This window comes from Maribacter sp. (assembly GCF_016744255.1).
Taxonomy (GTDB): domain Bacteria; phylum Bacteroidota; class Bacteroidia; order Flavobacteriales; family Flavobacteriaceae; genus Maribacter_B.
Genome location: NZ_JADGES010000013.1, coordinates 1 through 46437 on the forward strand (window position 1 = coordinate 1; position 46437 = coordinate 46437).

Annotated in this window: 64 protein-coding genes; 43 read left to right on the plus strand and 21 right to left on the minus strand. The window is 33.8% G+C overall.

What is annotated here, in order from left to right; all coding sequences use genetic code 11:
- Positions 1 to 441: 441 nt before the first annotated feature.
- The 38 genes from rpsL to ctlX all read left to right on the plus strand — a co-directional run bounded on the left by rpsL (position 442) and on the right by ctlX (position 25137).
- Complete coding sequence (rpsL, locus tag QZZ51_RS03755) at positions 442 to 816, plus strand: 30S ribosomal protein S12 (protein ID WP_013305196.1); 375 nt, start codon at positions 442 to 444, stop codon at positions 814 to 816.
- A 23-nt stretch (positions 817 to 839) separates the two neighbouring features.
- On the plus strand, positions 840 to 1316 hold the full coding sequence (gene rpsG, locus QZZ51_RS03760) for a 30S ribosomal protein S7 (protein WP_291866098.1): 477 nt from the start codon (positions 840 to 842) through the stop codon (positions 1314 to 1316).
- 6 nt (positions 1317 to 1322) lie between these two features.
- Positions 1323 to 3455 (plus strand): elongation factor G, encoded by a 2133-nt coding sequence (gene fusA, locus QZZ51_RS03765; protein ID WP_291866101.1) that lies wholly within the window; start codon positions 1323 to 1325, stop codon positions 3453 to 3455.
- Between the two features lie 10 nt (positions 3456 to 3465).
- Entirely contained in the window at positions 3466 to 3771 is a 306-nt protein-coding gene (rpsJ, locus tag QZZ51_RS03770; protein WP_121062851.1) for a 30S ribosomal protein S10, read from the plus strand.
- 141 nt (positions 3772 to 3912) lie between these two features.
- Positions 3913 to 4530, plus strand: a complete 618-nt coding sequence (rplC, locus tag QZZ51_RS03775; RefSeq protein WP_291866108.1) for a 50S ribosomal protein L3 — start codon at positions 3913 to 3915, stop codon at positions 4528 to 4530.
- Positions 4530 to 5159, plus strand: a complete 630-nt coding sequence (gene rplD, locus QZZ51_RS03780) for a 50S ribosomal protein L4 (RefSeq protein WP_291866111.1) — start codon at positions 4530 to 4532, stop codon at positions 5157 to 5159. The genes rplC and rplD overlap by 1 nt, the downstream gene beginning before the upstream one ends.
- A 5-nt stretch (positions 5160 to 5164) precedes the next feature.
- The gene (gene rplW / locus QZZ51_RS03785; protein ID WP_291866114.1) at positions 5165 to 5455 is read left to right on the plus strand and encodes a 50S ribosomal protein L23; all 291 of its coding nucleotides are present in this window, start codon (positions 5165 to 5167) and stop codon (positions 5453 to 5455) included.
- A gap of 9 nt (positions 5456 to 5464) precedes the next feature.
- Complete coding sequence (gene rplB / locus QZZ51_RS03790) at positions 5465 to 6289, plus strand: 50S ribosomal protein L2 (RefSeq protein ID WP_291866117.1); 825 nt, start codon at positions 5465 to 5467, stop codon at positions 6287 to 6289.
- Positions 6290 to 6302: 13 nt separating this feature from the next.
- Entirely contained in the window at positions 6303 to 6581 is a 279-nt protein-coding gene (gene rpsS, locus QZZ51_RS03795; protein ID WP_291866120.1) for a 30S ribosomal protein S19, read from the plus strand.
- A 3-nt stretch (positions 6582 to 6584) separates the two neighbouring features.
- Complete coding sequence (gene rplV / locus QZZ51_RS03800) at positions 6585 to 6992, plus strand: 50S ribosomal protein L22 (protein ID WP_291866122.1); 408 nt, start codon at positions 6585 to 6587, stop codon at positions 6990 to 6992.
- Between the two features lies 1 nt (position 6993).
- Positions 6994 to 7713, plus strand: a complete 720-nt coding sequence (gene rpsC / locus QZZ51_RS03805; protein ID WP_291866125.1) for a 30S ribosomal protein S3 — start codon at positions 6994 to 6996, stop codon at positions 7711 to 7713.
- Between the two features lie 20 nt (positions 7714 to 7733).
- Positions 7734 to 8159, plus strand: a complete 426-nt coding sequence (rplP, locus tag QZZ51_RS03810) for a 50S ribosomal protein L16 (RefSeq protein ID WP_291866128.1) — start codon at positions 7734 to 7736, stop codon at positions 8157 to 8159.
- Positions 8160 to 8170: 11 nt separating this feature from the next.
- A complete protein-coding gene (gene rpmC / locus QZZ51_RS03815) occupies positions 8171 to 8362 on the plus strand; it encodes a 50S ribosomal protein L29 (RefSeq protein ID WP_291866131.1) in 192 nt (63 codons plus the stop codon).
- A gap of 13 nt (positions 8363 to 8375) precedes the next feature.
- Positions 8376 to 8633 carry a 30S ribosomal protein S17 gene (rpsQ, locus tag QZZ51_RS03820; protein ID WP_291866133.1) on the plus strand — a complete coding sequence of 86 codons (258 nt, stop codon included), beginning with the start codon at positions 8376 to 8378 and terminating at the stop codon, positions 8631 to 8633.
- A gap of 1 nt (position 8634) precedes the next feature.
- On the plus strand, positions 8635 to 9003 hold the full coding sequence (gene rplN, locus QZZ51_RS03825; RefSeq protein WP_291866135.1) for a 50S ribosomal protein L14: 369 nt from the start codon (positions 8635 to 8637) through the stop codon (positions 9001 to 9003).
- 13 nt (positions 9004 to 9016) lie between these two features.
- Positions 9017 to 9331, plus strand: a complete 315-nt coding sequence (rplX, locus tag QZZ51_RS03830; protein WP_291866138.1) for a 50S ribosomal protein L24 — start codon at positions 9017 to 9019, stop codon at positions 9329 to 9331.
- 2 nt (positions 9332 to 9333) lie between these two features.
- Positions 9334 to 9885 carry a 50S ribosomal protein L5 gene (gene rplE, locus QZZ51_RS03835; RefSeq protein ID WP_291866140.1) on the plus strand — a complete coding sequence of 184 codons (552 nt, stop codon included), beginning with the start codon at positions 9334 to 9336 and terminating at the stop codon, positions 9883 to 9885.
- Between the two features lies 1 nt (position 9886).
- The gene (gene rpsN / locus QZZ51_RS03840) at positions 9887 to 10156 is read left to right on the plus strand and encodes a 30S ribosomal protein S14 (protein ID WP_291866143.1); all 270 of its coding nucleotides are present in this window, start codon (positions 9887 to 9889) and stop codon (positions 10154 to 10156) included.
- 65 nt (positions 10157 to 10221) lie between these two features.
- Positions 10222 to 10620 (plus strand): 30S ribosomal protein S8, encoded by a 399-nt coding sequence (rpsH, locus tag QZZ51_RS03845; RefSeq protein ID WP_291866146.1) that lies wholly within the window; start codon positions 10222 to 10224, stop codon positions 10618 to 10620.
- Between the two features lie 17 nt (positions 10621 to 10637).
- Positions 10638 to 11180, plus strand: a complete 543-nt coding sequence (gene rplF, locus QZZ51_RS03850) for a 50S ribosomal protein L6 (protein ID WP_291866149.1) — start codon at positions 10638 to 10640, stop codon at positions 11178 to 11180.
- Positions 11181 to 11190: 10 nt separating this feature from the next.
- Positions 11191 to 11544, plus strand: a complete 354-nt coding sequence (gene rplR / locus QZZ51_RS03855) for a 50S ribosomal protein L18 (RefSeq protein WP_291866152.1) — start codon at positions 11191 to 11193, stop codon at positions 11542 to 11544.
- Between the two features lie 8 nt (positions 11545 to 11552).
- Positions 11553 to 12077, plus strand: coding sequence for a 30S ribosomal protein S5 (rpsE, locus tag QZZ51_RS03860; RefSeq protein ID WP_291866155.1), 525 nt, complete (start codon positions 11553 to 11555; stop codon positions 12075 to 12077).
- 15 nt (positions 12078 to 12092) lie between these two features.
- The gene (rpmD, locus tag QZZ51_RS03865) at positions 12093 to 12272 is read left to right on the plus strand and encodes a 50S ribosomal protein L30 (RefSeq protein ID WP_291866158.1); all 180 of its coding nucleotides are present in this window, start codon (positions 12093 to 12095) and stop codon (positions 12270 to 12272) included.
- A gap of 15 nt (positions 12273 to 12287) precedes the next feature.
- Entirely contained in the window at positions 12288 to 12740 is a 453-nt protein-coding gene (gene rplO / locus QZZ51_RS03870; RefSeq protein ID WP_291866161.1) for a 50S ribosomal protein L15, read from the plus strand.
- A 16-nt stretch (positions 12741 to 12756) separates the two neighbouring features.
- A complete protein-coding gene (secY, locus tag QZZ51_RS03875) occupies positions 12757 to 14100 on the plus strand; it encodes a preprotein translocase subunit SecY (RefSeq protein WP_291866164.1) in 1344 nt (447 codons plus the stop codon).
- Between the two features lie 3 nt (positions 14101 to 14103).
- Positions 14104 to 14319 carry a translation initiation factor IF-1 gene (gene infA / locus QZZ51_RS03880; RefSeq protein WP_013751343.1) on the plus strand — a complete coding sequence of 72 codons (216 nt, stop codon included), beginning with the start codon at positions 14104 to 14106 and terminating at the stop codon, positions 14317 to 14319.
- Between the two features lie 9 nt (positions 14320 to 14328).
- A complete protein-coding gene (ykgO, locus tag QZZ51_RS03885) occupies positions 14329 to 14445 on the plus strand; it encodes a type B 50S ribosomal protein L36 (protein ID WP_013621733.1) in 117 nt (38 codons plus the stop codon).
- A gap of 2 nt (positions 14446 to 14447) precedes the next feature.
- A complete protein-coding gene (gene rpsM / locus QZZ51_RS03890) occupies positions 14448 to 14822 on the plus strand; it encodes a 30S ribosomal protein S13 (protein ID WP_291866211.1) in 375 nt (124 codons plus the stop codon).
- Between the two features lie 12 nt (positions 14823 to 14834).
- Positions 14835 to 15227, plus strand: coding sequence for a 30S ribosomal protein S11 (rpsK, locus tag QZZ51_RS03895; RefSeq protein ID WP_121062808.1), 393 nt, complete (start codon positions 14835 to 14837; stop codon positions 15225 to 15227).
- A gap of 86 nt (positions 15228 to 15313) precedes the next feature.
- Positions 15314 to 15919 (plus strand): 30S ribosomal protein S4, encoded by a 606-nt coding sequence (gene rpsD / locus QZZ51_RS03900; protein WP_291866216.1) that lies wholly within the window; start codon positions 15314 to 15316, stop codon positions 15917 to 15919.
- A gap of 16 nt (positions 15920 to 15935) precedes the next feature.
- Positions 15936 to 16928 carry a DNA-directed RNA polymerase subunit alpha gene (locus QZZ51_RS03905; RefSeq protein ID WP_291866219.1) on the plus strand — a complete coding sequence of 331 codons (993 nt, stop codon included), beginning with the start codon at positions 15936 to 15938 and terminating at the stop codon, positions 16926 to 16928.
- A gap of 55 nt (positions 16929 to 16983) precedes the next feature.
- Positions 16984 to 17481 (plus strand): 50S ribosomal protein L17, encoded by a 498-nt coding sequence (rplQ, locus tag QZZ51_RS03910; RefSeq protein WP_291866221.1) that lies wholly within the window; start codon positions 16984 to 16986, stop codon positions 17479 to 17481.
- 94 nt (positions 17482 to 17575) lie between these two features.
- On the plus strand, positions 17576 to 18679 hold the full coding sequence (gene carA / locus QZZ51_RS03915) for a glutamine-hydrolyzing carbamoyl-phosphate synthase small subunit (RefSeq protein ID WP_291866223.1): 1104 nt from the start codon (positions 17576 to 17578) through the stop codon (positions 18677 to 18679).
- Between the two features lie 127 nt (positions 18680 to 18806).
- Positions 18807 to 20099, plus strand: coding sequence for a phosphopyruvate hydratase (gene eno, locus QZZ51_RS03920; protein ID WP_291866226.1), 1293 nt, complete (start codon positions 18807 to 18809; stop codon positions 20097 to 20099).
- A gap of 121 nt (positions 20100 to 20220) precedes the next feature.
- Entirely contained in the window at positions 20221 to 21762 is a 1542-nt protein-coding gene (locus QZZ51_RS03925) for a glycogen/starch synthase (RefSeq protein ID WP_291866229.1), read from the plus strand.
- Positions 21763 to 21900: 138 nt separating this feature from the next.
- Positions 21901 to 23187, plus strand: a complete 1287-nt coding sequence (locus QZZ51_RS03930; protein WP_291866232.1) for a citrate synthase — start codon at positions 21901 to 21903, stop codon at positions 23185 to 23187.
- Between the two features lie 99 nt (positions 23188 to 23286).
- On the plus strand, positions 23287 to 24198 hold the full coding sequence (locus QZZ51_RS03935) for an arginine deiminase-related protein (protein WP_291866234.1): 912 nt from the start codon (positions 23287 to 23289) through the stop codon (positions 24196 to 24198).
- Complete coding sequence (ctlX, locus tag QZZ51_RS03940; RefSeq protein ID WP_291866237.1) at positions 24199 to 25137, plus strand: citrulline utilization hydrolase CtlX; 939 nt, start codon at positions 24199 to 24201, stop codon at positions 25135 to 25137.
- A 61-nt stretch (positions 25138 to 25198) separates the two neighbouring features.
- Here ctlX and QZZ51_RS03945 read toward each other — a convergent pair whose 3' ends face one another.
- The 6 genes from QZZ51_RS03945 to QZZ51_RS03970 form a co-directional block, all read right to left on the minus strand.
- A complete protein-coding gene (locus tag QZZ51_RS03945) occupies positions 25199 to 25891 on the minus strand; it encodes a nitroreductase family protein (RefSeq protein ID WP_291866239.1) in 693 nt (230 codons plus the stop codon).
- A gap of 107 nt (positions 25892 to 25998) precedes the next feature.
- Positions 25999 to 26874 carry a DUF2314 domain-containing protein gene (locus QZZ51_RS03950; protein WP_291866242.1) on the minus strand — a complete coding sequence of 292 codons (876 nt, stop codon included), beginning with the start codon at positions 26872 to 26874 and terminating at the stop codon, positions 25999 to 26001.
- Between the two features lie 172 nt (positions 26875 to 27046).
- The gene (locus QZZ51_RS03955; RefSeq protein ID WP_291866246.1) at positions 27047 to 27427 is read right to left on the minus strand and encodes an MFS transporter; all 381 of its coding nucleotides are present in this window, start codon (positions 27425 to 27427) and stop codon (positions 27047 to 27049) included.
- Positions 27428 to 27432: 5 nt separating this feature from the next.
- Positions 27433 to 27837 (minus strand): hypothetical protein, encoded by a 405-nt coding sequence (locus QZZ51_RS03960; RefSeq protein WP_291866249.1) that lies wholly within the window; start codon positions 27835 to 27837, stop codon positions 27433 to 27435.
- 189 nt (positions 27838 to 28026) lie between these two features.
- Positions 28027 to 28266, minus strand: a complete 240-nt coding sequence (locus QZZ51_RS03965) for a DUF1059 domain-containing protein (protein ID WP_291866252.1) — start codon at positions 28264 to 28266, stop codon at positions 28027 to 28029.
- A gap of 182 nt (positions 28267 to 28448) precedes the next feature.
- On the minus strand, positions 28449 to 28616 hold the full coding sequence (locus QZZ51_RS03970; RefSeq protein ID WP_291866254.1) for a hypothetical protein: 168 nt from the start codon (positions 28614 to 28616) through the stop codon (positions 28449 to 28451).
- 381 nt (positions 28617 to 28997) lie between these two features.
- Between QZZ51_RS03970 and QZZ51_RS03975 the strand changes: the two genes are divergently transcribed.
- Positions 28998 to 29564, plus strand: a complete 567-nt coding sequence (locus QZZ51_RS03975) for a DUF4494 domain-containing protein (protein WP_291866257.1) — start codon at positions 28998 to 29000, stop codon at positions 29562 to 29564.
- Between the two features lie 123 nt (positions 29565 to 29687).
- Here the strand turns inward: QZZ51_RS03975 and QZZ51_RS03980 are convergent, their stop codons facing one another.
- The 3 genes from QZZ51_RS03980 to QZZ51_RS03990 form a co-directional block, all read right to left on the minus strand.
- Complete coding sequence (locus QZZ51_RS03980; RefSeq protein ID WP_291866259.1) at positions 29688 to 30029, minus strand: VOC family protein; 342 nt, start codon at positions 30027 to 30029, stop codon at positions 29688 to 29690.
- 2 nt (positions 30030 to 30031) lie between these two features.
- Positions 30032 to 30712 carry a DUF4919 domain-containing protein gene (locus QZZ51_RS03985; protein WP_291866262.1) on the minus strand — a complete coding sequence of 227 codons (681 nt, stop codon included), beginning with the start codon at positions 30710 to 30712 and terminating at the stop codon, positions 30032 to 30034.
- A gap of 156 nt (positions 30713 to 30868) precedes the next feature.
- Positions 30869 to 31267 carry a hypothetical protein gene (locus tag QZZ51_RS03990; RefSeq protein WP_291866264.1) on the minus strand — a complete coding sequence of 133 codons (399 nt, stop codon included), beginning with the start codon at positions 31265 to 31267 and terminating at the stop codon, positions 30869 to 30871.
- A gap of 247 nt (positions 31268 to 31514) precedes the next feature.
- On the opposite strand from QZZ51_RS03990, the gene QZZ51_RS03995 reads away from it, so the two are divergent.
- On the plus strand, positions 31515 to 32495 hold the full coding sequence (locus QZZ51_RS03995; protein WP_291866267.1) for an LD-carboxypeptidase: 981 nt from the start codon (positions 31515 to 31517) through the stop codon (positions 32493 to 32495).
- Positions 32496 to 32539: 44 nt separating this feature from the next.
- Here QZZ51_RS03995 and QZZ51_RS04000 read toward each other — a convergent pair whose 3' ends face one another.
- The 10 genes from QZZ51_RS04000 to QZZ51_RS04045 form a co-directional block, all read right to left on the minus strand.
- Entirely contained in the window at positions 32540 to 33061 is a 522-nt protein-coding gene (locus tag QZZ51_RS04000; protein WP_291866270.1) for a GNAT family N-acetyltransferase, read from the minus strand.
- Positions 33058 to 33282 carry a hypothetical protein gene (locus tag QZZ51_RS04005; protein ID WP_291866274.1) on the minus strand — a complete coding sequence of 75 codons (225 nt, stop codon included), beginning with the start codon at positions 33280 to 33282 and terminating at the stop codon, positions 33058 to 33060. The genes QZZ51_RS04000 and QZZ51_RS04005 overlap by 4 nt, the downstream gene beginning before the upstream one ends.
- 101 nt (positions 33283 to 33383) lie before the next feature.
- A complete protein-coding gene (locus tag QZZ51_RS04010; protein ID WP_291866277.1) occupies positions 33384 to 33698 on the minus strand; it encodes a hypothetical protein in 315 nt (104 codons plus the stop codon).
- A 159-nt stretch (positions 33699 to 33857) separates the two neighbouring features.
- Positions 33858 to 35093, minus strand: coding sequence for a hypothetical protein (locus tag QZZ51_RS04015; protein WP_291866282.1), 1236 nt, complete (start codon positions 35091 to 35093; stop codon positions 33858 to 33860).
- A 53-nt stretch (positions 35094 to 35146) separates the two neighbouring features.
- Positions 35147 to 35341: a hypothetical protein gene (locus tag QZZ51_RS04020; RefSeq protein WP_291866285.1), complete on the minus strand. Its 195-nt coding sequence runs from the start codon at positions 35339 to 35341 to the stop codon at positions 35147 to 35149.
- A gap of 1 nt (position 35342) precedes the next feature.
- Positions 35343 to 35504, minus strand: coding sequence for a hypothetical protein (locus tag QZZ51_RS04025; protein ID WP_291866288.1), 162 nt, complete (start codon positions 35502 to 35504; stop codon positions 35343 to 35345).
- A gap of 82 nt (positions 35505 to 35586) precedes the next feature.
- The gene (locus QZZ51_RS04030; protein ID WP_291866291.1) at positions 35587 to 36186 is read right to left on the minus strand and encodes a hypothetical protein; all 600 of its coding nucleotides are present in this window, start codon (positions 36184 to 36186) and stop codon (positions 35587 to 35589) included.
- Positions 36187 to 36320: 134 nt separating this feature from the next.
- Entirely contained in the window at positions 36321 to 36941 is a 621-nt protein-coding gene (locus QZZ51_RS04035) for a hypothetical protein (RefSeq protein ID WP_291866294.1), read from the minus strand.
- An 85-nt stretch (positions 36942 to 37026) separates the two neighbouring features.
- Entirely contained in the window at positions 37027 to 38079 is a 1053-nt protein-coding gene (locus tag QZZ51_RS04040) for an ATP-binding protein (protein WP_291866296.1), read from the minus strand.
- A 2-nt stretch (positions 38080 to 38081) separates the two neighbouring features.
- A complete protein-coding gene (locus QZZ51_RS04045; protein WP_291866299.1) occupies positions 38082 to 38675 on the minus strand; it encodes a response regulator in 594 nt (197 codons plus the stop codon).
- Between the two features lie 257 nt (positions 38676 to 38932).
- Between QZZ51_RS04045 and argS the strand changes: the two genes are divergently transcribed.
- A complete protein-coding gene (gene argS / locus QZZ51_RS04050; protein ID WP_291866302.1) occupies positions 38933 to 40720 on the plus strand; it encodes an arginine--tRNA ligase in 1788 nt (595 codons plus the stop codon).
- Positions 40721 to 40920: 200 nt separating this feature from the next.
- Positions 40921 to 41721: a zinc-dependent peptidase gene (locus QZZ51_RS04055; protein WP_291866304.1), complete on the plus strand. Its 801-nt coding sequence runs from the start codon at positions 40921 to 40923 to the stop codon at positions 41719 to 41721.
- Positions 41722 to 41808: 87 nt separating this feature from the next.
- Here QZZ51_RS04055 and QZZ51_RS04060 read toward each other — a convergent pair whose 3' ends face one another.
- Positions 41809 to 44364: a TonB-dependent receptor gene (locus QZZ51_RS04060; protein ID WP_291866307.1), complete on the minus strand. Its 2556-nt coding sequence runs from the start codon at positions 44362 to 44364 to the stop codon at positions 41809 to 41811.
- Positions 44345 to 45256: a FecR family protein gene (locus QZZ51_RS04065; RefSeq protein ID WP_291866310.1), complete on the minus strand. Its 912-nt coding sequence runs from the start codon at positions 45254 to 45256 to the stop codon at positions 44345 to 44347. The genes QZZ51_RS04060 and QZZ51_RS04065 overlap by 20 nt, the downstream gene beginning before the upstream one ends.
- Positions 45257 to 45401: 145 nt before the next feature.
- Between QZZ51_RS04065 and QZZ51_RS04070 the strand changes: the two genes are divergently transcribed.
- Positions 45402 to 46437, plus strand: a 1036-nt coding sequence (locus tag QZZ51_RS04070; RefSeq protein ID WP_291866313.1) for a hypothetical protein, incomplete at its 3' end; no start/stop codon positions are given.

The window sequence follows — 46437 nt, forward strand, 5'->3', positions numbered from 1 at the left end:
TTTTGTTCTCATTTTTTAAATTGTTTGAATTAGCTATCAGCTAAAATCATAATTTTATGTTAATAATCCAAGGATTTTTAGCTTTTTAATTGTTTAAGAGGTTTTTTTTTGGCTTTAACTAAAGGGTTGGTCTTAGAATTGGGAGTGTTGTTTATTTTTTATGATTTAAATCATTTTATTATAAAATAATTAGATATTAGTGTTGTTCAAGGAGTAAAATATGGAAAAGCTAGAAAGGAGGGGTGGGTCTAGAAAATTTGCAGTTTTTGGGGTTACTTTGAATTATGATTTTTGTTTCAGTTCTCGTGTTTTGAAGTCATAATCATTTATTGTAATAAAAAAACTTTGAAAATAAGTGAGTTAAGATTTGAATTATTGCGAAATATTACTACATTTGCCGACCCTTAAATAGGGGTAAGTTTTATATAGATAAAATATAGTATGCCAACAATTTCACAATTAGTACGAAAAGGAAGGGCCACGATTACTAAGAAGAGTAAATCGGCTGCTTTGGATTCGTGTCCACAAAGAAGGGGTGTTTGTACACGTGTTTACACAACTACGCCAAAGAAACCAAATTCAGCAATGCGTAAAGTTGCAAGGGTTAGGTTAACGAATGGTAAGGAAGTAAACGCTTACATTCCCGGAGAAGGACACAACCTCCAAGAGCACTCGATAGTATTAGTACGTGGAGGAAGAGTAAAAGATTTGCCAGGAGTTAGGTATCATATCGTAAGAGGTGCTTTGGATACTGCAGGTGTTGCTGGAAGAACGCAACGTAGATCTAAATATGGTGCAAAGCGCCCTAAGAAGTAATCAACACTTTTTAAAGAAAAGAAATGAGAAAAAAACAGGCAAAGAAAAGACCATTGTTACCAGATCCAAGATTTGATGATCAATTGGTAACACGTTTTGTAAACATGATGATGTGGGATGGAAAGAAATCCGTTGCATTTAGTGTTTTTTATGATGCAATTGATATTGTTGATGCAAAAAAGACAGACGAAGAGAAGACGGCTTTAGAGTTGTGGAAAGATGCTCTTTCGAATGTAATGCCTCATGTAGAGGTAAGAAGTAGAAGAGTAGGAGGGGCAACCTTTCAGATTCCTATGCAAATTAGGCCAGATCGTAAGATTTCAACAGCTATGAAGTGGTTGATTAGTTTTGCGAGAAAGCGTAATGAAAAAGGTATGGCTCAAAAATTGGCGGCAGAAATTTTAGCAGCTTCTAAGGAAGAAGGTGCGGCTGTTAAGAAAAGAACGGATACGCATAAGATGGCTGAAGCAAATAAAGCATTCTCTCACTTTAGATTTTAATCAGAAATGGCAAGAGATTTAAAATACACAAGAAATATAGGTATTGCTGCGCATATTGATGCTGGTAAGACTACGACTACGGAGCGTATATTGTTTTATACGGGAGTTAGTCATAAGATAGGTGAGGTTCATGATGGCGCTGCTACTATGGACTGGATGGAGCAAGAACAGGAAAGAGGTATTACAATTACTTCAGCTGCAACTACTTGTGAATGGCAATTTCCAACGGAAAATGGTAAACCGGCAGATGATGCTAAGGGATATCATTTTAATATTATTGATACTCCTGGTCACGTTGACTTTACGGTAGAGGTAAATCGTTCATTAAGAGTTCTTGATGGATTGGTTTTCTTGTTTAGTGCTGTTGATGGTGTTGAGCCTCAATCAGAAACTAACTGGAGATTAGCGGATAATTATAAGGTGCCTAGAATTGGTTTTGTTAATAAAATGGACCGTCAGGGATCAAACTTCTTAATGGTTTGTAAGCAGGTAAAAACAATGTTGGGTTCTAATGCGGTTCCTATTGTTTTGCCTATTGGTGAGGAAGCTGATTTTAGAGGTATCGTTGATTTGGCTAAGAATAGAGCTATAGTTTGGCATGATGAGGGCTTTGGTGCTACTTTTGATGTGGTTGATATTCCTGAAGAAATGAAGGCTGAAGTTAAGGAGTATAGAGCTGCTTTAATTGAGGCTGTTGCTGAATATGACGAGGGTTTAATGGAGAAATTCTTCGAAGATGAAGATTCTATTACGGAAGAAGAAGTGCATGCTGCGTTAAGAGCTGCGGTTATGGATCGTGCTATTATTCCAATGATTTGTGGTTCTTCTTTTAAAAATAAAGGAGTTCAATTTTTATTAGATGCTGTTTGTAGATATTTACCTTCTCCTATAGATAAGGATGATATTGTAGGTACGGACCCAAATACAGGTGAAGCGATTACTCGTAAGCCAAGTGTGAAGGAACCATTTGCTGCATTAGCATTTAAGATTGCAACAGATCCATTTGTAGGTCGTTTAGCATTTTTTAGAACATATTCAGGTCGTTTAGATGCTGGTTCGTATATATTGAATAATCGTTCAGGTAAAAAAGAACGTATTTCTCGTATTTATCAAATGCACTCTAATAAGCAGAATGCTATTGATTATATCGAAGCAGGAGATATTGGAGCAGCAGTTGGTTTTAAGGATATTAAAACTGGAGATACTATGTCGGATGAGAAGCATCCTATAGTGTTAGAAAGTATGGATTTTCCAGACCCAGTAATTGGTATTGCTGTGGAGCCTAAAACGAAAGTTGATGTAGATAAGTTAGGTATGGCTTTGGCTAAATTGGCTGAAGAGGATCCTACTTTTCAAGTTAAAACGGATGAAGCTTCGGGACAGACTATTATTTCTGGAATGGGTGAGCTTCACTTAGATATTATTGTGGATCGTTTAAGGCGTGAATTCAAAGTTGAAGTTAACGAAGGTGAGCCTCAGGTTGAATACAAGGAAGCTTTAACAAAATCTGCTAATCATAGAGAGACATATAAGAAGCAGTCTGGTGGTCGTGGTAAATTTGGGGACATTGTTTTCGAAATGGGGCCTGCAGATGAGGATTTCGAAGGAAATGGACTTCAGTTTGTTGATAAGATTAAAGGTGGTCGTATTCCTAAGGAATTTATTCCTTCTGTTGAAAAAGGTTTCGCTTCTGCTATGAAGGCTGGTCCTTTGGCTGGTTTCGAAATGGATGCTATGAAAGTTACTCTAACGGATGGTTCTTTCCACCCTGTAGATTCAGATGCATTATCTTTTGAGCTTGCTGCAAAAATGGGATATAAGGCTGCTGGTAAAGCTGCTGGTGCTGTTATAATGGAGCCAATAATGAAATTAGAAGTGTTAACTCCTGAGGAGAACATGGGTGATATTGTTGGGGATTTAAATAGAAGAAGAGGTACTATTAGTGATATGGGTGATAGAGCTGGTGCTAAAGTTGTAAAAGGAACCGTGCCATTGTCAGAAATGTTTGGTTATGTAACTTCTTTAAGAACACTTTCTTCTGGTAGAGCAACATCAACAATGGAATTTTCACATTATGCGGAAACTCCTTCAAATATTTCAGAATCAGTTATTAAAGCTACAAAAGGTTTAACTGTATAAATTTTAGAAAATGAGTCAAAAAATTAGAATAAAACTAAAATCTTACGATCATAGCTTGGTAGATAAATCTGCTGAAAAAATTGTAAAGACAGTTAAGACTACAGGTGCGGTTGTTACTGGTCCAATTCCATTGCCAACACACAAGAAGATATTTACGGTTTTGCGTTCTCCGCACGTAAATAAAAAGTCTAGAGAGCAATTTCAATTAAGTTCTTATAAGAGGTTGTTGGATATATATAGCTCTTCGTCTAAGACAATTGATGCTTTGATGAAGCTTGAACTTCCTAGTGGGGTTGAAGTGGAGATAAAAGTTTAAGTATAATTCTCTCTTTAAAGGAGTGAATACATGTCCTGAGCTGCGTGCAAGGGAAAAACGGTAACAAAGATACATTCAGGGTTGAATTATTTTTGACCCTGTTTTTTTGTAAAGAATAATTAATAATTAATATAAATAAATATGTCTGGGTTAATAGGAAAGAAAGTAGGTATGACCAGCATTTTTGACGAGAATGGTAAGAATATGCCATGTACCGTTATAGAAGCTGGACCATGCGTGGTTACCCAAGTCAGAACTGAAGAGGTCGACGGGTATAGTGCCCTTCAACTTGGTTTCGATGACAAGGCAGAAAAACGTGCTAATAAGGCTCAAACGGGTCATTTTAAAAAGGCAGGTACTTCTCCTAAGAAAAAAGTCGTTGAATTTCAAGAGTTTGAAGGTGAATACAAATTAGGAGACACTGTAGGTGTTGACGTTTTTGTAGAAGGTGAATTTGTTGATGTAGCTGGTACATCCAAAGGAAAAGGTTTTCAAGGTGTTGTAAAGAGACATGGTTTCGCTGGTGTTGGTCAAGCAACACACGGACAACATAACAGGCTTAGAGCTCCGGGTTCTATTGGTGCAGCTTCGTATCCTGCAAGAGTTTTTAAGGGTATGAAAATGGCTGGTAGAATGGGTGGTGATAGAGTTACTGTTCAGAATCTTAAAGTATTGAAAATAGTTCCAGAGAAGAACCTTATAGTAGTAAAAGGTTGTGTTCCTGGTCATAAAAACGCTTACGTAACTATTCAGAAGTAATGAAGGTAGCAGTTTTAGATATTAAAGGAAAAGAAACGGGTAGGAAAGCGGAGCTTTCAGATGCTGTTTTCGCAATAGAGCCAAACAATCATGCAGTATACTTAGATGTTAAGCAATATTTAGCTCATCAAAGACAAGGTACGCATAAGTCCAAGGAAAGAGGAGAGATTGCTGGTAGTACTAGAAAGATTAAAAAGCAAAAAGGTACTGGTACGGCACGTGCAGGTAGTATTAAATCTCCTATTTTTAGAGGTGGTGGACGTATTTTTGGCCCAAGACCTAAGGATTATACGCAGAAATTAAATAAAAATTTAAAGCGTTTAGCTAGAAAATCTGCATTAACTATCAAGTCTAAAGAGAATGCTATTGTTGTTCTTGAGGATTTTAATTTTGACACTCCAAAAACAAAAGATTTTATTGAAATTCTTAAGTCTTTAGGCTTAGAAAACAAAAAGTCTCTATTTGTGTTGGGTGATTCAAATAATAGTGTATATTTGTCTTCGCGTAATTTAAAGCGCTCTGAAGTTGTAACTAACTCAGAATTAAGTACTTACAAGGTTCTAAATGCAGATAATATTGTATTGCTTGAAGGTTCGTTAGAAGGAATTGAATCAACTTTAAATAAATAGGAAACATGAGTGTGTTGATAAAACCAATTATAACAGAGAAGATGACCGCGGATAGCGAGTTGTATAATCGTTATGGTTTCTTTGTTAGTCCTAAGGCTAATAAGATTCAAATAAAAGATGCTGTTGAGGCAACTTACGGTGTTTCCGTAAAAAAGGTACGTACTATGAATTACGGGCCTACTAGAAAATCACGTTACACCAAGACAGGTGTACAGCATGGAAAGACTAATGCTTTGAAAAAAGCAATAGTTGATGTGGCTGAGGGTGATATTATTGATTTTTACAGTAATCTATAAAGACAAGAAATGTCAGTTAGAAAATTAAAACCAATCACTCCAGGACAGCGTTTTAGAGTAGTAAATGGATTTGACGCCATTACTGCTGATAAGCCGGAGAAGAGCTTGCTTGCTCCGTTAAAAAAGTCTGGAGGTAGAAACAGTCAAGGAAAAATGACTATGCGCCATAGAGGTGGGGGTCATAAAAGAAGGTATCGTGTAATAGATTTTAAGAGGGATAGGCAAGGTGTTGCTGCGACTATAAAATCTATTCAGTACGATCCAAACAGAACAGCGTTTATTGCATTATTGGAATATGCTGATGGAGAGAAAAGATATGTAGTTGCGCAGAATGGAATGCAAGTAGATCAGAAGGTTTCTTCTGGTAAAGATGCGGATCCAGAAGTTGGAAATGCACTTCCTTTAAGTGATATTCCGCTAGGTACGGTTATATCGTGTATTGAGTTGCGTCCAGGGCAGGGGGCTGTTATGGCGAGAAGTGCTGGTACTTTTGCTCAATTAATGGCAAAGGATGGTAAGTTTGTTACTGTTAAAATGCCTTCAGGTGAAACAAGATTAATTCTTTCTGGGTGTATGGCTACAATAGGAGCTATTTCTAATTCGGATCACCAATTATTGGTTTCTGGTAAAGCTGGTAGAAGTAGATGGTTAGGTAAAAGACCAAGAACTAGACCGGTAGCAATGAACCCTGTTGATCACCCAATGGGTGGTGGTGAAGGTAGAGCTTCTGGTGGTCATCCAAGATCAAGAAACGGTATACCTGCTAAAGGATTTAGAACTCGTTCTAAAACAAAGAGCACCAATAAGTATATAATCGAACGTAGAAAGAAATAAAAACTAGAAAGAAATGGCACGTTCACTAAAAAAAGGACCTTACGTTCACTATAGTTTGGATAAGAAAATCCAACAAAATGAAGTTTCTGGAAAAAAGTCTGTTATTAAGACTTGGTCTAGAGCTTCGATGATAACACCTGACTTTGTAGGTCTTACTATTGCGGTACATAATGGAAGACAATTTGTTCCTGTTTTTGTTACTGAAAATATGGTAGGTCACAAATTAGGAGAATTTTCTCCAACTAGATCTTATAGAGGTCATGCGGGAGCAAAGAATAAAGGAAAAAAGTAAGCTATGGGAGTTCGTAAAAAACAAATGGCCGAAAGAATTAAGGCTGAGAAACAAAAAATAGCATTTGCTAAACTTAATAATTGTCCTACTTCACCAAGAAAAATGCGTTTAGTTGCTGACTTGGTAAGAGGAATGAAAGTTGAAAGTGCGTTGGCTACACTTAGGTTTAATCCTAAAGAGGCTTCAAGAAGATTAGAGAAATTATTACTTTCTGCTATTACAAACTGGCAGGTAAAGAATGAGGATGCTAATATGGAGGATGCTGATCTTGTGGTAAGTGAGATTAGAGTTGATAGTGGTAGTATGTTGAAAAGACTTCGCCCTGCACCTCAAGGAAGAGCGCATAGAATTAGAAAACGTTCCAACCATGTTACATTGGTTGTGGGGTCTAACAATAATACACAAAGCTAGAATGGGACAGAAAACAAATCCAATTGGTAATCGTTTAGGAATCATCAGAGGTTGGGAATCTAACTGGTATGGTGGTAATGATTATGGAGATAAGTTAGCTGAGGATGATAAGATTAGAAAATATATTCATGCTCGTTTAGCAAAGGCAAGTGTATCTAGAGTTATCATTGAGCGTACGTTAAAATTAATTACGGTTACTGTTACGACTGCAAGACCAGGGATTATTATTGGTAAGGGTGGACAAGAGGTAGATAAGCTTAAGGAAGAGCTTAAGAAAATTACTGGAAAAGAAGTTCAGATTAATATATATGAAATTAAAAGACCTGAGTTAGATGCTAATTTGGTTGCAGCAAGTGTTGCAAGACAGATTGAATCTAGGATTTCTTTTAGAAGAGCAATTAAAATGTCAATTGCTGCAGCTATGAGGATGAATGCAGAAGGTATTAAGATACAAATTTCTGGACGTTTAAATGGTGCAGAGATGGCTCGTTCAGAGTCTTATAAAGACGGACGTATTCCATTGTCTACTTTTAGGGCTGATATTGATTATGCTTTACATGAAGCTCATACTACTTATGGTAGGTTGGGTATTAAAGTGTGGATCATGAAAGGTGAAGTTTATGGAAAGAGAGAGCTTTCTCCATTGGTTGGAATGCAAAAGAGCCAAGGTGGAAAAGGTGGAAAAAATGATGGTGGAAGAAAGCCACGTCGTAGAAAGTAATTTTTTAAAGAAGTAAGAAAATGTTACAACCAAAAAGAACCAAGTTTCGTAAAATGCAGAAAGGCCGTATGAACGGTAATGCTGGAAGAGGGCATTTGCTTTCAAATGGAATGTTTGGTATAAAGTCCTTGGATACATCTTTTTTGACTTCCCGTCAAATTGAGGCTGCGCGTATTGCTGCAACTAGACATATGAAAAGGGAAGGTCAGTTATGGATTAAGATATTTCCGGATAAGCCTATTACAAAAAAGCCATTAGAAGTACGTATGGGTAAGGGTAAAGGTGCTCCAGAATATTTCGTAGCTGTTGTGAAGCCAGGTAGAGTTTTATTTGAAATAGCAGGAGTGTCAATAGATATAGCTAAAGAAGCATTGCGTTTAGCGGCACAGAAATTGCCGGTAAAAACGAAGTTTATAGTTGCTAGAGATTATACTGAAGAGAAATAAACGTAGGAATCATGAAAAAACAAGAAATAAAAGAATTGTCTGACCAGGAACTTACGGTGAAGTTGGTGGAGTTAAAAAAACTTCATGCTGATTTAAAGATTGCACATTTTGTAACGCCTTTAGAGAATCCACTTCAAATAAGAAAAGTTAGAAGAACAGTAGCTAAATTGGCTACGGAATTAACTAATAGGGACAACCAATAACTGGTTCTGCTTTATGGAAAAAAGAAACTTAAGAAAAGAAAGAGTAGGAGTTGTAACTAGTGATAAAATGGAGAAATCTATTGTTGTTGCTGAAGTTAAAAGAGTTAAGCATCCTATGTACGGTAAGTTCGTGTTAAAGACAAAGAAATATGTTGCGCACGATGAAAAGAACGATTGTAATATTGGCGATAAAGTCAAAATTATGGAAACTCGTCCTTTGAGCAAGAATAAGTGTTGGAGATTAGTAGAAATCTTAGAAAGAGCTAAATAATATGTTACAACAAGAATCTAGACTAAAGGTAGCGGATAATACCGGAGCAAAAGAAGTTTTGACTATTCGAGTTCTCGGTGGTACAAAAAGAAGATATGCTTCTATAGGCGATAAAATCGTTGTTACTGTTAAAGAGGCAACTCCAAATGGTGGTATTAAAAAAGGAGCAGTTTCTACAGCAGTAGTTGTTAGAACTAAGAAGGAAGTTAGAAGGCCTGATGGTTCATATATACGTTTTGATGATAATGCGTGTGTGTTGTTAAACCCAACAGGAGAGATGAGAGGTACACGTGTCTTTGGGCCTGTGGCTAGAGAACTTCGTGATAGACAATTTATGAAGATCGTATCATTAGCCCCTGAGGTACTATAATATATTCAGTACAATGAAAAAATTAAAAATAAAAACAGGAGATACTGTAAAAATTACTGCTGGTGACCATAAAGGTACAGAAGGTAAAGTTTTAAGTGTTAATGTGGAAAAGAATAAGGCGATTGTTGAAGGTGCTAATATGGTGTCTAAACATGAAAAGCCTAGTGCAAAGAATCCTCAAGGAGGAATTGTTAAAAAAGAAGCTCCTATTCATATTTCTAATCTTTCTTTAGTGGATGCCAAAACTGGCGAAACTACAAGAGTAGGTTATGAAATTAAAGATGGAAAAAAAGCGAGAGTTTCTAAAAAATCTAAGGAAGTAATTTAGTTATGGCTTACGTTGCAAGATTAAAAACGGAATATAGAGAGCGTATTGTTAGCGCTCTAAAAGAGGAATTTGGTTACACGAATGTAATGCAGGTTCCTAAATTACAAAAGATAGTTGTAAGTAGAGGCGTTGGTGCTGCGGTTGCTGATAAAAAGTTGATTGATCATGCAGTTGATGAGATGACTATTATTACAGGACAAAAAGCTGTATCTACTCTATCAAAAAAGGATGTTGCTTCTTTTAAATTACGTAAAGGGATGCCAATTGGTGCAAAAGTTACTTTACGTGGAGAAAGAATGTACGAATTTTTGGATAGATTAGTGACAAGTGCTTTGCCGCGAGTGCGTGATTTTCAGGGCATTAAGGCCACTGGTTTTGATGGTAGAGGAAATTATAGCTTAGGTATTACAGAACAAATTATTTTTCCTGAAATTAATATTGATAAAATCAATAGAATTAACGGAATGGATATTACTTTTGTAACTTCTGCAGATACAGATAAAGAAGCAAAATCATTATTAACAGAATTAGGATTACCTTTTAAAAAGAACTAGTATGGCTAAAGAATCAATGAAGGCCCGTGAAAGAAAAAGGGCAAAGACTGTTGCTAAATATGCTGAGAAAAGGAAAGCTTTGAAAGAGGCTGGAGATTACGAAGGTTTGCAAAAGTTGCCAAAAAATGCATCACCAGTGCGTATGCATAATCGCTGTAAGTTAACTGGTAGACCTAAAGGGTATATGAGGACTTTTGGTGTTTCAAGGGTTACTTTTAGAGAAATGGCTAACCAAGGTTTAATACCTGGTGTTAGAAAAGCTAGCTGGTAGAATAAGTATAAACTGGTTTCAGGTTTGATGATGATATCAAAAACCGTCTCCGCAATTTAATATATATGGTAACAGATACTATAGCAGATTATTTAACAAGAATTAGAAATGCCAGTAGAGCTGGGCATAGAGTGGTAGAGATACCTGCTTCTAATGTTAAGAAAGAAATAACTAAAATATTATTCGATCAAGGGTATATTTTAAGTTATAAATTCCAAGAAGATAAAGTACAAGGTTCAATTAAAATAGCCTTAAAATATAATAAGGTAACTAAAGAGCCTGTAATTAAAAAATTACAGCGTGTTAGTAAGCCAGGTTTACGTAAGTATTCTGGATCGGTGGATTTGCCTAGAGTTCTTAATGGATTAGGTGTTGCAATTATTTCTACTTCGCATGGAGTAATGACAAGTAAGCAAGCCAAAACTGAAAATGTAGGTGGTGAAGTTTTATGCTACGTATATTAATAAAAAAGATTTAGAAAATGTCTAGAATAGGTAATAATCCAGTAGCAATTCCAGAAGGCGTAACCGTAGAGGTTAAAGATAATGTTATTGCTGTAAAAGGTAAATTGGGGGAATTAACCCAAGAGTTTTCAACTGTAGAGGTGAAAGTAGAGGATGGGCAAGTTTTTGTAACAAGACCATCAGATTCTAAAGAAAGTAAAGCAAAACATGGTCTTTATAGATCATTAGTTTTGAATATGGTTAATGGTGTGTCTACAGGATGGACTAAAGAACTTGAGTTAGTTGGTGTTGGTTATAGAGCAAGTAATCAAGGGCAAAAATTAGAATTAGCTTTAGGTTTTTCACATAATATAGTTATTAATTTGGCTCCAGAAGTTAAGGTAGAAACTATATCTAATAAGGGAAAAAATCCAATAGTTAAATTAACCTCTTTTGATAAGCAATTGGTTGGTCAAATAGCTGCAAAAATAAGATCTTTGCGTAAGCCAGAACCTTACAAAGGAAAAGGAGTTAAGTTTGTTGGAGAAATTTTAAGAAGAAAAGCCGGTAAATCAGCTTAATAAAAGTATTATGAAGTTATCAAAGACACAAAGAAAATATAGAATTCGTAGAAGAATACGAAAAGTTTCTTCTGGAACGGCTGGAAGACCTAGGCTTTCAATTTTTAGAAGTAATAATGAAATTTACGCTCAGTTGATTGATGATGTTAAAGGTGTTACCTTGGCAGCTGCATCTTCTAGAGATAAAGACGTAGACTCTAAGGGAAGTAAAACTGAAATTGCTGGTCTTGTTGGTAAGGCTATAGCAGAAAAATCTTTAAAGGCAGGTGTTGATAAAGTTGCTTTTGATAGAGGAGGAAATTTATACCATGGTAGAGTAAAATCTTTAGCGGAAGGCGCAAGAGAAGCAGGACTTAAATTCTAATTAGCATTATGTTTCAGAAATATAAAAACGTAGAAACAGTTAAGCCGGGAGGTTTAGACTTAAAAGATAGATTAGTAGGTATACAAAGGGTTACTAAAGTAACTAAAGGTGGTAGAGCTTTTGGCTTTTCAGCGATAGTTGTTGTTGGTGATGAAAACGGTGTTGTAGGACACGGTCTTGGTAAATCTAAGGAAGTTGCAACTGGAATTGCTAAGGCAATTGAAGATGCTAAAAAGAACTTAGTTCGTATACCATTGATTAAGGGGACTGTTCCTCATGAGCAAAAAGGTAAATTTGGTGGAGCTAGAGTTTATATTCAGCCAGCTTCTCATGGTACTGGTGTTATTGCAGGTGGTGCAGTTAGAGCAGTTTTAGAAGCAGTTGGGGTGCAAGACGTATTGTCAAAATCTCAAGGATCTTCTAACCCACATAATGTTGTAAAAGCAACTTTTGATGCTTTGTTACAATTAAGGGATGCTAAGACAATAGCTCAAGAAAGAGGTGTTTCTTTAGAAAAAGTTTTTAAAGGTTAGTAATAGAAGGATATTATGACAAAGATTAAAGTAAAACAATTACGTAGTGGTATTAAAAGACCACAAAACCAAAAGAGAACTTTAGAGGCCCTTGGTTTGAAGAGAATAGGACAGGTAGTTGAGCATGATGCGACTCCAAGTGTTCTAGGAATGATAAATAAAGTTAAACACTTAGTTTCTACAGAGGAAGCTTAATATACAATTAGTGTAATGAATTTAAGTAATCTAAAACCAGCTGAAGGGTCTATTAATAGAGACGGAAAGCGTATAGGTAGAGGTCAAGGGTCAGGTAAAGGTGGTACTGCAGCTAGAGGACATAAAGGTGCAAAATCTAGATCTGGTTATTCTAAGAAAATAGGTTTTGAAGGTGGTCAAATGCCATTACAAAGACGTGTTCCTAAATTTGGTTTTACCAACATTAACCGTAAAGAGTATCAAGGAATTAATCTTTCTACACTGCAAGAATTAGTAGAGAAGAAAGTTATTAAAGATGAGGTTACTTTTGATTCTTTAATTGAAAACGGTCTAGTAGGTAAAAATGATTTAGTAAAGATATTAGGAGGTGGTGAATTAAAAGCTTCCCTTAAAATATCAGTTCATAAATTTACGGCAACAGCAAAAGCAGCTATTGAAGCAGCTGGTGGTGAAGCTATAAGTTTATAAGAATAGAAGAGACACTATGAAGAATTTTTTCGAAACATTATCCAATATTTGGAAGATAGAAGAGCTAAGGAATAGAATACTTATTACCTTAGGTCTTTTGTTGGTTTATCGTTTTGGTTGCCAAATAACTATTCCTGGAATTGATACAAATCAATTAGGGCAGTTGGCTTCTAGTACGGATCAAGGTATATTTAGTTTGCTTAATGCCTTTACTGGTGGTGCCTTTGCAAAGGCTTCCATTTTTGCACTAGGAATTATGCCTTATATATCAGCTTCCATTGTGGTACAGTTAATGGGTATTGCTATTCCTTATCTTCAGAAACTCCAAAAAGAAGGAGAGAGTGGAAGGAAAACAATTAATCAGATTACGAGATGGTTGACTATAGGTATATGTATTGTGCAGGCTCCAGCATATTTATATGGATTGGGTGCTTTTGGAGTGCAGGATAGTGCTTTTGTTTTAGGGAAAGGACTAGATTTTATGGTTCCTGCGGTAATAATACTTGTAACAGGCTGTGTTTTTGCAATGTGGTTGGGAGAAAAAATTACAGATAAGGGAATTGGGAATGGTATTTCTCTGTTGATTATGATTGGTATTATTGCAACAATGCCACAATCATTTGTTCAGGAATTTGTGTCAAGAACTACGAATAACAATGGTGGGCTTATGTTTATCCTTGTAGAAGTTATAGTGTGGTTCTTAGTAATATTAGCTTGTATTTTATTGGTAATGGCTACTCGTCAAATACCAGTACAATATGCTAGAAGAACTGCTTCTGGTGGTTATGAAAAGAATGTTGCAGGTTCTAGACAGTATATTCCATTAAAGCTTAATGCTTCTGGTGTAATGCCAATTATATTTGCACAAGCAATTATGTTTGTACCGGGATTGATTGGGCAGGCTTTTGATGATACAGCAGCAGGGCAATGGATGCAAGTACAGTTTGCAGATATATTTGGATGGGCTTATAACTTGTTATTTGCTTTCTTAATAATAATCTTCACTTATTTCTATACGGCCATTACTGTTCCAACAAATAAAATGGCAGATGATTTAAAAAGAAGTGGTGGATTTATACCTGGAACACGTCCTGGAAAAGAAACCGGAGATTTTTTAGATAAAATCATGTCATTAATTACGTTACCTGGATCTATATTTTTAGCTTTGCTGGCTGTATTACCGGCAATTGTTGTAAAACTTATGGATGTACAGGCAGGTTGGGCAATGTTTTATGGAGGGACATCACTATTAATTATGGTTGGTGTGGCTATAGATACGGTTCAACAAGTAAATTCATATTTATTAAACAGACATTACGACGGTTTAATGAAATCTGGTAAAAACAGAAAAGTAGCATAATTTATGGCTAAACAAGCAGCAATAGAACAAGATGGCTCTATAATCGAAGCATTATCCAATGCGATGTTTAGAGTAGAGTTGGAGAACGGACATGTAGTAACGGCTCATATTTCTGGTAAAATGCGTATGCATTATATAAAATTGCTTCCAGGCGATAAAGTTAAATTAGAAATGAGTCCTTATGATTTAAGTAAGGCTAGAATCACTTATAGATATTAAGATAGAAAGATGAAAGTTAGAGCATCAATAAAAAAGAGAAGTGCCGAGTGCAAAATTGTGCGAAGAAAAGGCAGGTTGTATGTAATCAACAAAAAGAATCCTAGATTTAAACAAAGACAAGGATAGTTATGGCAAGAATTGCAGGTATAGACATACCAAAACAAAAAAGAGGCGTAATTGCCTTAACTTACATTTTTGGAATTGGTAACAGTAGAGCTAAAGAGATTTTACAAATAGCTCAGGTAAGTGAGGATACAAAAGTATCTGACTGGAATGATGATGAAATTGGTCGTATTAGAGAGGCGGTTTCTTCTTTTACTATAGAAGGAGAATTGCGTTCTGAAACTCAGTTGAACATCAAACGTCTAATGGATATTGGATGTTATAGAGGAATACGTCATAGATCAGGGTTGCCTTTAAGAGGTCAAAGGACTAAGAATAACTCTAGAACTAGAAAAGGAAAGAGAAAAACAGTTGCGAACAAGAAAAAAGCAACTAAATAATAATTAGGTATTATGGCAAAAGCAAATGCTAAATCTACTAAGAAACGTAAAGTTATAGTAGAGTCTGTGGGTGAAGCTCACGTTACTGCTTCTTTTAACAATATCATTATTTCGTTGACAAATAAAAAGGGAGATGTAATCTCTTGGTCGTCTGCGGGTAAACTTGGTTTTAGAGGTTCAAAAAAGAATACTCCTTATGCTGCTCAAGTAGCTGCTGAAGATTGTTCTAAAGTTGCTCATGAAGCAGGTCTTAGAAAGGTAAAAGTTTACGTTAAAGGACCAGGAAATGGTAGAGAATCTGCTATTCGTTCTATTCATAATGCAGGTATAGAAGTAACAGAAATAATTGATGTTACTCCAATGCCACATAATGGTTGTAGACCTCCTAAGAGAAGAAGAGTTTAATTAAATTAATATTTCATAGAAACGTGTAGTTACGATTATCGAAGGATAAGCCTTAATTCATAATCACACTTTCAAATTTTAAGAAGATGGCAAGATATACAGGACCAAAAAGTAAAATCGCTCGTAAGTTCGGAGAAGCGATTTTTGGAGACGATAAGTCTTTTGAAAAGAAAAATTACCCTCCAGGGCAACACGGAAATAACCGTCGTCGTGGAAAAAAATCAGAGTACGCTGTTCAGTTAATGGAGAAGCAAAAAGCTAAATATACTTACGGTATATTAGAGCGTCAGTTTAGAGGTATATTTGCTAAGGCAAATAGTAGTAAAGGAGTTACCGGTGAAGTATTACTTCAATTATGTGAAGCTAGGTTAGATAACGTAGTTTTTAGAATGGGTATCTCTAACTCTAGAAGAGGAGCTAGACAGTTAGTATCGCACAGACATATCACAGTAAATGGAGAGTTGGTAAATATACCTTCTTATTCATTAAAGCCTGGTGATGTTGTTGGTGTTAGAGAAAAATCTAAATCTTTACAAACTATTCAAGATGCATTGTCTTCAAGTAACAATGTTTATGAATGGATGACTTGGAATACTGAAACTAAGCTAGGAACTTTTGTTTCTGTGCCAGAAAGAATGCAGATTCCAGAGAATATCAAAGAACAATTAATAGTCGAGTTATACTCTAAATAAACAACACCAATCCAATATGGCATTATTTAATTTTCAGAAACCCGATAAAGTAATAATGATCGATTCCTCTGATTTTGAAGGCAAATTTGAATTTCGCCCTTTAGAACCAGGTTATGGATTAACGGTTGGGAATGCATTAAGAAGGGTATTACTTTCGTCATTAGAAGGTTATGCAATTACTTCTGTTAGAATTGATAAAGTAGAGCATGAGTTTTCTGTTATTCCGGGTGTTGTTGAAGACGTTACCGAAATAATATTAAATTTAAAACAAGTACGTTTTAAAAAGCAAATAGAAGATTCTGAAGCCGAAGTTGTTTCAATTTCTATTAGTGGAAAAGATCAATTGACTGCAGGTGATTTTCAGAAGTTTATTTCTGGTTACCAAGTGTTAAATCCTGATTTAGTAATTTGTAATTTAGATGCTAAAGTTAGTATCAATATGGAAATTACAATTGATAAGGGTAGAGGATATGTTCCAGCGGAAGAAAATAAGAAATCTGGGGTTGCTTTAGGTACTATTGCAATAGATTCTATTTTTACACCTATAAAGAACGTTAAGTATAGCATTGAGAACTTTAGAGTTGAACAAAAAACAGATTACGAGAAATTAGTTTTCGAAATTGTTACTGATGGATCAATTCACCCTAAAGATGCTTTAACAGAAGGAGCTAAAGTATTAATACATCACTTTATGTTATTTTCTGACGAAAGAATCACTCTTGAGGCAGATGAGATTGCTCAAACAGAAACTTATGATGAAGAGTCATTACACATGCGTCAGTTGTTGAAAACTAAGCTTGTGGATATGGATCTTTCTGTCAGAGCATTAAATTGTTTAAAAGCTGCGGAAGTAGATACATTAGGAGATTTAGTTTCTTTTAATAAAAACGATTTAATGAAGTTTAGAAACTTTGGTAAAAAGTCTTTAACTGAGTTAGAAGAGCTTGTAATCAATAAAGGATTAAGTTTCGGAATGGACTTATCCAAGTATAAATTAGATAAAGATTAATTTTACTTCTGTTAGAAGAGAAAATCTCTGATAAGGAAGAAAATAGAATAAAATAATGAGACACGGTAAAAAAGTTAATCATTTAGGAAGAAAAGCTGCTCACAGAAAAGCAATGTTAGCTAATATGGCTTGTTCCTTAATTGAACATAAAAGAATCAATACAACAGTTGCTAAAGCAAAAGCTTTAAAGCAGTTTGTAGAACCTTTAATAACAAAGTCTAAAGCAGAGAATAATAAGACTGTACATAAAGGAACGCATAACAGACGTATTGTTTTTAAGAATTTAAGAGACAAGTTTGCTGTTACAACTTTATTTAGTGAAGTAGCAGAAAAAGTTGCAGATAGACCAGGTGGTTATACTAGAATTATTAAACTAGGTAATCGTCTTGGAGATAACGCGGATATGGCAATGATAGAGTTAGTTGATTTTAACGAGCTTTATAATGCAGGTAAGCCAGCTAAAAAGAAATCTACTCGTAGAGGTAGAACTAAAAAGGAGGATACTCCTCCAGTAGCTGTTGCAGAAACTAAAACAGACGATTCAGAAGAATAGTATGTTTATAGAAATATTTAATAAAAAAAGGATAAGCTAGTAATAGCTTATCCTTTTTTTTTATGTTTATAAATAAAAATATATAATTAAGTCAATGAAATATCAGGCAAAGAAAAAGGCAATAATACTATTAGCTGATGGGACAATTTTTCATGGAAAATCTGTAGGAAATAAAGAAGGAACTTCTTTTGGAGAAGTTTGTTTTAATACAGGTATGACTGGTTACCAAGAAATTTTTACAGACCCTTCTTATTTTGGACAGTTAATGGTAACTACAAATGCTCATATTGGTAATTACGGAACTAATGTAGAAGAAGTTGAGTCAGATTCTATAAAAATATCGGGTCTTATTTGTAAAAATTTTAGCTACGAATATTCTCGTGATTTAGCAGATAAAAGTTTAGAGGATTTTTTGAACGATAGTAATTTGTTTGCTATTTCAGATGTAGACACAAGAGCTTTGGTTAGTTATATAAGAGATAACGGAGCAATGAACGCTGTAATTACTACGGATGTTGATAACTTAGATGTTGTAAAACAGAAACTGTCAGAAGTTCCTAGTATGGAGGGGTTAGAGTTGGCCTCTAAGGTTTCTACAAAAGAAGCTTATTTCTATGGAGATGAAAATGCAAAATATAAAATTTCAGCATTAGATATAGGTATTAAAAAAAATATTCTTAGAAATTTAGCAAAAAGAGACGCATATATTAAGGTATACCCTTATAATACTAGTTATGTTGATATGGCAGCCTGGAATCCCGATGGTTATTTTATATCTAATGGTCCTGGAGATCCAGAACCACTTGTAGATGCTATTGAAACCGCAAAAGGTCTAATTCAAAGTAACAAACCACTTTTTGGTATCTGCCTAGGGCATCAAGTAATAGCTCTTGCTAATGGGGTTTCTACTTATAAAATGCATAATGGACATAGGGGGATAAATCATCCTGTATTAAATCTGATAACAGGTAAAGGAGAGATTACTTCTCAAAATCATGGTTTTGCTATTAATAGAGAAGAGACAGAAGCAAATACAGATTTAGAAATTACCCACGAGCATTTAAATGACCAAACTGTTGCTGGAATTCGGATGAAAAATAAGCAGGTTTTTTCAGTGCAGTATCATCCAGAAGCTAGTCCGGGACCACATGATTCGGATTACCTTTTTGATGAATTTTTTGAAATGATTCAGAAATAACAAATAGTCGATTTTTAGTTTAAATAATCGTTATTTTAGAGCTAATATCTCCTCTGAAATAAGGGTAAAAAAATAGGGTTTTGTATCTTTGTGAAATAGATTTTAAAACAATAAAAAACAATAACACATGAGTATTATTCTAAGTGTACACGCAAGACAAATTTTAGATTCAAGAGGTAACCCAACAGTAGAAGTTGATGTAATTACGGAAAATGGAATAATGGGTAGAGCTGCAGTTCCTTCTGGAGCATCTACGGGAGAACATGAGGCTGTTGAGCTACGTGATGGTGGTAATACTTTCATGGGTAAGGGAGTCTTAAAGGCTGTAAATAATGTAAATATAACCATAGCTCAAGAAGTTTTAGGAATGTCTGTTTTTGATCAAAACTTAATTGATCAAACTATGATAGAGTTAGACGGTACGCCTAACAAATCTAAATTAGGGGCAAATGCTATTTTGGGTGTTTCTTTAGCAGCAGCAAAAGCAGCAGCAAATGAATTGGGAATGTCATTATATAGATACGTTGGTGGTGTAAGTGCAAACACATTGCCAGTACCAATGATGAATATTATAAATGGAGGTTCGCACTCTGATGCTCCTATAGCTTTTCAAGAGTTTATGATTATGCCAGTTAAGGCAAAAAATTTCACTCATGCTATGCAAATGGGTACAGAGATATTTCATAACCTTAAGAAAGTATTACACGACAGAGGTTTAAGCACTGCAGTAGGTGATGAAGGTGGTTTTGCTCCAAACTTAGCGGGTGGAACAGAAGATGCTTTAGATACTATTGCAAAAGCAGTAGATAAAGCTGGTTATAAATTAGGAGATGATGTAATGATAGCCTTAGATTGTGCTTCTGCGGAATTTTATGTAGATGGAAAGTATGATTATACCAAGTTTGAAGGAGATAAAGGCGTTATACGTACTTCAGAGGAGCAAGCGCAATATTTAGCAGATTTATCCGCTAAATACCCAATTCTTTCTATTGAAGATGGGATGGATGAAAACGACTGGGATGGATGGAAATCTCTAACAGAAAAAATCGGAGATAAAGTTCAGTTAGTAGGAGATGATTTATTTGTTACTAATGTGGAACGTTTAGCAAAAGGAATAGAAAACGGAATAGCAAATTCTATCTTAATAAAAGTGAACCAAATAGGATCATTGACAGAAACTATTGCAGCTGTAAATATGGCCAAAAATGCGGGGTATACTTCTGTAATGTCTCACCGTTCTGGCGAAACAGAAGATAATACTATTGCAGATTTAGCTGTGGCACTTAATTGTGGTCAAATTAAAACAGGTTCCGCTTCTCGTTCAGATAGAATGGCGAAGTATAATCAACTTCTTAGAATTGAAGAGGAATTAGGAAGTACAGCTTACTATCCACAAGAAAAGGCTTTTAAAGTAAAGTAATTGTAGATAAAACATTAAAAAAAAGCCTTTCTAAATAATAGAGAGGCTTTTTTTTTGGATAACCCCTAAGATTACCTACCTTTTTATAATAACTGTTTAATTAAACCTACGTATTACATTTATGAATAATTTTCTTTTTGTTGCAGCGGAAAATGATGCTCTGTATAATTGCAAAGCAGGTGGAATGGGAGATGTTGTTCGGGATGTTCCTAGGCAAATTTCTTCTCGAGGAGATAAAGTTCATGTTGTAGTCCCAGCTTATTCTAGATTGCACCAGAACGAAACATTAAAGACCACCTTAACTTTTAATTTAAGAGGTACTACATATACAGCGGAACTCTATGAGGTGACTCCAAAAAAGAAATTTAGGAATATTCACCACTATGTAATACATCATCCAGAGATAGAAGCCGGAGATATAGCACATATATACCATAACGATCCTACAGAGCCTTTTTATACAGATGCAATAAAGTACTTCATTTTTTGTACCGCTGTTGCTGAGGCTATAAAAATTGAAGCATTTGGGAAGTTAGATATTGTTCATATGCATGATTGGCATACCAGTTTAATACTGTTTCTTAAAAAGTTTCATAGAGGCTATAAAGTTTTAGAGAAAATTAGATTTGTGTATAGTATTCATAATTTAGCAATTCAAGGTATTCGCCCTTTTGAAAATAACTACTCTTCTTTAAGAAACTGGTTTCCAGATTTTCCGTTTGATAAAGAAGTTTTAATGGATTATCGTTATCAAGATTGTGTTAATTTAATGGCAGTAGGTATTCGTTTTGCCGATGTAGTACATACTGTGTCTCCATCTTATAAAGAAGATATTCTTAAGGCTAGTAGACCTCCAGAGTTTATCGGCGGTGAAGGATTAGAAAAAGATTTGCTTAAAGCAAATAATGAAGGACGTTTAGTTGGGATTCTAAACGGGTCTAACTATAAAAATATTAGAGTAGCAGAAAAAGGGAAGCTCTATCTTGTAACGGTTAATGCTATTTTTAAATGGTTACAAGAAGAATCTAAAAAATATAAGGCTGACTTTTTAGCGCATACGGGAGAAAAGATTGTAAAATATTTAACGGAGCCACCAAGTTTTATTTGCTCTAGTGTAGCCCGTTTAACAGAACAAAAATTTTATTTTTTTAAAAAATCACCAGAAGCTTTTGTTGAGATTTTAAAAAAACTAGATAAAATTAATGGTGTTTTTATTCTTTTAGGGACAGGAGCGCCAGATTACGAAAGCCTCTTTCGTAAGATAAGTTATGAGAATAAAAATTTCATATTTATTAATGGCCAATCAGAAGATGTAATAGACGCAATTTATCTGGAGACAGATTTGTATTTTATGCCAAGTTTATTTGAGCCCTGTGGAATTAGTCAAATGTTAGCAATGCGAAATGGTAACCCATGCCTAGTGCACCATACAGGAGGACTAAAAGATACTGTCGAACATTTAAAAACAGGCTTTAGTTTTGATGGCGCTTCTTATAATGAGAAAATTAAAAATATGCTTTCCATTTTTGATACTGCATTGTCCATTTATGATAAGGAAAGACCCCGATGGAAAAGAATTCAAGATAATGCAAAAAACAAGCGATTCACTTGGGAAAAATCAGTAGATGAATATTATAAATTACTCTATTCAATAAATCAATAATAATTAAGATGTTTTTTTTTGATTTTTTTAGGGAACATGTTGAAAAAAGGTTTAAGACAAAGGTTTTGGTATTTTTATAATTGTTAAAATCCTAGGATTTTTGTAGATTTACGAAGCACTAAAAATTAGAATAGAGAGATGTCAGACAAAGCAATTTTAGAATATAACGGAAAGAGATATGAGTTTCCTGTAATTAAAGGAACAGAGAATGAACTAGCAATAGACATTAAAACATTAAGAACATCTTCTAATGGATTAATAACCATTGATCCTGGGTATAAGAATACAGGTTCTTGCGAAAGTGCTATTACATATTTAGACGGAGAAAAAGGGATTCTAAGATATAGAGGATATTCTATTGAAGAGTTAGCAGAAAAAGCAGATTTTTTAGAAGTAGCATATTTATTAATTTTTGGAGAATTGCCAAATACGGAACGATTAAATCAATTTCATGCAGATATAAAAGAGGAATCTAATGTCGATGAGGAGATGAAAAAGATTTTGGATGGTTTTCCGAAATCTGCCCACCCAATGGGAGTATTGTCTTCCTTAACAAGTGCGCTTATTGCTTTTAATCCAACGTCTGTAAATGTTGGGTCAGAGAAGGAGATGTATCATGCAATTGTTAGAATCTTGGCAAAGTTTCCTGTATTAGTAGCATGGAGTATGCGTAAAAAGAAAGGTTTGCCTTTAGATTACGGAGATGACTCTTTAGGTTATGTAGAAAATATTCATAAAATGATGTTTAAAAAACCTACACATGAATATCAAAAAAATAAGGTAGTTATAGAAGCTTTAGATAAACTATTAATACTACATGCGGATCACGAACAAAACTGTTCTACTTCTACAGTACGTATAGTTGGATCTTCGCATGCCGGATTATTCGCTTCTTTATCTGCGGGTATTTCAGCTCTATGGGGACCTTTACATGGTGGAGCAAATCAGGCAGTTTTAGAAATGTTAGAAGCTATTGAAGCTGATGGAGGCGATACTAAAAAATATATGGCTAAAGCTAAAGATAAAAATGATCCATTTAGATTAATGGGCTTTGGACATAGGGTTTATAAGAATTTTGACCCTAGAGCAAAGATAATAAAAGTTGCAGCAGATGAAGTACTTGCAGATTTAGGTATAGATGACCCAATTTTAGAAATAGCTAAAGGTTTAGAGAAAGAAGCGCTAGAAGATCCATATTTTGTAGAAAGAAAATTGTATCCAAATGTAGATTTTTACTCCGGAATTATATACAGAGCTTTAGGTATACCAACAGAAATGTTTACAGTTATGTTCGCATTAGGAAGATTGCCAGGTTGGATTGCACAGTGGAGAGAAATGCGATTAAACGGAGAACCAATTGGTAGGCCAAGACAAATATATACAGGAGAAAATTTAAGACCTTTTGTAAGTGTAGAAAAAAGGTAATAAATTACGGTATTCTTAAAAAAATGTTCATTTAATTTTTAAATGAACATTTTTTTTACCCTGATAAAGTAATTCTATATTTGCACAAATTTTTGAATTATGCTTATACTTAATGTAAAAGATGAAACCGCTAGGTTAAAAGAAGTGGTTTTGGGTACTGCAAAAAGCTGTGGACCTACTCCTAAACCAGAAGAAACCTATGATCCAAAATCTTTAGAACATATTTTAGCAGGAACGTATCCTGTTGAAGAAGATATGGTAACAGAAATGGAGGGTTTTGCAGAAGTTTTAGAAAAGTATAATGTTACAATATACAGACCGGAAGTTATAGAAAATTGTAATCAAATATTTTCTAGGGATATAGCTTTTGCAATAGAAGATAAATTAATCTTAGCAAACATTCTTCCAGATAGAGAGAAAGAGATTGATGCCATACTTCATGTTTTAGATAAGATTCCAGAAAAGAATATTATTAGGCCTCCAGAAGATGTTCATGTAGAAGGAGGAGATGTAATGCCCTGGAATGATTATATTTTTATAGGTACATATACAGCAGATGACTACCCAGAACATATAACTGCAAGGACGAATAAGGCAGCGGTAGACTTTATTACCAAACTTTTCCCAGAAAAGATAATAAAGTCTTTTGAGTTGCGAAAGTCTAAGAATGCGAGAGAAAATGCATTACATTTAGATTGTTGTTTTCAGCCAATAGGTCAGGGAAAAGCAATTTTACATAAAAACGGATTTTTGGTCGAAGAAGAATACCAATGGTTGGTAAATTTCTTTGGGCCAGAAAATATTTTCGAAATTACAGCAGATGAAATGTATCAAATGTTTAGTAACGTTTTTTCTATTTCACCAGAAGTGATAGTTTCAGAAAAGAGTTTTCTAAGGTTAAACACTTGGTTAAAAGAACAAGGTTTTACTGTAGAAGAAATTGCGTATTCCCAAATTGCAAAGCAAGAAGGGTTATTACGTTGTAGTACATTACCATTAATACGAGAATAGATGATGCAAATATCCAACACCATTTTAATGATTCGCCCAGTTAACTTTCGTAAAAACGAGCAAACAGCGGTAAATAATTATTTTCAAGAAGATATAGACCTTAATAGTGCTACTGTTATAGAAAACGCCCAAAAGGAGTTTGATAATTTTGTAATAGCGCTAAGAGGTAAAGGAGTACAAGTAATAGTTATAGACGACACAAAAACACCAGATACTCCAGATTCTATTTTTCCGAACAATTGGGTTTCTTTCCATGCAGATGGTAGGGTAGGTATATACCCTATGTTTGCCGAGAACAGGCGTAACGAACGTCGGGAGGATATTTTAGATGCATTAGAGGAGAAAGGTTTTGTTATAGAAAGTGTAATGGATTATACTTCAGCAGAGGAAGATGGCATTTTTTTAGAAGGAACGGGTAGCTTACTATTGGATCGTGTAAACAAAAAAGCATATTGTGCTTTGTCTGATAGAGCCAATGAGGAACTAATCATTGAGTTTTGTGAAGATTTTGATTATTTGCCTGTTATTTTTAATGCATATCAATCCGTAGAAGATAAACGTATGCTAATATATCATACCAATGTAATGATGTGTTTGGCAGAGAATTTTTCTGTTATTTGTTTAGATTCTATCGATGATAAAAAAGAAAGAAAAAATGTAGTTCAGCATTTAAAAGAAGACGGAAAAGAAATAATTGCTATTACAGAAGAGCAAATCCATCATTTTGCGGGCAATATGTTGCAGGTTTTAGGTGCGGATGATAAAAGGTACTTAGTAATGAGTTCTGCTGCTTATAACTCCTTGACGCAAACGCAAATTAAAAGTATGGAGAAATACTGCGAAATAATTCATAGTTCTTTGGAAACAATTGAAACCTGCGGTGGGGGTAGTGCTCGTTGTATGATGGCTGAAGTGTTTTTACCTCAAGTATTAGAATAAAAATTAAGAGAAGTTTATAACAAAGAAAGGTTTCTAGCTCACAAGAAACCTTTCTTTGTTTTTACTCGTAAAATACAGCTATTTCGTCCAGAGGTTTTCTTTCTATATCTGGGACATAGGTAGGAGATTTTGGGTAACCAATAGGCAATAGTAAGAATGCCCTTTCATTACTTGGCCTATTTAAAAGTTTTGCTAAAAAATTCATCGGGCTAGGCGTATGGGTTAATGTTACTAAACCAGCATTATGTATAGCTGTAATAAGCATACCACAGGCAATACCTACCGATTCGTTTACATAGTAGTTATTCATTTTTTCTCCACTTTCTCCAACCTCATGGACTTTTTTAAAAACGATGATTAGCCAAGGAGCAACTTCTAAAAAAGGCTTATGCATGTTTGTTCCTAAAGGCTCTAAATCTTTTTTCCAGCGGTCACTCATTCTACTTTTGTAGCTTTCTTTTTCTTCCGCTTCTGCAGCTTCTTTAATTTTTGTTTTTAATGCGGGGTTAGACACTGCGCAAAAAGTCCATGGTTGTTTATGTGCTCCAGAAGGAGCACTGGAAGCTGTCTTAAGTAAAGCTTCTATGACTTTTTTAGGAACGGCGGTATCTGCGTATTCTCTTATCGATCTTCTTTGATTTAAAAAATTATAGAAAGCGGCACTTTGTTTAATTAATTCTTTTTGGGATAAAGCATTGGATTGGTAGACTACATGCTTATGACCATTTACTAAAATATGCGATTTTGTATTCATTATTCATTATTAAGATACCAGTATAGAAAAGTGTTTTTCTCGGGGTCTTGGAAAGATAAGAATAACTTAAAAGAATCTCAGGGCTATTTTAAAATGGTATAAACTAACTAATCTTCCATTCCTAGAACTTTCCAATCCAAATCATTTTTATAGGTATGAAATTTTTGTATAGATGTAGTTCCGTCCGTATGATAGCAAAACTGAGTAATAATATAGTGTTTCTCTGTTATTTTAAATCTTTTAAAAGCTCTTTTAACTCCCATTAAATTTGGAAAACCATTTTCTTCTAGACCAAGAATAAAAGAAGATTTAAGGGCTTTGGCAGTATTGGTTATAAGGGCATCATCCAAAATGGTATTCATAGATTTTTGGAGAAGTAATTCTGCTTCTTTTGTAAAGTCTTTACAATCCAGTGCTGCAGTAATATTTTTTTGGTTATAGGTTTCTTCTAAGGAAAGAATAGCTCCTTCGGGAGTCTCTAAGTTGGTTAGGAAATAATCTTCTCCCGCATCTATTTTCATTCCGCCTACGCTGCGGTCAAAATCTTTTAGTTGATTGGTACTTAAGCCTTCTCTTATAGTTCTTATGGTATAACCACCAATAAGTCTTCTGTTTTCCATTAGCATCCAGTCCGATATAAATTCTTTAGTTACACCTATTTTTTGATGTAAACATATATTTTTAACATAAATAGGGGTATTACCTACAACACCAAAAATATTACCCTCAGCATCGAAAGTTGGTTCCATCAACCAAATGTGTTCTGTTTTTCCATTGTCTTCAATACGCGCTTTTATAGAAAAATGTTCTTGCCCTGCTTTTGGGTTTTGTAAACAATCTTGGAAATAATGAAAAGTAAGCCTTGCTTTTTCCATGCTCCAGTTCATCCTTTCATTTTCGCTGGTCATGTTGTAAACATCGGGGTTATTTCCGCGCTTTATTACGTTTTTTTTTCTGCTAAATAATTTGGTGAAAATTCCCATGGATAATTGGTAGTGATTTTTGTAGTTGTTAAAATGTTCGGGGGAATTTTTGGTTTTGTTAGATGAATATAAAAGTCTTTTAATTATAATATTGTTGTAAGGAGGGTTTCATTAGTTGCCTTATTTTTATTTCTATTAGCGTATAGGGTAGCTGTTTATATCTTCTTCTACTTTACCAATTGTTAGCCTTAATAGAAAAGGGTAAACGATTAGTACTATTCCAAATAGAATAAAATCTGGTTTTACAAATAATAGGATAAATGCTCCTCCTTCTATAAATAGCCCATCTAATAATAGAAGCAGTTTGGTATGGGGCTATTTTTTCTTCTAAAAGTAGTTTAGGGTTTATTTTTTTAAGAGCATCTTTATAGAGAAAATTACTTAAAAAGTAAGCCGCTATAGATGTTGCTAAATATATAAAAGAGTCAATACCTAGTATGGGGAATCTAAATTGTTCCAAAGAACTTAAGTTGCCCATAAAAAAGCAGACTAACAGTATGTCTATGAAAATCGCTAAATGTATGGTTTGAATGGTTTTTGTTTTTGCCTTCATAAAATTTATTTAGCAGATTGGGTTATAAATATGCCATCAAAATAATTGCCAGATTGCAAGCCAATAAATAATATTCTTTTTGTGTTTGTTTGGTTTTCTGTCATGGAAATCTGGATTTCTTTAGCATTTTTTCTTTCCAATTTAAATTCAACCTTGTCTATAATAAAATTGCTTACTGTTGTGTCTATTTCGTTTATTCCTGTAATTAGGTCGTTGTTAAGTGTTATATCCGAAATCCACCAACCTTCTCCTTTGGTTGTTATTGTTATAGTTTCTTCCGCTGCTGTAAATTTTACTTGCTTTTTAGATAACTCAATATTGTCTTCCCATTTCCCTATTGGGACTTCCTTGTTAGAACAAGAAAAGAGGACTACTACAATTAACAAAAGTCCTGCTAATTTTAGTTTCATTTTTTTTGCATTAAAATTTTATCAAAGATAAAACACCTAAAGAAAAGTCCGTAATGTATTACTCAAAAAAAAGCGGCAAGTTTTGTTATATGTCTAAAATAGAGGGATTTGCCATCACTATTTAGAGGGTAATTCTTTTTTTAGAAAAAGAATTACCCTAGTTACCCTAAAAAATGCAAATGGTAAGGGTTATTCGTTAGCTGGTAAATTTTCAAATTCTTTTCTTTTATTTTCAAACCATGCGCCCATAGCATTTGAGTCTTGCATAAGTGTTTGCATTTTATTCATGGCATCTAAATGTGCTGCATCCCCTTTTTGAAACATTTCCATACCGTGTTTTTTACTCATTTCTGTGATTTCTTCGAATGTATTCGCTGTGAATGTTGTATCGCAGGCACCTCCTAATTGGTTGCAAATCATTGTTTTCATAGTAAAATTTTGTTGTTTTTTTAAAGATAAACAATTAAGGCTATTTACGGAAAATACAGCATTAACTTTGGGTTAATACATAGAATTAGCAGATTCTTTAGAAATTTGTGGAATAGAACCCCAATGTTAGCAAATTTTATGGTTGGCATCGAATCTAAAAAAATCCATGGTTATTGTATTGGTCATCCTCTGTCCATGTTTGATGCGTGCGTAGAGTTACTAAATTTAGACCATACAAACGCAATATACTTATCGGGATTCTCTTCTTGCATTTTTTTTAAATAAGATATAAAATCTGGGATGCCATCGGTAACAATCTGGATTGTATTGTTACTATTCTTTACTTGCATATTGTTCTATGACTTTTTTAGGATTTTCTTCGTAAGCACGCTTTGTAAAAGGTAATTGTGTTTTTTTTAAAGGCATTTTTTTTTTGCTTATATAATTTAATTGATGAGAAAAGGAAAGCAGAGGCACTTTCTTTTTTTAGAGTTAAAAATGAATAGCTTAGCTTCTAAGAAAATCACAAGCAATTGCAGTTTTATAAAAAATAAAGAATAATACTTTTAACTTTTTTTGCTCTCTATAAGGTGAAATTAAATTCTAAGAGGCAACTATCTCATAGTAAAAGCAATAGAAAAAACAATTTATAATTGTGAATATCTATTCTTATAATTGTGATACAGGACTATGATTAAGGGTTATATTGGCATCCTTAAAACAGATTATATATGAGTGCAATTTGGTATGAATGCAAGGTAAAGTATAGAAAAATAGATGAGAATAGTGGTGCACAAAAAGTAACTACGGAGCCTTATTTAGTAGATGCAATATCGTATACAGAAGCAGAAAGTAGAATTACAGAAGAAATGGCTTCTTACATTAGTGATAGTGATGAGATTAAAATTACCAACATAAAAGTGGCTAATTATGCCGAGATACACCCTTTTGAGAATTCGGACCGTTGGTTTAAGTCCAAAGTATCTTTAATTGCTTTTGATGAAGAAAGTGGTAAAGAACGAAAAACAAATATGTATTTACTAGTACAAGCTAATGATGTAAAAGAAGCCTATGACAACACCACAAGTGTAATGCAAGATACTATGGGAGAATATACTATCCCTGCTATTGCAGAGTCACCAGTTAGGGATGTTTTTCCTTATTTTTCTGGAGAAGAAGGAGATAAGGAGCGTTTAGAAAAATTTAATGAAATAAAAGCATCTGTTCCTGAAGCGGTTCAGTTTAATGATGTCTTAGAGATGGAGGATGTTCTAGAAGAAACAGAAAATGCTTCGTAATTACATTGAAATAAAATATAAAAAAGGAAGCAATTTTGCTTTCTTTTTTTATTCCCACGAGTAGGTTTTATACCCCGAATCTTGTTTCGAAATACATAAAATTAGTTTCTTTTAATACCCATTCTATTTATCGTTCCAAACGGCTAACTTATTACCGCTGGGGTCTATAAACTCGAATCTGCTTCCGCCAGGAAAAGAAAATATTTCTTTCCATATTTTTCCTCCATGGTTTATTACATTATCCATCGCTTCTTGTAAATTGGTATGGTAAAGAACCACCAAGGTTCCTCCAGTTGTCATGATATCTGTTTTTGCAAATCCGCCAGAAATTCCAGCTTCATGAAAATCGCAATAGGCATCTCCATAATCGGTAAAGGACCAGCCAAAAGTATTGCCATAGAATTTTTTTATTTCGTCTAAATTGGTTGCTTGTAGTTCTATAAAATGGATGGTATTATTTTTCATTTTTATTTAAATATTTTAGTCATAGAATTTAAGCAGGGACTAACATCAAAATAAAGACCTTCTATTTTGGTTTCCCCTTCTGCGAGTTTTAAATAATCGTAATGCTCAATTAAACTTTGCGTACCCCCAAAAGTAAATCCTAATATATTTAATAAATCATACTCATGTGCTGTATAAATTACATAAAAAGACTCTTCTTTTGTGGTTCCGTTTCCAGAACTAAGTAACGCATCTATTATAATATTAAATTGCGCTATTTTTTTTCGGTACCCTATTATATTATCTGTTTTTTCCAAAGCATAAAGCTGGTAATTAATAGTTTTTAGTTCAAACGGGTTTTTTACTAAAACAGAATCTCCTAGAGTCATTATTTTTTTAAATTCTAGGGTGTCGTGTGTTTTTAACTCCAATATAATTTGTAAAGAATCTGCAAAGCCAGAGTGTGCATAAGGGGAGTAGTCTTCTTGAAAAGAGTATCCGTAATATAAATGTCTTTTTTCTTTTAGCGTTAGGGTAGAATCCGCTTTTGTAAATCTATCCATAAGACTGGGGTAGTACAAATTAGAATTTTGCTCTGCTATGTTTTTCTTGATCTCCGTGTAATCGGGTTTTTCAAAATTCCAATCTTGGGAGTAGAGTTGTAGAGATGAAAGAGAAAGGACTACGAATATTATTTTTTTCATAAATTATTTTTCTAAATGAGATTTCTAAGTATTATAACTCAACCATTCTTTTCCTACCTCTTCCGGAAAAGTTTACCAAAGAGCATCGTAATCTCTATGCGCCCACCAAATTTATAAATTTATAATCTTGTTCTGGGGTATTATCTAGAAGGCTTATTAAATATAAATTCTGTTCTGTTTTATAGCAATATGCTTAAAATATACATTGGCAGTAGCAATGTTATTAAGATTGGGGTATTTAGGGATAACTTCATTAAAATCTTCGGCAAGGTCATTTCTATCTGTATTCAGTAAGCTTACTGCAAGTAGTAATGGTTTGTTATATATTCTTTTTACTATTTCATTGATAAATTCAATAGGTAAGGTTACATCATTTATCCAAGCATCCCACGGAATTTTATTGTCCATTTGTTCTGTATAAAGATCAGCGTTATTTTCAATAAAGGGATAGGTGTTATTTACGTCTTCTTGTATAGGAGTGTTGTCTTCTTCCTTGTTGCAACTGGTTAACAATGCAATAAGAGAATATAGAAGTATGTAAAGTTTATTTCTCATTTTTTAGACTAAATCATAGAGGTGTAAATATTGTTCTTAAAGTTTATAACGCCAAAATCTTTAGGATAGTAGGTTTTATTATCATTAAAACATCCGTTTTACACAATATTATTTTGAGCGTATTTTCTTACGTAAATTTAAGCTAAAAATTAGTATGTTTTTATTTCCTCAGAGAAGTGTTTTTTTTTAGTTAAAAAGACTAATTCCATTAGTTTTCTTAATTTAACGGATTCTAAGCATTGTTAACATGAAGTACACTTTCTTATTTTTTTTACTAATCACTATGTCTATTACATCGCAAACTAAGGCACCATTAGTTACACCTGCCTATTTACAAAAAGGAGATACCATTGCTATTGTGGCACCTGCGGGAATTTTAAAAGCGTATAAAAGGCCAGACATAGAGAAAGCAAAGGCGCTGGCAGAAAGTTGGGGGCTTAAAGTAGTTTACGGAAAAAATTTATTTAGTCAAGATAATCATTTTGCTGGTACGGATGAACAACGATGTCAAGATTTTCAAGATGCACTAGACAACCCCAATATTAAAGCTATTTGGTGTGGAAGAGGTGGTTATGGTTCGGTTCGGTTATTAGATAAGTTAGATTTCAGTACCTTTTTAAAACAACCTAAATGGATTGTTGGTTATTCTGATATTACTGCTTTTCATAGCCATATTCATAATTTAGGTGTAGAAACATTACACGCCATGATGGGGACAAGCATGCAAGATAAACCAGAAGATATACCGCATACCATTGAGAGTTTTAGAAAAGTATTGTTTGGCAAGCCTGTACGTTACACTATACCTTCTTCTAGCTATAATAGAACCGGAAAAGTTAGTGGAGAATTAGTAGGTGGTAATTTAGCTATACTGTCTTCTATGCTAGGTTCTACAAGTCAGATTTCTACAGATAATAAAATTCTTTTTATTGAAGAGGTAGGAGAGTATAAGTATAGTATAGATAGAATGTTACTAAGCTTAAAGCGTGCCGGATATTTTAAAAATGTAAAAGCTGTTATTGTTGGTGGTATGACAAAAACTAAAAAGAATACAACCCCTTGGGGTGGCCCAGAGGAAGAAATAATATTAGATGTTGTTCCTAAAGATATCCCTGTTCTCTTTAACTTCCCTGCAGGTCATGATCCAGACAATAGAGCTTTATTACTAGGAAGAGAGGCAGAGGTAACCATTACAGACAAAGTAGCTACAGTAGTTTTTCGTTCTTAAATTTTGGTACAGCCTTTGGGTTTAGATGGTATGGCGGAATGTTTTTATTCTAATGTACGTTTCATCAGTACATCTGTTTGCTTGTCATCGCCTAAATAAAATAGGTGTTTGTCAAAAGCTACAAAACCATTTTTTTCATAAAAACGGATTGCTCTTGGGTTTTTTTCCCATACACCTAACCAAATATAAGAAGCCTTTTTTTGTTCTGAAATTTCTATTGCTTTTTCATAAAGTATTTGCCCCACTTTTTTTCCATGAAATTTACTTAGCACATAAATACGCTCTATTTCAAGAGCATTTGTATCTATAATATTGGTCTGGGCAGCACCAATATTAATTTTTAAATATCCTATTATATCACCTTCTAGTTCGGCAAAATAAAATTCAGAATTTTTGTTCGCTACTTGGGTTTTTAGTTTTGCAGTAGCAAAGTTATTTTCCAAATATTGGGTCATATTTTCTTCACTATTTACAGAAGAGTAGGTTTCCGTAAAACTTTGTATTCCAATTTTTTGCAATTGCTCTATATTGCTTAGGTTTACCTTTTTTATTTTTACGTTCCTCATTCTATAATTTCGTAGTCTATACTTAGTTTTCGCAAGGCTCGTAAAGCAGTACCAGAATTTTTATCTGCCACCTCAATATCTACAGGGTCTCCTTCTAAGAGTATATCTGTAAGTTCCTTTGCTAAGGATGTATCCATGTTAGATGAAATTTCTGCAATACATTGGGCTATTGCTCTTCTATCTGGTCGTTGAGCATCACAAGACAATAAGTTTAATTTCATAATACGGATTTATACCTGCAATATACTAAAGTTGCGGTTAGAGAGGTCTCCATTGTACTGGTGCTCTATAGTTGTAAAGGTCATTGACTTCCAGAGTTGTGCTACATGCCGATAGTATCTATCTCATTTTTTGGTCTGTTTTTTTTCCAAGTTTTTTCTAGATATTTATATAATAAGTAGCAACTTAAAATTCCAAAAGGGAGCATTATAAAACCAAATAAAGTTTCATTAAAAGTTTCTGAAAATCCAGGAGAAACAATTTCTCCAATAATACCCGCTATAAGACCAAAAAAGAAAATGCCACCGTAATAAACTAGAATACCTAAAACAGCATAACCCCATTCACTTTTATTGTATTCTTCTGCTAACTTGTAAAAATACTTACCTATCCAATACAGTAATAGTAATCCTAACATGCTTTTTGTTTTTTTGTTTCATATAACGCTTAAGTATATAAAACGATACTTTTTGGAAATCATTGGATGCCCGTTGATTTTAGTTGTAATAACCAGTAAACTTTAGCTCACTAGAGCTGGAGTCAAAGGATATTGTTTTTTTTCAATGTTAAAAAAAAGTTAATAGGAAAATTGGATTCCAAATCTAATTCCAAAGTCACTATCTAGAGAACCGTACTCTGGTAGAAAGCCTTCGCTTTTATAAAAAAATTCGGAAAATAATCCAATACTTTTTATAAAAGAACTCTCCCTTTGAATAGCTGAATAATTTAGTTTTAAAAATGTATTAGCACCTAATTTACCTTCACTAGAAATAAAGGATAGGTTCAAGGGCTGGTTCCATACATCGAAGCCCATACTAGCATTTAGTTTATTGTATATTCTATGGTTATATAATTTTACGCCACCAGCAAAAAAAGTGTTGTCTTTGTTCATGAACTCCCTAAAATAAAAAACGAACTTATATTTTTCTTTTACAGAGAGATAGAAATTTTGTTCAAAATAATCTCCAAAAGGAGATAGGTCATGCACTATGGAAAAGTTCCCTTTTAAATTAGGGTTTACCCTAAAGTTTGTCTTCCCAAATAACATAGGAGATAAGATATTACTAAAAGATTTCCATGCTAAACCTCTGGCATATTTTTTTTCTACGTTGGTTAAATCGTCAAATCTAGTATATCTAAAAAATGGTGTGTTGGGTCTGTGTAAATGTCTAACCGCTCCCCATATATCGTGTCCTACGATGTCTCTTTCTAACTCATTGTCTTCTTCTTTTAAATCCAGAGAAATCGATGGAGTTAAAGAAGTAGAATGATAAAAAATTAAGCCTAGTTTTCGCAACACATATTCTTCGCGTAAAATGCTATAAGATTCCTCTTCAAAGAATACCAGTTCCTCTATTTTATTTGCAATTCTATGGTCAGATTCTAAGCCAGCGGTATGTAAGCGGATATAATTAGAAATATCGTTATTTCTTAAATTAATTAATTCCGCATCTCTTACACCTTTTACATAAGCAGCTCCCGCACTATTAAAAAATGGTTGATTTATGCTCCCTATGCCTTTTGCGGTTAAAACGGATCTATGTCCTTCCTCATGTGTTAAAGGTTGGCTAAATAGACCAATAAAAAGGACTTTAGTGGCAGTGCTAATTTTTTTATTAGGAATTAAGTCATCTAGAGTTCTAGATAATATGCGATAACCAGCCACATAGTTTTGAGTAAACTGATGCATGGTAAAAGACTCCGAACCATCATAAATATTAAACTCGTACGTCTTTGGTAAATTATCGGTTTTTACTTGTGCGTATCCTATGATCGAAGTAAAGAGAAGGATTATTAAAACTTTAATTTTCATTTTTTTCTAGATATTTAATGTAATTAGGTGTGTTATTCTCCTAGGTTGTAGTTCTATTTATTTTCCGTTTTAGTCCTTTGGTAATATTCATAGACTATCCCAGCAGCAAAAGAAACCCAGATTAATCTATACACCCAAACACCCATTTCCAAGCCAAATACTTGGTGCTGCTCTAAATCTCCCATAAAGCTGTAAAACACATTCGATAAACATAGGGTTACTCCGATAATTGTAAAGCTTTTACTCATTTTATATTTTAGTTTTACGAATTAGCGATACAAATCCAATTACGATTATTACAGCTGATATAATAATCGGAAAATTGGCACCCTCTTTTTTGTATAATATTACAGCCCCAATAGCCCAAAGAATAATAGCAATTGCGAGTTTTATTTTTATCGAATTTTTCATATTTAGTTCTATTTATTGTTGCCGGCACGAGCAAGATACTTGCGCTAGCGGTGAAAAACCTAGGTAATATTCCATCTGATTTTTAAAATTGTACGCCTAAACTAAATCCAAAAGATCTGTATATTACATTAGATGGTCTTTCGAACGCTTCGTTAAGGACAATTCTTTTATAACCGTAAAAATTATAGTCACTAAAAACATTCAGGTTTACATTAAAAGCATCCGTTCTGGTTATCGGAAACTGTATACCGAACCTAACATTGCCCATTTCACTGGTAATATTGTCGCTTAATGCTATGTTGTATGCAGTCATTAGGTTTATATTAATACTTTCATAATTTCTAAAATGGTATCTTAAAATGCCACCCAGTTTTAAAGCTGATATTTTTAATTGCGATTGGTATTGAATACCACCAACTGCTCCTACGGTAAGTTTATTAAAAATGGGGTAATTTATATTGTATAAAAGTCCAAAAGAGGTTTTGTTGTCTAAGTCGGTTGTTGCTCCTGAGATTAACCTGTCCCCAGAATAACGGTCGTAATCATAGGTTACTTCATTATTAACTCCAAATTCAATTTCAACGTTAGAAAATATTTTTTTTGGTATTTGGTTAGGCTTGGCATTTTGTCCATAAGAAAATAACGAAATACAGGATACTAATAGGGTTAAAGTTTTTGTCATTTTAAGCATTATATTTTAATTCTATGTGTTGTTACTGGCACGAGCAAGATTCTCGCGATAGTGGGGGTTATTATGTTGGAGGTTTTTTCAATAGTTTCTATTTCTTCTTTAAATTGAATGTTTCAGAACGTCTTTTATTTATCAACCCTGTATTTATTGTATTTACTAATTAATCTTTCTGCGGCTTGTAACATCATAGGCTCGGCTCTAGTTTGATAATCAAAAGCACTCTCTTTATCGAATTTAGAATTGCTCTCTGTATCTATTGCATTGGCTTTGGAAGAAGAGAGAATAATGCCACTTTTTAAATCGTATATAGTAATAGAAGCTGAAGATGTATTGCTGGTACTGTAATTAGAATCTGGGTCATTAAAGGAGAGACCACTAGCTTCATTTGCAATTACTTTACCCTTAACATTAATTAAATAATCGCACTTGGTACTTTTATAAAGTTCTTGTAGTTCCAATTTCGTGGCTTCAAATTTTATTTCAGGGGAAATTAATGCGAAGCTCCTTAGAGAATTCATGTCTATTAAGGAATCTCCTAGTATTTTTTGGAAAGACACAAAAGATTGTTCGTAAAATCTTTTGTCATACTCCAGTTTTGAATTTGTTTGTGTTTTATTTAAAATCCACTTCCCTTTGCCAAAATCTAAGTTTTTTCCAGCATAAAATTCAAATGTATATTTTCCTCCTACACATGAAAAACAGCAGCTTATTACTATTAAGCAAAATAAAATTTTGAAATACTTCATTCTCATTTTTAGGTAATGTTTGTTAATATTTTTAATTCCATGTATTGTTTCCGTCACGAGCATGATGCTCGCGCTAGCGGTTTTTTTAGATATTGTTAGGCAAATTTTTGTTTAGCTTAATGTTGAAAATGTTTTTCGCAAAATCAATACCTCTGTAAGTTTCAATATCGTCACCGCAGATGATTTCAAATGCTCCTTTATTTAATTCAATCATTTGTTTTATTCTCCACATTCCTATACCGTCTCCATTTTTTCCTAGCTTTTTTGCAGAGCTTCCAGAAACCCCTTCAATAAAGATTCTTTCTCTTTCATTAATTGGTATGTATAGGCTTATCATTTCAATAGACATCGTTACAGTATTATGATATTCTTCAAAATCAATGTTAATGTTAGTTTCGGGTTTTGAGTATTTTGCAGAATTTTCTAAAAGATGATATAAAGCAACTTGAATAGTTTCGTAGTCGATATATATTTTACCATAAAAGTCTGAAACTTGAACATATATACTCTTAGAAGTGAAATCACCAAAAAATGTGTGTAATATATTTAGGAGAACTACTCTAAAGGGATATTTTATAAATTCTAAATTAGCATTGTCGTCTCTGTCAAGTTTTCTATAAATAGAAAATTCTGACTTCATATGAATATTATGTTTTGCTATCCGCAAAAACATCATTGCAGCTTTGTGTTTATTAGTAATTAGTTCTTTTTCAATATATTCTTTTTGATTTCTCCAATTTGAAGAAAGAATGTCTTGTGGTATTAAATTATATATTTCTTGAATGTTATGTGCATTTATTGAAGTTAAATTATGAACTAAACGGTTGACTTTTTGTTGTTCTTCTTTTTTTACTTCACTAATAATTTGTTCTCTCGGAATTACTAAATCATAATAAGCATATGAAAGAGCTTCTAGTTTATTTTTAAAAAGTTTTGTTGTTTTTGTGTTACCACAACATAAGAAAGTAACTCCTTTCTTGTTTTCAATTTTCCCTTGCCTTCTATTGTCGTTATATATAGGACATTTAGAAAATAATTTTCCTTTTGTATCACAATATTTATAGCAGTCTACACAATCATTTTCCAAATTATTTGAAATAATATTTTCTTTAGTATCGGTGATTCTAAAATGATTCATAATTATAAATCATTTAATAAATTTTCTATTAAATTACTAAACTGGAAAGGTTCTGCGTCTTTAGATAAGCACCCATCAACTTCTCTTAATGCATTATGAAATCTATCACCTTTAGTATCAGCTGAATATATTATGATTTTTTTGTCAGTATATTTTTTTTTCAGTGCAGATGCTAAACCAAGTCCTTCATCCTTAAATAATGTAGTGCCAACACCATTTATATCTACAAAAACGATATCAGCTTCTTTTACTTTTGGGTCATCAAGGTTAATAACATCTTTGATTGACTTTGTGCTTTTCCAGCCTTGTCTTTTTAATATTGAAACTATCTGAAAATCAGTGTGATTATCGTCAATAAATAATATTTTTGTAGTATCCTTAATTCTGTTTTTCTTTTTTTTAGCTTCTTCTTTTATATCATCTTTTCTTTGAGTAGAATTAATATTATTAGTAATAGTTATTTTTTCTTTATTAGTCGAATTTACAGAGGCAGTTTTTTCTTTTCTCTTTTTCCTGTTAATCAGGATATAAGTTAAAGCTATCCCAATAACGGTTGCTCCGACACCGCTAAATACCCACTCATAGTTTTCATTCATTTATTTAAGTTTTCCCTTTTTTAATTTGCCTTAACTTCTATATACAGAATAGCCCACTTCCCAAAACAATTTCAGGAACAGAATAGCTACAAAACGTTGCGTAATTTTCTAAGAACTTAAATATACTATAAACCTCTAAAATTCTACAAGTCTTGTAAGAAAAAATGCGAGTACAATGTAATAATGAGGGGAAAACCTTCTTATGCAAAAAAGAATAGATTTTTCCGTAGTTTTGCACCCTTAAATAGGGATTACTAATGAACATACAAGAAGTACTTACTTTAAAAGTAAAAGAGGCTATACAGGCAATATTTAATGCAGAACTGCCAAGCGTAGAGTTTCAGCCCACACGTAAAGACTTTAGCGGCGATATTACCGTGGTTGTTTTTCCTATGCTACGCGTGGTAAAAGGGAATCCTGTGCAAATAGGTACGCAAATAGGAGAGTACTTAAAAAAGGAGGTGGCCGAGGTTACCGATTTTAATGTGGTAAAAGGCTTTTTAAATTTGGTAATTGCAGATGCTTTTTACCTAAATTTCTTTAATAGTATTAAAGAAGAAGCACATTTTGGCTATGCCAAAAAAGATAGTAAAGAAGCGGTAATGGTGGAGTATTCTTCGCCAAATACCAACAAACCCTTACATTTAGGGCATATACGTAATAACTTATTAGGATATTCGGTGGCCGAGATTTTAAAGGCATCGGGTAAAAAAGTATACAAAACCCAAATTATAAACGACCGTGGTATTCATATTTGTAAGAGTATGTTGGCATGGCAACGTTTTGGGAATGGCGAAACACCAGAAAGTACGGGCCTAAAAGGCGATAAGCTAGTTGGGAATTACTATGTTTCTTTCGATAAAGCATATAAGGCGGAGGTTGCAGAATTGGTAGCTAACGGTACGGCTAAAGAAGTAGCAGAAAAGGAAGCACCTCTTTTAGTTGCGGCACAAGAAATGTTACGTAAGTGGGAAGCTGGCGATGCGGAAGTGGTAAACTTATGGAAAACCATGAACCAATGGGTGTATACCGGTTTTGCCGTTACTTATAAAAACCTTGGTGTGGATTTTGACCAACTGTACTACGAGAGTAACACGTATTTGTTAGGGAAAGATGTGGTTGCAGACGGACTTAAAAAAGGCGTATTCTTTAAAAAAGGAGATAGTAGCGTTTGGATAGATCTAACCGACGAAGGTTTAGACGAGAAAATTGTTTTACGTTCCGATGGTACAGCGGTTTATATGACCCAAGATATTGGTACCGCCATACAGCGTGTAAAAGATTATGCCGATGTTAGTGGTATGGTCTACACGGTAGGGAATGAGCAAGATTACCATTTTAAAGTATTGTTCTTAATTCTTAAGAAATTAGGTTTTTCTTGGGCAGAAAATTTATTTCACCTAAGCTACGGAATGGTAGATTTACCAAGTGGTAAAATGAAAAGTAGAGAAGGTACTGTTGTGGATGCCGATGATTTAATGGAAGATATGGCGCAGACGGCTGCAAAAATATCCGAAGAATTAGGAAAGTTAGAAGACTATAGCGCCGAAGAAAAAGACACTTTATACCGTATGATTGGTATGGGTGCTTTAAAATATTACATCTTAAAAGTAGACCCTAAAAAACGAATTTTATTCAACCCAGAGGAGTCGGTAGATTTCCAAGGGAATACAGGACCTTTTATTCAGTATACCTATGCCCGAATACAATCTATCTTACGTAAAGCGGAAAGTACAGGTGTTGCTACGGACGAAACTATAGATGCTTCTTTTGAATTGCACGATAAAGAAAAGGAACTTTTAAAGCAGGTACAGATTTTTCCAGATACCATTCAATTGGCAGCGGAGAATTATAGTCCGGCTGTAATTGCAAACTATACGTACGATTTGGTAAAGGAATTTAATTCTTTCTATCAGAATGTTTCTATTTTAGGGGAACAAAACGAGCAGAAGAAAATCTTTAGAGTACAGCTTTCTAGTAAAGTGAGTCAGGTAATACAAGATGCTTTTAAATTATTAGGAGTAGAAGTGCCAGAACGTATGTAACCTCTCCTTTTTTTTAATTTAAAATCCGTCTATTCGAGTACTTCGACTTTAGGAGAAGTGTATCGAGAATAGGGTTTTAGATTTAAAAAGATTTTCTCGATACATTTTGCCTCCGTTTTACGAAGACAAAACACTCGAAATGCCGCTTTTTTAATCTATAATGGCTTAAAATTAATTTACGAAAAGACCTAATAGGTAGTATGATAGATGGAGCAGATATTTTTGCATTTACAGCTTTGGCTTGTATTTTTGGGTACCTGTTATACATTATCTACTATACATTAGATTTATTTTTTCTGAACCCGTTCAAGAGAATAGCGCCACTAACAAAGCAAGAGGAATACACTATCCAATCTAATCTGCCTTTTTACGTCCATTTAGACAAAGACAAAAAGAAACGTTTTAAAAAGCGCGTAGTGCGTTTTAGAGATCGTAAAAAAATAGTTTTCCATGCCGATGTGGTAGAAAAGGAAAAGATAACACTGTTGCTAAGTGCAACGGCAGCAATGTTAACGCTAGGTATGGCAGATTTTCTTATTCTATCGGTAAAGAAGATACTAGTATATCCAAGCCAATATTATTCTAAATTCACTAAAAAGGACCATTATGGCGAATATAATCCGTCTTTAAAAACCTTAATTTTTTCAGAGGAATATTTATTACACGGATTTAAAATTCCTAACGATAACATTAATTTGGCGGTGCACGAGTTTTCGCATGCTATTAGTTTTAACGTAGCCAATAAACTAAACCTTAGATCGTATAAATTTATGTTCGGAATGCGGAAAATTAACACCTTGTTCCATAATGCTACCTTTATTGCCAAGGTAGATAGTACGGGTTATTTTAGGTCGTATGGAAAAAGTAATATCCATGAATTTTTTGCGGTTTCGGTAGAGAATTTTGTAGAAACGCCCGAAGAGTTTAAAAGGCAATTTCCAAAACTATATAACACTATAAGGCGTATGCTGAATTTTGGATTTTATAGGATGAAAGCTTAAGTAGCGGATTTAGGTATAAGGTAGGGGAAAGGAAAAACACTTCATTTTTTACTTATAAATTTTGGAGAATTAAATCTACTGGTAGGATTAAAATGTAACTCTAAAACTAAGGTTTGGTGTTACTCCTAGGGAAAGCCGCTGTATGGTTTCAATTTCATTATCGGTATTTATACGGTAATAGGTATTTAAAATATTCTCTCTTCCCGATAAATTTAGAACAGATGCCCCAATGACAGCATTTATCTTAGGATTTAATTTAAAAGTATAGGTAGCAGAAGCATCGGCACGCATATATTCGGATAATCTGCTGCTATTTGGTTCTTGGTAATTTATACGTGCTGGAAAAAAGTTAGTGTTTATGGCAGCATCTCCTTCTTGGGGTTTTGTAAAAGGTTTTCCGCTTCGGTAGGCGAGGCCTATTCCTAATTTTAGGTTTTTATGCGTAAGTGTTCCTGCTAGGGTAGCGGTATGGCGTATATCTAAATTATTAGGAAAAATTTGTGGGACTAAAGAGCTAAACGTATAGTCGTTTTTATTGTATGCATAGCTGAACCATAAACTATAAAAAGCACTTTTTTGGTTTATTAAGAATTCTACTCCTTTTATGGTGTATTGCCCAATTTCGCCATTAAACTGATACGGGTTTTGAAAACCTTGGGTTGCGGTACTGATGCCTTTTACTTTTTTATAAAACCCTTCTACACCAATATATAAATTGTGATGGTCGTAATTTAAACCTAAAGACCCTTGTTTGCTTTTGGTAATAGGAAGTTTATCGCCATCGGATAAAATCCATCTTCTTTTTTCTATTCCTAAAAAGTTCTGCTCTAAATCTATCACCTGGTTAGTGCTTTGACTTTTAAACTCGCCTTGCGCTTTTATCTTTACAAATTCTGTTAGCGCATAGCTGAGGTTTATTCTGGGTTCTAGAATGGTTTCGCTATAGGTATTTATATTTTCTATTAGATTGGTGCGCCCTCCAATAGTAGCAAAAAGTTTGGAGTTGGGAGAGGTATAACCAATTTCGGAAAATAGGGCATGGGTGCGTACTACGCCTTTAATATTACTGGTAAATGGTGGTTGGGTAATAAAGGTGTAGTTCGTAATACCAACCTCATTAAAATTATAACCGTTTAACCAATGAAAATTTTCGTTTGGGGTGTATTTTGTTGTTAGTTTAATAGCGGTTTCTAATACCTCATTTTCTTGGGTTAATATCTGTTTTGCTAGTAAATTATTGTTTTGGGCATTTAGTTTGTAACGCGTATAGTATACGTTTAAATTGGTAGTAAAGTATTTGTTCCAATCGCTTTGTAAAGAGCTGCCAAAAGAAAGGTTGGTTTGATCTAAACCGCTGTCGGAATACGGGTTTTGGTCTTGCGTTTCTAAAAAATCTAAAGTGTTACTTATATTAATAAAGCTAATTCTAAGTTTATGGTTCTCATTTATATTATAGAGTAGTTTTCCTGTGAAATCATAGAAATAGAAATTAGCATTGCGCTCAATATCTTGTGCATTATTATTTTGAAGAATTTTACTGTCTTGAAAAACTTTATCGAAAAAACGGTCGTAGGCGGGCGAATTAAAGAAATCTGTTACCGAACGCCGTGCCGAAAATTGAAAAGTTATTTTTTCGGTAATTGGTAATTGCCCATAAACATCGCCACTAATAAAATGGATGCCTGCCCCACCAAAAAAAGACTCGGTCAAGGCATCTTTCGTTTTTATATTTAGGACACCACTAACACCATCACCATATTGTGCACTGGTACCGTTTTTTGTACTTGTAATACTTTTGGTTAAATACGGGTTAAAGGCTGATATTAAACCAAAAAAGTGACCAGATTGGTACATTTTTATGCCGTCCCAAAGGATGAGGTTTTGATCGTTGGTACCTCCTCTTATATTAATATCGGATACAGTTTCATCTATACTCTTTATCCCTGGTAACGTCTGAATGGTTTTAAGAATATCGGGTTCTATTTGTCCAGGAAGAATACCAAAATCGTCAGGATTAATAGTAATACTACCATTGACTTTTTTTTGTAATCCCGTGGTAAGAAATTGGTAAACAATAACCTCTTTTAATTGTTGGTATTTTAAGGCAAGGGCTATTTTTTTAGATGGGTATTGTTGGGTAAGTGCACTCGCTTTTATAAACAGCGGTTTATAACCCAAGAACTTTATTTGTACCAATACATCTAAAGTAATATTCTCTAATGTAAAACGACCATTACTATCTGCTATTGTAGCTTTCGTGGTATTTATTGCTTGTATGGTTGCTCCCGCTAGAGGTTCGTTTTTGTAGTTGTCTAATATTTGTCCGTAAATAGTTGCGGAGTTTCTCTGGGAAATAGCATAATACCTATCACTAAGTTTTTTAATTTGCAATTGTGTCTGCGTTACAATGTGTGCTAATTGCTTATCTAAAGAATTGCTATTGGTAGGAGTTATTGTAAAGCCAGAAATAGCAGTATCTATAAAAGAAAATTTTATAGTAAAGGTTTTTTCTAAAGCTTTTAAGTGCGTTTTTAAGAGAATAGGAGGTGTGTTCGTTTCCTGTGCATTTCCATTACTAGTAGAAAATAATAGAAATACGTAGAAAAGTAGAAAAGCTAATTGTTTATTCCGCGTTTTTAGCATAAAAAACCACTTTATTCCCCTTTCGTTTAAACTTTATCTGCGTAGGAATGCTTATACTTTGCAACGCTAAATTAATGTCTGTATTGCTAAAAGTACCTGTGAATAATTGTTTTGTATTTATGTTTTTAGTTTCTACAGTTATATTATGCTGTCTTTGGAGTTCATTTAAAACATATTGCAGAGGAATACTTTTAAAAGAACTCTCTTTATGTATCCAACTAGGTGTATTGGTATCTGGACCTGTAACAGAAACTTCTTTTCCGTTTATAGCAAGAAAAGAGGTGCCAGCAGGTAATTTTGTTTCTTTATTATTATAAGTAACACTTACCAAACCTTCAAAACAAGTAACTTCAAAGAAGTCCTTTCTATTTTCTACATTGAATTGGGTTCCTAGAACAGCAACAGTTCCTTGGTTTGTAGCAACGGTGAATCTTTTTCCTTTGGCAACCTTAAAATACGCTTCTCCTTGTAGTGCAATATTACGCTCTGTATCCCAGTTTTTTTTGCTGTAAGAAACGGACGACTCTGCATTTAGTATGATCTGAGAAGCATCGGGTAAAACTACTTCTTTGTTTTCCGCATACTGTGTACTTATAGATTCGTCTAAGGTTCCTAAATAAAAATAGCTAGCAACCATCAATACAGCTACAGCAGCAGCAAGTTGTAAAAATCGTTTATATGGTTGTAGTGTTACAACCTTAGGTTGCTCTGTATTGCGTCTATTTTTGTTTTCTTCCCAAGCGGAATCCATATTATACAAAGGAGCTTCTAAAGTAGAAGAGGCATCTTTAATTTTTTGATACGAAGCATATTCCTCAGTCTGCTTAAAAGCAGCGAGTTCTTCCTCGGTCAATTCATTATTGAGCCATTTTGCTAAGTAATTTTCTTGCATTTTTTCTAGCTTTATATTTTTATAACAACAGTTACTGTAAATACCCTACTTTTATGTTACGATTAATTTATTACAGAAGAAATATGGGGTATCTAAAATTACCTTATTTTTTTAAATTTGATACGTATTGTTTAAATAGTTTTTGTTGAAGAAAAAAATTGTTCATTTTTATTTTCTTTTAGTAGCCTTAGGTTTTTCTTTAGGGGGAAATGCGCAAGGCTATACAAAACTGTCTAAAGAAGAAAAGCTTGCGCTAAAATTAAGTGCTAAAGTATATGTGGATTTAAACGAAGTGTCTCTGCAGCAATTAGATACTCTTCTGGTTCGTAGAACTCCAATTATTGTGACCCTTTCTTTGGATAGGGAAGTAAACTTGCGATTCGTTACTTTATATAAAAAGTACAAAAAACATCTATATCTTTTTTCTAAAGAAATTCCAGATACCTATATTACCGATGCGCTTGTAACGGTCAATATTCCGTCAGATGAAGTTAAAGTAATACGCATTTCTTCTTCTGGAATAGCTACATTTAATTCCGAAGTTTCTGAAAATTTAGAGTTTGTAAAAGTTTTTTTTGAAGAACATACCCGAATTACGGATAGTCTGTTACTGGGGCTTTGGGAATCTTCTGGTAAAATTCCTAATTTTATTTATGCCGATGCTCGCTCATTAGTAGAAGGGAGTCGAATAGTATCCAGGATTAATAAAATGCCAAAAGTTTACGGCGAATTAAAAGCGGAGGATAAATTGCTGTCTAATGTGGTTTTTAAAAATAAAAAGAACACAAGAGCAAGCGGTTTTTTTAGTTTTCCAATAAAAGACATAACAACCCTTCCTATATTAATTCCTTATAAGGCAGGGTATCATTTTTCACCAGATATTTTATATACCACACCACAAAATCAGAATAATTTAAAAGTTTTTGAAGGGTTTCAATTTGAGCCAGAAGACGATTTATCTGATCATTTTGTTTTTAATTCTACCATAGAAAATAAAGTTCGAAATAATAGCAAAGAGATTATTTCTAACGGTGTTTTAGTGCAAAAAGATACCAAACATGGGAAAGTAGGTTTTTTTAGTGATAGGGCATATATAGATGCAGGATTAAAAAGTAGAGAAGCATTGCAATCTAGTTTTACAATTTCGTCTTGGATAAAACCTACAGCCCGGAATCTAGATA

What these genes read in the sequence shown, in the direction of transcription:
- eno (WP_291866226.1), top strand. Translation starts at nt 18,807, where the DNA reads ATGAGTATTATTCTAAGTGTACACGCAAGACAAATTTTAGATTCAAGA.
- rpsS (WP_291866120.1), top strand. Translation starts at nt 6,303, where the DNA reads ATGGCACGTTCACTAAAAAAAGGACCTTACGTTCACTATAGTTTGGAT.
- QZZ51_RS03950 (WP_291866242.1), bottom strand. Translation starts at nt 26,874, where the DNA reads ATGGGAATTTTCACCAAATTATTTAGCAGAAAAAAAAACGTAATAAAG.
- QZZ51_RS03930 (WP_291866232.1), top strand. Translation starts at nt 21,901, where the DNA reads ATGTCAGACAAAGCAATTTTAGAATATAACGGAAAGAGATATGAGTTT.
- rpsL (WP_013305196.1), top strand. Translation starts at nt 442, where the DNA reads ATGCCAACAATTTCACAATTAGTACGAAAAGGAAGGGCCACGATTACT.
- ctlX (WP_291866237.1), top strand. Translation starts at nt 24,199, where the DNA reads ATGATGCAAATATCCAACACCATTTTAATGATTCGCCCAGTTAACTTT.
- QZZ51_RS03935 (WP_291866234.1), top strand. Translation starts at nt 23,287, where the DNA reads ATGCTTATACTTAATGTAAAAGATGAAACCGCTAGGTTAAAAGAAGTG.
- QZZ51_RS03965 (WP_291866252.1), bottom strand. Translation starts at nt 28,266, where the DNA reads ATGAAAACAATGATTTGCAACCAATTAGGAGGTGCCTGCGATACAACA.
- rpsN (WP_291866143.1), top strand. Translation starts at nt 9,887, where the DNA reads ATGGCTAAAGAATCAATGAAGGCCCGTGAAAGAAAAAGGGCAAAGACT.
- QZZ51_RS03955 (WP_291866246.1), bottom strand. Translation starts at nt 27,427, where the DNA reads ATGAAGGCAAAAACAAAAACCATTCAAACCATACATTTAGCGATTTTC.
- rplB (WP_291866117.1), top strand. Translation starts at nt 5,465, where the DNA reads ATGTCAGTTAGAAAATTAAAACCAATCACTCCAGGACAGCGTTTTAGA.
- rpsM (WP_291866211.1), top strand. Translation starts at nt 14,448, where the DNA reads ATGGCAAGAATTGCAGGTATAGACATACCAAAACAAAAAAGAGGCGTA.
- QZZ51_RS03975 (WP_291866257.1), top strand. Translation starts at nt 28,998, where the DNA reads ATGAGTGCAATTTGGTATGAATGCAAGGTAAAGTATAGAAAAATAGAT.
- rpsJ (WP_121062851.1), top strand. Translation starts at nt 3,466, where the DNA reads ATGAGTCAAAAAATTAGAATAAAACTAAAATCTTACGATCATAGCTTG.
- QZZ51_RS03970 (WP_291866254.1), bottom strand. Translation starts at nt 28,616, where the DNA reads ATGCAAGTAAAGAATAGTAACAATACAATCCAGATTGTTACCGATGGC.
- QZZ51_RS04065 (WP_291866310.1), bottom strand. Translation starts at nt 45,256, where the DNA reads ATGCAAGAAAATTACTTAGCAAAATGGCTCAATAATGAATTGACCGAG.
- rplW (WP_291866114.1), top strand. Translation starts at nt 5,165, where the DNA reads ATGAGTGTGTTGATAAAACCAATTATAACAGAGAAGATGACCGCGGAT.
- QZZ51_RS04000 (WP_291866270.1), bottom strand. Translation starts at nt 33,061, where the DNA reads ATGAGGAACGTAAAAATAAAAAAGGTAAACCTAAGCAATATAGAGCAA.
- rpmC (WP_291866131.1), top strand. Translation starts at nt 8,171, where the DNA reads ATGAAAAAACAAGAAATAAAAGAATTGTCTGACCAGGAACTTACGGTG.
- QZZ51_RS04035 (WP_291866294.1), bottom strand. Translation starts at nt 36,941, where the DNA reads ATGAAGTATTTCAAAATTTTATTTTGCTTAATAGTAATAAGCTGCTGT.
- rpsC (WP_291866125.1), top strand. Translation starts at nt 6,994, where the DNA reads ATGGGACAGAAAACAAATCCAATTGGTAATCGTTTAGGAATCATCAGA.
- rpsQ (WP_291866133.1), top strand. Translation starts at nt 8,376, where the DNA reads ATGGAAAAAAGAAACTTAAGAAAAGAAAGAGTAGGAGTTGTAACTAGT.
- QZZ51_RS04010 (WP_291866277.1), bottom strand. Translation starts at nt 33,698, where the DNA reads ATGTTAGGATTACTATTACTGTATTGGATAGGTAAGTATTTTTACAAG.
- rpsG (WP_291866098.1), top strand. Translation starts at nt 840, where the DNA reads ATGAGAAAAAAACAGGCAAAGAAAAGACCATTGTTACCAGATCCAAGA.
- QZZ51_RS03945 (WP_291866239.1), bottom strand. Translation starts at nt 25,891, where the DNA reads ATGAATACAAAATCGCATATTTTAGTAAATGGTCATAAGCATGTAGTC.
- QZZ51_RS03990 (WP_291866264.1), bottom strand. Translation starts at nt 31,267, where the DNA reads ATGAGAAATAAACTTTACATACTTCTATATTCTCTTATTGCATTGTTA.
- rplO (WP_291866161.1), top strand. Translation starts at nt 12,288, where the DNA reads ATGAATTTAAGTAATCTAAAACCAGCTGAAGGGTCTATTAATAGAGAC.
- QZZ51_RS04025 (WP_291866288.1), bottom strand. Translation starts at nt 35,504, where the DNA reads ATGAAAAATTCGATAAAAATAAAACTCGCAATTGCTATTATTCTTTGG.
- carA (WP_291866223.1), top strand. Translation starts at nt 17,576, where the DNA reads ATGAAATATCAGGCAAAGAAAAAGGCAATAATACTATTAGCTGATGGG.
- rplN (WP_291866135.1), top strand. Translation starts at nt 8,635, where the DNA reads ATGTTACAACAAGAATCTAGACTAAAGGTAGCGGATAATACCGGAGCA.
- rpsK (WP_121062808.1), top strand. Translation starts at nt 14,835, where the DNA reads ATGGCAAAAGCAAATGCTAAATCTACTAAGAAACGTAAAGTTATAGTA.
- QZZ51_RS03960 (WP_291866249.1), bottom strand. Translation starts at nt 27,837, where the DNA reads ATGAAACTAAAATTAGCAGGACTTTTGTTAATTGTAGTAGTCCTCTTT.
- secY (WP_291866164.1), top strand. Translation starts at nt 12,757, where the DNA reads ATGAAGAATTTTTTCGAAACATTATCCAATATTTGGAAGATAGAAGAG.
- rplQ (WP_291866221.1), top strand. Translation starts at nt 16,984, where the DNA reads ATGAGACACGGTAAAAAAGTTAATCATTTAGGAAGAAAAGCTGCTCAC.
- QZZ51_RS04045 (WP_291866299.1), bottom strand. Translation starts at nt 38,675, where the DNA reads ATGAATGAAAACTATGAGTGGGTATTTAGCGGTGTCGGAGCAACCGTT.
- rplP (WP_291866128.1), top strand. Translation starts at nt 7,734, where the DNA reads ATGTTACAACCAAAAAGAACCAAGTTTCGTAAAATGCAGAAAGGCCGT.
- QZZ51_RS04055 (WP_291866304.1), top strand. Translation starts at nt 40,921, where the DNA reads ATGATAGATGGAGCAGATATTTTTGCATTTACAGCTTTGGCTTGTATT.
- argS (WP_291866302.1), top strand. Translation starts at nt 38,933, where the DNA reads ATGAACATACAAGAAGTACTTACTTTAAAAGTAAAAGAGGCTATACAG.
- QZZ51_RS04020 (WP_291866285.1), bottom strand. Translation starts at nt 35,341, where the DNA reads ATGAGTAAAAGCTTTACAATTATCGGAGTAACCCTATGTTTATCGAAT.
- rpsE (WP_291866155.1), top strand. Translation starts at nt 11,553, where the DNA reads ATGTTTCAGAAATATAAAAACGTAGAAACAGTTAAGCCGGGAGGTTTA.
- rpsH (WP_291866146.1), top strand. Translation starts at nt 10,222, where the DNA reads ATGGTAACAGATACTATAGCAGATTATTTAACAAGAATTAGAAATGCC.
- fusA (WP_291866101.1), top strand. Translation starts at nt 1,323, where the DNA reads ATGGCAAGAGATTTAAAATACACAAGAAATATAGGTATTGCTGCGCAT.
- QZZ51_RS03925 (WP_291866229.1), top strand. Translation starts at nt 20,221, where the DNA reads ATGAATAATTTTCTTTTTGTTGCAGCGGAAAATGATGCTCTGTATAAT.
- rplC (WP_291866108.1), top strand. Translation starts at nt 3,913, where the DNA reads ATGTCTGGGTTAATAGGAAAGAAAGTAGGTATGACCAGCATTTTTGAC.
- rplX (WP_291866138.1), top strand. Translation starts at nt 9,017, where the DNA reads ATGAAAAAATTAAAAATAAAAACAGGAGATACTGTAAAAATTACTGCT.
- rplE (WP_291866140.1), top strand. Translation starts at nt 9,334, where the DNA reads ATGGCTTACGTTGCAAGATTAAAAACGGAATATAGAGAGCGTATTGTT.
- rplD (WP_291866111.1), top strand. Translation starts at nt 4,530, where the DNA reads ATGAAGGTAGCAGTTTTAGATATTAAAGGAAAAGAAACGGGTAGGAAA.
- QZZ51_RS03905 (WP_291866219.1), top strand. Translation starts at nt 15,936, where the DNA reads ATGGCATTATTTAATTTTCAGAAACCCGATAAAGTAATAATGATCGAT.
- QZZ51_RS04040 (WP_291866296.1), bottom strand. Translation starts at nt 38,079, where the DNA reads ATGAATCATTTTAGAATCACCGATACTAAAGAAAATATTATTTCAAAT.
- QZZ51_RS04030 (WP_291866291.1), bottom strand. Translation starts at nt 36,186, where the DNA reads ATGACAAAAACTTTAACCCTATTAGTATCCTGTATTTCGTTATTTTCT.
- infA (WP_013751343.1), top strand. Translation starts at nt 14,104, where the DNA reads ATGGCTAAACAAGCAGCAATAGAACAAGATGGCTCTATAATCGAAGCA.
- QZZ51_RS04060 (WP_291866307.1), bottom strand. Translation starts at nt 44,364, where the DNA reads ATGCTAAAAACGCGGAATAAACAATTAGCTTTTCTACTTTTCTACGTA.
- QZZ51_RS04015 (WP_291866282.1), bottom strand. Translation starts at nt 35,093, where the DNA reads ATGAAAATTAAAGTTTTAATAATCCTTCTCTTTACTTCGATCATAGGA.
- rplF (WP_291866149.1), top strand. Translation starts at nt 10,638, where the DNA reads ATGTCTAGAATAGGTAATAATCCAGTAGCAATTCCAGAAGGCGTAACC.
- QZZ51_RS03995 (WP_291866267.1), top strand. Translation starts at nt 31,515, where the DNA reads ATGAAGTACACTTTCTTATTTTTTTTACTAATCACTATGTCTATTACA.
- QZZ51_RS03985 (WP_291866262.1), bottom strand. Translation starts at nt 30,712, where the DNA reads ATGAAAAAAATAATATTCGTAGTCCTTTCTCTTTCATCTCTACAACTC.
- rpsD (WP_291866216.1), top strand. Translation starts at nt 15,314, where the DNA reads ATGGCAAGATATACAGGACCAAAAAGTAAAATCGCTCGTAAGTTCGGA.
- rplR (WP_291866152.1), top strand. Translation starts at nt 11,191, where the DNA reads ATGAAGTTATCAAAGACACAAAGAAAATATAGAATTCGTAGAAGAATA.
- rpmD (WP_291866158.1), top strand. Translation starts at nt 12,093, where the DNA reads ATGACAAAGATTAAAGTAAAACAATTACGTAGTGGTATTAAAAGACCA.
- QZZ51_RS03980 (WP_291866259.1), bottom strand. Translation starts at nt 30,029, where the DNA reads ATGAAAAATAATACCATCCATTTTATAGAACTACAAGCAACCAATTTA.
- ykgO (WP_013621733.1), top strand. Translation starts at nt 14,329, where the DNA reads ATGAAAGTTAGAGCATCAATAAAAAAGAGAAGTGCCGAGTGCAAAATT.
- QZZ51_RS04005 (WP_291866274.1), bottom strand. Translation starts at nt 33,282, where the DNA reads ATGAAATTAAACTTATTGTCTTGTGATGCTCAACGACCAGATAGAAGA.
- rplV (WP_291866122.1), top strand. Translation starts at nt 6,585, where the DNA reads ATGGGAGTTCGTAAAAAACAAATGGCCGAAAGAATTAAGGCTGAGAAA.